Below are 56,298 nucleotides of genomic sequence, written 5' to 3'. Positions count from 1 at the left end.
GGATTTATCGCGACCGATCAGCGAACGCGCTTTCTCTTCGGCCCCGTCGCGACCGTTTGAGCGGCGTGGTCCGTGAAAGCGGCGATGGCGGAAGGCGGCAGACCAGCGGGCGCCAGTCCCGTCTGCAATGAGGGGTTAAAACGTTGCGCGACCGAAGTCCTTGCGCGTCCGGAATTGAACGGCGGGCCGGCGGCCTGAAGGCCTCTTAGGGCAGCTCGACCTCATGCCGCACCAGACCGGCGACACGCTGTCCTGGAAGGGTCACAAAGGAGGGCTGCTGGATCGCCGCGGATTTTTGGGGGGCGATGCCGGCTATATCGAAATGCACAGGCCGGAGGGCCGTAAGCGCCGCAACCGCGGCGATGATGACGACCACGACGAGCGAGCCGATGAGCTGGCGACGGGCGACTGATTGAATCTCGCCGTCGCTGAGAGCCGCCGCGCCTTCATCGTCGAAATATTCAACGTTTGCCATTTTCGCGTCCTCGGCCAAGTCCGATATTGTGATAACGCAGCGAGGGTTCAGAAGTTCCAGGGACGCATCAGGCGCCCTCGCATTTGGCTTTACGGGACGGTCGTTCCGCAAACGCCGCCCCGGGTGACCAGCAAGGCAAGTCCGTGGAAGACAACGGGATTTTTGGCGGCGACTGATCGAATCCCGCCCGCTCACAAGCGCTCAAGTCTGTGTGAATCCTAGCATAATTTTAATCTTTCGGTGACTACGTTCCTCGATCGATTCTCAATTCTTGGGGCGGCGATGTTCGGGTTGGGGAAACGGAAACCTTCCATTCGTCAGGACGCAGCCGAGTTCGTCTTTGAGAACTCGCCGGACGCCTATTTCGTCATCGACGGCGGGGTGATTTCCGAATGCAATCCGGCGTTGGAAAAGCTGATGAATTGCGGCCGCGACAAGCTGATCGGCCTGAAACCCGAATTGCTTTCGCCCGAATTCCAGCCGAACGGCCGCCGGTCGGCCGATATCGGTCCCGAGAATATGACGGCGGTGCTGCGCGACCGCATCTACCGGTTCGAATGGATGCACCAGCGGCTCGATGGGGCGTTGCTGCCGGTCATGGTGACGCTGCTGGCGGCGACGATCGGCGGCAGGCAGGCGGTCATCTCGTTCTGGGGCGACATGCGGGCCGTCGTCGCGCTGCGCGAGGCCGAGCAAAAGGCGCGCGAGGTCCAGGAAAACCTGGCGCGCCAGCAGGCGCGGGTCGTCGATTCTCTGGCCGCCGCGCTCAGCCGCCTTGCCGACCGCGATCTGACCGTCCGGCTCGATGCGGAATTTGATTCCGGCTACGAACAGATCCGCACCGATTTCAACGCCGCCGCCGACGCGCTGAGCAACGCGATGGCGGAGGTTGATGGCGCGGTGGACAGCCTGAAGGCGGGCGCCGGCGAGATTGGCGTCACGATTGGCAATCTTTCCAAACAATCGGAACGGCAGGCGGCGAGCCTGGAGGAAACCGCCGCGACATTGGACGAGGTCGCAGCCGCGGTGACGCGCACGGCGCAAAGCGCCCAAAGGTCCGCCGAAGTCTCCGCTTCGGCGCGGCGCGGCGCCGAGCAGGGCGGAGAAATCGTTCGGGAAGCCGTGACGGCGGTGGTCGGCATCGAAAAATCCTCCCAGAAGATCGGCCAGATCGTCGGCGTCATTGACGAGATTGCGTTCCAGACCAATCTTTTGGCGCTCAACGCCGGCGTCGAGGCGGCGCGCGCGGGCGAAGCGGGCAGGGGCTTTGCCGTGGTCGCCCAGGAAGTGCGCGCTTTGGCGCAGCGCTCCGCGGCGGCGGCCAAAGAGATCAAGGCGCTGATCAACACCTCCAAGGCCGAGGTCGACCGCGGCGTCGATCTCGTGAGCAAGACGGGGGCGGCGCTGGAGCAGATCGTCGCCGAAGTCGCCGAAATCAATGGCCTGGCGATGACGATCGCGGCCGCGGTTCGCGATCAGGCGAGCAGCCTCAATGAGGTCAATTCAGCGGTCAACGAAGTCGAGCAGGCCGTCCAGCGCACCGCCGCGATGGTGGAGGAAGCCGCCGCGGCCAGTCAGGCGCTCGCGGGCGACGCAGAGGGGCTCGCCCATCTCGTCGATCGTTTCGACCTTGATCGCAGCGTGTCGAGCAAGCCTCTGCGCCGCGTCGCCTGAATCGGCGCGTTTGGGCGCCCGGCCTTGAACCCGTCGCCAATAGGGCGTAGCCAACGGCCCGGTCGATCCCATATGACTTTCTTCGATTCTCTCTTTCCCGGTCCCAGAGCCCTCCCATGCGCGCCGAAGCCGAGTCCCTTGTCGAAAACATCAAGCAATCCATGGGATTGCTGAGGAGGCATCTTTGACGTCGAGACTGCGACGCGCCGTCTCGCCGAACTGAACGCCAAAGCCGAGGATCCTGGCCTCTGGAACGACGCGGAGGCCGCGCAAAAACTGATGCGCGAGCGCACCCTGCTGGAGGATCGCCTCGGTTCGCTCGCCAAAATCCAGCGCGATCTCGACGATGCGGTCACGCTCGTCGAACTGGGCGAAATGGAGGGCGATGCCGACGCTGAACAGGAAGGCGTCAATATTCTCAAAGGGCTGAAAGCCGAGGGCGAGCGCCGCCAGTTGGAGGCGCTGCTGTCGGGCGAGGCGGACGGCAACGACACCTATGTCGAGGTCCATTCGGGCGCCGGGGGCACGGAGAGCTGCGACTGGGCGCGCATGCTGCTGCGCATGTATATGCGCTGGGGCGAGCGCCGCGGATTTGAAGTCGACCTTGCCGAAGAGACGGCAGGCGATGAAGCGGGCATCAAATCGGCGACTTTGATCATCAAGGGCCATAACGCGCATGGCTGGATGAAGACGGAATCGGGCGTCCACCGCCTCGTGCGCATCTCGCCGTTCGATTCCAATGCGCGCCGCCACACCAGCTTCGCTTCGGTCTGGGTCTATCCCGTCGTCGATGACCGCATCGTCGTCGACGTCAACGAAGGCGATTGCCGCATCGACGTCTATCGCGCCTCGGGCGCCGGCGGCCAGCACGTCAACAAGACGGAATCGGCGGTGCGCATCACCCATCTCCCCACCGGCATCGTCGTCGCCTGCCAGTCCGAACGCTCGCAGCACAAGAACCGCGCGACCGCCTGGGGCATGTTGCGCGCGCGCATCTACGAGCGCGAGCTCGAAAAGCGGGAAGCCGCCGCCACCGCCGACGCCGCCTCCAAAACCGAAATCGGCTGGGGCCACCAAATCCGTTCATACGTGCTGCAACCCTATCAGATGGTCAAGGACCTGCGCACCGGCCATGTCTCAGGCACGCCGAGCGATGTGCTCGATGGCGATCTCGATCCGTTCATGGAAGCCTCGCTCGCCCATAAGCTGTCCGGCCGCACGGTCGTGGTCGAGGATGTGGAGTAAGAGCCCCAGGGCTGGTCGAGGGCTGCCGCCTCAGGCCTTTCTGGCGCAGGATTTCGGGCAGTTTCCGATTGCCAGCCAGCACGCCGGTCGATTAGTCTCCGGACTTATGCGCCGCGTTCAGCAAGGTCGCCGGTCCGCCCCCAGGCGGTGGCAACAATGTTATGGAGGCGGTCATAGTTGAGGCTGTACGGACGTGACTTTGTGAGCGCCTGGGACCAGAACGTTCCGGTCCAGGATTTCGACCACCCACGAAATGTTATGATCTCCACAAGATCGTCCAAGCAGTATCAGGCATGAGCACCCAGATCGAACGCAGGCTGACCAATATCCTTTCGGCCGACGTCTTTGGCTACAGCCGTTTAATGGGGCTGGACGAGGCCGGGACGCTGGCGCTGCTCAACGAATATAAGGGCGTCATGACCGGGCTTATCGCCCAGCATCGTGGGCGGGTGGTGAGCACCGCAGGCGACTGTGTGCTGGCGGAGTTCCCGAGCTCCGTCATGGCGGTTCAGACGGCCGTCGAAATCCAGCGCCAGCTTGCCGAGCACAATCAGAAGCTCGAGCCCGACCGGCAGATGTGGTTCCGCATCGGCATCAATCTCGGCGACGTGATCGTAGAGCGCGACGACATATTCGGCGATGACGTCAATATCGCGGCGCGGCTTCAGTCCATGGCGGAACCTGGCGGCCTTCTAATTTCGGGCACTGTGTTCGATCAGGTAAAGAACAAGCTCAGCCTTAGCTTCAATTTCCTCGGGCCTCAGCGGTTGAAGAATATCGACGCCGAAGTGCCCGTCTATAGCGCAGTCATGGTCGACGCCGTCAGGCCGCCTGTCGACATCAGGGGCGCCCAGAGCGTTACGCCGCGGACGAGACAGCAGGCGCTGATCGTGACCGCGATCCGGTCCGGCGCGATCGTGGCGTTCCTCGGCGCGATCAACCTATTCTCCTGGAGTGGCCACTTCTGGTTCCAGTGGCCATCTCTGGTCGTGCTCCTGATCTTCGTCGTCCGCGCGACCCATATTTATCAGCAGAATGCAGGCGAGGAATCGTCTAGGCGCTGAGTGGGCGAGTCCGCCAAATGGGTTGAGAATCGCCAATATTCGGCTTTCTTGAACGGCCTCGAAGAGCTCACTTGCCGCCGCGCCGCGGTTTTGCGCGCTGGCTGCGTTTCCCGGTTTCGAGCGCGCCGCGCAACGTCGGCGCCTGCTGCTGGATGTAATCCCACAGACGGTTCGAGATCGGTCCTTGCGGCCGGTCGCAGCGGCGCGCCGCCACCAGCTCCTGATTGCTGCCTGGCAGATGACGACCGGCGATGGATTGCAGGCGTCCCTTGCGCAGTTCTTCTTCGATCAAGAAGCGGGGCATGTGGCCCCATCCGAGGCCCTGCAGGATGATTTCCTTCTTCATGCCCTGATCGGCGACCATGCATTGAGGGGCGCCTTCGATCATGAAATAATCTTGTTGCGACGAATGGCGGGCCGTGTCGCGCATGACGCATTGGGTGAACGCGCGCATCTGATCCGGCGTGATGGGGCGCTGGGTCCGCTCCGGCAGAAAGCCTGGCGCGACCACGGGAACGAACGGAATTTTGCACAGATCGACCCATTCCACCCGCGGGTCGCTCTTGTCGATCCAATGCAGAATCAAATCGGCTTCGCCATCGAAGAGGCGCTCCCACGGGCCGCCCACTGCTTCGAAGTGCAGATGCAGGCGCGTGCCCGGGCGCTGGGCGAAGAACCGTCCGAGCATCCCCAGAGCCTGTGGGCGCGGGCAGAGGTCGCCGATCACCACATGGATCTCGCTTTCTTCGCCCATCGACAATTGAGCAGCGTGGATGCGCAGGCCTTCCAACTCGCGCAGCAGCGATTGCGCCCGGTCGTGGAACGATAGCCCCGCGTCGGTGAGGCGCACGCGATAGCCGCTGCGATCCAGAAGAATAAAGTCGAGTTGTCGCTCCAGCTTTGCGACGGCGGCGAACACCGCCGGGTGCGAGCGATGCAGCAGAGCCGCCGCAGGTTGGAAGCCGCCGGCGCGGGCGACCGCGTCGAAACATTGCAAGTCGTGCAAGGTGAATTCGGACATGTCAGATTTTCTTACAGAGATTATCCAATCTTTGTAATATCACCGAAAACGCGAAGCAACTACGGTTTCCTTCCCATAGCGGTCCACAAGGAAGGCGCCTTCATCATGAATGATCTGAATTTCGTTACCGTCGGCGACGGGACCCGCATCGCCTATCGCCTCGAAGGAGAAGCTAACAAGCCAGTGCTGGCGCTATCGAACTCCATCGGCACGACGCTGCGGATGTGGGACATGCAGATCGAGGACTTGTCGAAACATTTCCGCGTTCTGCGCTACGACTTTCGCGGCCACGGCGCGTCAAGCGTTCCCGTCGGCGCCTATTCGCTCGACCGGCTTGGCCGCGACATGATCGAACTGCTCGACGCCCTGAGCATTGAGCGCGCGCACTTCCTCGGCCTGTCGCTGGGCGGCTTCGTCGGGCAATGGCTCGGCGTTCATGCGCCCGAGCGGATCGACCGTCTGATCCTGAGCAACACCTCGTCCTATCTCGGGCCGGCCAGGCTGTTTGACGAGCGGATCGCCGCCGTGTTGCAGGCGCCGGACATGTCGGAAACCGCCGAAATGTTCCTGGGCAACTGGTTCCCTGCGCCTATGCTGACGGGCAAGGCGCCCGTCGTTGAGAAATTCCGCGCCATGCTGCAGGCGATCGACCGGCACGGGCTCGCTGGATTGTACGCGGCGGTTCGCGATGCGGACCTTCGCCGCACCATAGCGCTGATTTCCCGGCCGACGCTGGTGATCGCCGGCGAGCACGACACTGTGACAGCCCTCAGCCACAGCGAGCTCATCGCGGCGACGTTGCCCGGAGCAAAGCTGGTTGTCCTGCCCGCGGTTCACTTGTCGAACGTCGAATATCCTGCCGAGTTCATGGAGGCGGCGCTCGGTTTTCTGCGCTGAGCTGGACCCCTTCGAGGCCTGCTTTGCGCCCAAAATAGCCGTTCAGCCGACGGTCTCCGATCCTCCGAAGCGGACGTTCAGACGACGGGCCGAATCGACTGCTGCGGGTGAAGAGGCGACGGTCCGCCTCCTGCAGATCGCCGTGCCAAGCTGCCGTATAAATGCGCGCCAGCCGCTCGAAGCGACTGGCGCGAAGGTCATTGCAGTTGTTGATGCAGAAATTCGTTTGTCCGCCTGTTGGCAAGCGCTGCCGCCGCAGCGTTGTAGTGCGCCCCGTTATGCCGAGAGAAGGCATGACGCTGACCTGGATAGCTGTAGATCGTCGCGTTTGCCTTACGGGCAAGCGCCGCTTTGATCTCGGCTTGCGCGGGTTTGGAAATGAACTCGTCCTCTTCGCCCAGGTGCATGAGCAGCGGCGCGCGGAGGCCGCTGACCTCGCCCAGATATTTCTCGGTGTCGCCGCCATGATAGGCGACCGCAGCGTCGACGTCGTAGCGCGCGGCGGTCAGGAAGGTTATCAGCGCGCCAAGACAATAGCCTAGGACCGCAACTTTACCGGTGCACTCGGGCAATTTGGCCACGATGTCGACGGTGTCCTTGACGTCCCTTACGCCAACGTCGCGGTCATAAGCCTGATAGAGCCGGAGACCGTGTTGCCAGTCGGGTTCGGAGGTGACGCTGAGATCGACGCCCGGCTCCTGACGCCAAAACAGGTCAGGCGCGACCGCAAGGAAGCCTTGTTCGGCCAGTTCGTCGCAGGTCTTGCGGATGTCGGCGTTGACCCCGAAAAGCTCTTGCAGAACGACCACGGCGGGAGCCCGCAAGCCCTTCGGCCGTGCGGTGTAGGCGCCGAACGTTCCATCCACAGACATGATGATGGTTTGATTTTCCATCTTTTTTCCCTTCGTGATCCATTGATGTCGGTTTTCACTAGGTCATCAAAGCGAGTGATCCTCTGTCGCGCAAATAATCCCCTTGCGATAGCAGATACCGCAAGGGGGACGGTTCACGTTACTGATTGGCGCCCGCGGCAGCCTCTTCGATGAGCTTGGCTGTTTCCTTCGGGTTAGACATGTAGGCTACATGGCTGGCATTTACTTCGACCGTCTTGGCCTTGGCGCGCTTCGCCATCATGCGCTCCTGCTCCGGATTGATCGACCGGTCTTCGGTGGCGACCATGTACCAGGTGGGTTTGTGCTTCCAGGCGGGATTTGTAACCTTGTGGGTGAACGAGTCGGTAGAGATCGGCACCTGCGATATAGCCATGAACTCCGCCTCATCCCGTGGAATATCCGCCGCGAAGTCGGCGGCGAAATGCGCCTGGTCAATCCACCAAAGCCCGTTGCCGTCCGGTTTGAACGCTTTGGAGGCTTGCGGCACGGCCTGTTCGATCGACGCACAGCTCTCACCTTCATCGAGGGCAAAGGCGGCGATATAGACAAGAGCTTTAACGTTTGGATGATTGCCGGCCTCGGTGATGATGGACCCGCCATAGCTGTGGCCGACCAGAACCACTGGGCCGCCCATAGCGTCGATTGCGGCCTTCGTATATTTTTGGTCGTCGGCGTACGAAGTCTCGGGAGGCTGCGCCACCGACACCTTGTAGCCATCATTCATGAGGATGTCGGCGACCCTCTTCCAGCCGGAGCCATCCGCGAAAGCCCCATGCACCAGGACCACGTTCTTAACATGCTGTGTCATGACCATTCTCCTTTTCAGTTAAAGGTGAAAACCTGTTAGCTATGGGTTCGTAACTGACCTTCAGCCTCCCGTTCCCGCTAAGGGAAGGCGTCAACGGTCCCCGATGGGGTTCGCTTCAGGCCGCTTTTCCTTGTCTTGCGGCGACCACTAGGAGCGTCAAAAATGTAGAAGACGAGGCGACGATTGAATTGGATGATCCTGGCGTTTCGGTAGAAGTCAGTCTCTGGATCTGGCAGGCGTGCGAACGGCGGATCTTAGCCCGGTCGATGAAAGTCTCGCCGGCTATCTTCTGCTGCCGGACTGTGCGGGATCTTGGTTAATTCCGACGAAGACGACGCCATTTTCCGGGACTGCACCCCTCGCGTTTCACAAAAGTGCGGCTGAGATGGCTCTGATCAACAAATCCGCATGCGAATGCGATTTCAGCAATTTCAAGGTTTGTTTCGCTCAAGAGCCGTTTCGCGCGTTCGATGCGCCTCATCAAAAGCCATGCATGAGGCGGCGCTCCAGTGGTCTGCTTAAACGCCTTGGCGAAATAGTCGCTCGACAAGCCGCATAGAGCCGCCACATCCGTAATTGAGGGATCGCCAGCTAGGTTTGCTTCGATAAACTCACAGGCTCGACGAAGCTGCCAACGTGCAAGGCCGCCGCGCCCTGAAACTTGCTCGACGGGAACATTGCCATAGGCGTGAAGGATGTGAGCATGGAACGCCAATGCAATGTAATCAACAAATAGACCTGTTCCGGCGCCGGGCTGCTCCATCGCTGCGACGAGCGTTTGGGCCAGGCCGACCATAATGGGGTCCGGGCGCCCTAACGAAGGTGAGTACAGCCCCTTTGCTCTGCGAAGCCCGCCATCATAGGCCAGTTCGTCAAGCGCAGCCTGAGAGATGTTAAAACGAACCGTGTTGAAAGCGGTATCAAGAGCAACCGTTGGATTCTTGGTCAGGTCAAAGAGATAGGCGCTGCCCGGCGTGGCGGGGGAGACAATCCTTTGCTTTCCGGAAAACCATGCCTGCCAAGGAAAAGAGGTATGCAGAGGCACTTGGAACGAAAAGGATTGTTCACGTGGAACGTCCATCGATCGCCGGTGCCGAGCTTCTGTACTCCGCAGATGTGTGAATATAATCGGATGCTTCAACACGGATGTGCGCGCCACGAAGGTTGGCGCGCGCGCCAATCCGAACCGTCTTGCGATGAGTGACTCGATCTCACGTGCGTCCATGAGGATCTTCGTTGGGCTGGTGTGCCGCGGAGGCAGAGGTCAAAGACAGGGTGTATATATTCGATCGCGCGTGGCTGAATAGACAGCCAAAGTTCAGTTCTTTCATGAATGGATGTCCGGAATGGCGACGATCTTGGAGAAGACCGCTGGGCTTGTCGCCTTTGTACGGACGGTAGACGCAGGTTCCTTTGCCAGCGCCGCCCGGTTGATGGGCGCCAGCCCGTCGGCAGTGTCAAAAAGCGTCGCCCGTCTCGAGCAGCGTCTCGGCGTGCGCCTTCTGCAACGTTCGACGCGCACGCTCAGCCCAACTGCCGAGGGCGCCGCGTATTACGAACGCGTGGCTCCCCATCTGCGCGCCATCGAAGAAGCTGAAGACATCGTCCAGGTTCCCGAGAACGTGCGGGGCTTGCTTCGGGTGACCGTGCCAACGACGTTCGGACGCCCGCTGATCGCCGCGTGGGCCGGTTCTTTCCTCGACCGCTATCCGGATATCAAGCTCGAGCTGAGCGTCACGGATCGCCGCGTGGACCTGATCCGCGAAAGCTTCGACATCGCGGTGCGCTTTGGGGAACTGCAAGACACCAGTCTGATCGGCCGTTCGTTAGGCGCCCTGCACTATGTCCTGGCCGCATCGCCCGGGTATCTCGATCGTCGAGGCGCGCCCAGGTCGATCGATGCCCTCAAGCAACACGCCTGCCTTCGCTATTTGCGCGCCGGCCGGCCCCTCGCCTTTACATTTGCCGATGGGACGCGAATTGTCCCTGAGGGGCCCTTCGATACAGATGACGCTCACTACCTGATTGTGGCCGCCCTGGAGGGTGCCGGCATCACGCAGTTCATGCGCCTGGCGATTCAGGACGATCTTGCAAACGGTCGCCTACGCATCGTGTTACCGGAGATACCCATGTCTACGGAGCCGGTTTACGTCCTGCACCCGTTTGGACGTCAACTTCCGTTGCGTGCGCGCCTGTTCATCGATTTTCTGGTTGAAGCGATCGGTGGTCTTTCTGGCAGATGATGCAGGCGCGCCCGAGCGGAAGCTGGCCGCTATTGTGCGTATGGACAGCGGCGAAAGGTCCGTCGCCGTCGGCAACGGCGCAAACCGGCCTATTGCGGTCATCACGAAATGTCCGTTGTTCGGATAGGCGACCGGACGGTCGAGCGACCGCCTCGGGTCGAAAGCGGTCGTTCGTCTTTCCGTGGTCGCATGGTAACGATAAGTTAGCCCAGAAGGCCGGGGGTGGCCAAAGATCGTAGCGCGCTGCGTGTCGCCGAGCTGAGAGGGGTGCGATGCTTCCGAAGACAGAATCAGCCTGTTTCGTGATCGCGGACATTTCGGGCTATACAAACTTCATGTCTGGCGCTGAGCTCGACCACGCTCAGGACATCATCGCCGACATCATGGATACGCTGCTGCGAGCGCTCCGTCCGACGTTCCGTCTCGCCAAATTCGAGGGCGACGCGGCGTTCGTCTACGCGCTCGCGAATAAGGTCGACGGATCGCTCCTGCAGGATGCGATCGAGTCGGCGTATTTCGCTTTCCGCAAGCGGCTGCGCAGCATCAAGCAGGCGAATAGCTGCGAGTGTCAGGCGTGCAGCCTGATGCAGAGTCTGGATGTGAAGTTCGTCGTTCATTACGGCGAGTTCATCAAGCAGAGGATGGGAGGCCAAGAGGAGCTCGCAGGGCGAGACGTGATTCTCGTGCATCGCCTCCTCAAAAACGAAGTCAACAAGAAGTTCGGCCGACATGCCTATGCGCTTTACTCCGACGCCTGCGTGCGGGCGATGGAGATTGATCCCGCGGCGCAAGGCCTTGCCGAGCATGATGAGGCCATCGACATCATCGGCGAAACAAAGTGCTGGATTCGCGACCTCGAACAGGCCTGGACGACGGAAAACGAGGCCACGCGGATCATCGTCGATCGCGACCGCGCGTTCCGAGTGATCGAAAGGGATTTTGCGCCGCCGCCGCCGGCCGTTTGGGAGTTCGTCACCTCGCCCGCGCATCACTCTCGCTGGCAGCGAAGCGATAGCCTCGTTGAAGCGGCCGTAAACGGCCGCCGCGGGGCCGGCACGCGGAACCATTGCGTACACGGCAAGGACGCCATCATCGAGGACATTCTCGACTGGCGCCCGTTCGATTACGTGACCTTGACGGCGCTATTGCCGATCCCGGGCGCCTCGAAAATCCTGTTCACCTATGCGTTCGAGGGACGGGCGGACGGCGGCACGCGTTTCGAGCTCCGCTTCGCCAAGCCGAAGCCGAAAGACTTAGCCTTCTTCGAGCAAGTCTGGCCGACTGTGCGGAGCAATTTCGAAGCCGGCCTGGATATCCTGCGTTCGATGTTGGAAGAGCGGGCGGCGGCTTCCGATGTCGCGGGTGAACCGTCCATTCCCGTTTCGCGCGAACGCTTCCTCACCCAGCCGGTTCACGCGCATTAGCGCCGAAAGCCGGCGATCTCGATCCGTTCATGGAAGCCTCGCGCGCGCACAAGCTGTCGGGTCGCGCGGTCGTGGCGGAGGACGTGGAGCGGGGCTCCCATCCCCCTCCGCGTCTCAGCGCGCGACGGCGCTCGCCGCTTCTCCCTCCGCGCTCGGGCATGACGTCGCCTTGTCTTGCGCCCTGGTCGCGCGGATGCGCATTTCTGTCGCCACGAGAAACGTCAGGGCCGCGCCTTCGCAGAGCGCAGCCGCCCATCCAAGGGCGCCGATCGACCATTGGCGGATCGCCAGTCCACCCAAAGTCGAGCCGGCGGCGGCGCCGATGTAGAGCGCCGACGCATTGAGCGAGAGCGTCACCTGCGCGAGCGCGGGATCAAGCGAGATGAGCCGCGCCTGCTGCGCGGCGGGAAAGGCCCAACCAAACAGACCCCAGATCGTCAGCCCCGCGAGGACAATCGCGCCGCCTGCGGCGCCGCCCAGTTGAGCGCCGACCGACAACAGAACGAAAGCAACGATGAGAACCGCGAGGATCGCGGCGATGAAGCGCTCGCGGTTCCAGCGGTCGGCCCCATAGCCGCCAATGAGATTGCCGGCGAAACTGACCATTCCAAGCAGCATCAGCAGGCCTGCAAGTTGATTGGTCGTGACGCCGAACGTCGCCTGCAGCAGGACGCCAAGATAGGTGTTGGCGGCGAAGGCCCCGCAAAGCGTGAGCGTCGTCAGGGTGAGGAGCCGCAAGACATCCGGCCGCCGCGCGGCCGCAAGGCGCGCCTGCAAGCTTACCGTTCCCATTCCCTTCAGCCGCGGCAGGATGGCGACGACGCCGGCAAGTGCGAGGAGGGCGAGCAAAGCGACGCCGAGGAAGGTCGCGCGCCAATTGGCGGCGGCCGCGACGAGCGTCCCGCCCGGCACGCCAATGACCATTGCGGATGTCATGCCGGCATAGACGAACGCGACCGCGCGGCCGCGCCGCGACGGTTCATGCATCGCGGTGGCGAAGGCGGTTGCCGCCGGCACGAAGGCGCCCGCCGTGAGCGCCAGCAAGACGCGTGCGGCGAGCAGCCAGCCGAAATTCGGGGCGAAGGCGGCGGCAAGATTGGCGAGCGCGAAAGCGCCCATCGCAAGGGTGAGCAGGCGTTTGCGCTCCATGCCCGCCGATGCGATCGCCACCAGCGGCGATCCGACCGCATAAGTGAGGGCGAAAATAGTCACCAGGCCGCCGGCCGCGGCGGGCGAGACCTGTAGATCGGCGGCGATGGTCGGCAAAACACCGGTGATCATGAATGTCTCGGTGCCGATTGCGAAGGTGCCGAGGACGAGAGGCAGGAGGCGTAGCAGCATGGTCGCTCCATGAGTTCAATATCTATTGAACTATCGATCTCGCTATGCCTTGTCAATGAGTTCAATAAGTCTTGAATTAATAGCGCCGCCGCCTTATTGTCCCGCCATGGCGAAAGAGATTCATCATCCCGACCGCGACCAGATTGATTTGTCAGCGGTTCTCGAAGCGCTGAGCGAACCGACGCGGCGGCAGATCGTGCTGGGACTGTTCGAGGACGGTGAAGCCGCCTGCATGGCCTTTGACGCCTGCGCCCCGAAAACGAACCTTAGCTATCATTTCGCGCGGTTGCGCGAGGCGGGCGTGACCCGTGCGCGCATCGACGGACCCTATCGCAGGATCTCGCTGCGCATCGACGATCTCGCCGCGCGGTTTCCGGGCCTGCTCGACTCGATCATCGCCGCCGCCCGCGCCGAGGCGAGGGCGGCGAAAGCAGTCGATCTTTCCAAAGCTTCCTGAACACGTGCAGGCGCCGGGACGACGCTAAGACAGCTTCGCGGGCGCCTGGCCTCTGGCCCGTCTCGCCTCATAGGCTTTGAGGTGGGCATAGGCGATCGCCAGCAGCGAGGCGCCCTGTGCGATCTCGCCGCGGCGCATCAAATCGCCAATGATGTGATCGGCTTCGACGGGCGCGCCATTCTCGATGTCGCGCAGCATCGAAGCGGTAGTGGCGGAGCCTTTCGCGGTGATCATCGCGCGGATCCGCTCCGTGACCGGTCCGCTTGGCGCATGGCCTTGCCGCCTGGCGATATCGGCGCATTCGTCGAAGAGCGCCAGGGCGAGGCCGCTCGCTCCCGCCGCGACAATGTCGCCGATCGAAGCGCGCATCAGGCAGGTCAAGCCGGCGGCGGTGGCGATGAACACCCATTTCTCCCACATCTCTTGCACGATCGTCTCGCTGAGCCGCGCGTCAAAATGCGCGCCCGCGAACGCCGCCGCGATCGCCTCGACGCGCGGCGAGCGCGCGCCATCGCGCTCGCCGTACGTCAGGCCGTGCAGTTCGTTGAGGTGCAAGATGCGGCCTTCCGGGTCGAGCGAGGCCGAGATCAGGCACAGGCCGCCCAAAGCATGGCCCTCGCCAAAGCGCCGATCGAGGATATCGAGCTGGCGCATGCCATTGAGCAAAGGCAGGATCGCCGTTTCCGGCCCGACCGCCGGCGCGAAGGATTCGATCGCGCCTTCGAGATCATAGGCTTTGCAACTGAGCAGGATGAGGTCGAAAGGCGCGCGCAGCGCCTCGGCCGCGACGGTCGGCGGCTCGGGCAGATCGAGATTGCCGGCGGGGCTGCGGATCGAAAGGCCGGTCCGTTTCAGCGCCGCGGCGCGCTTGGCGCGCACGAGGAATGTGACGTCGCGTCCCGCCGCCAGGAGACGGCCGCCGAAATATCCGCCGATGGCGCCGGCGCCGACCACAAGAATGCGCATGTGCTTGTCCTTACCCGTTGACGAAACCTTGGTCCGCACGCCAATTGAGCGCGCTTTGCCGGCTAAACCATGGCGCCGGATTTGCACCGTGAATGGAGCTGCCGCGACCTCGCGGGCCAGACCCGCAGGATAGGAAACCAGGATGACGACGGAGGCAACATCGGCGCCGATCAAGCGTCTTCTCGTCGCCAATCGCAGCGAGATCGCGATCCGTGTTTTTCGCGCGGCGTCGGAACTCGGCATCCGCACGATCGCGATTTACGCGGAAGAGGATAAGCTGTCGCTGCACCGGTTTAAGGCGGACGAGGCCTATCAGGTCGGGCGCGGCGCGGCGGGCGAACTGCATCTGGGGCCGCTGGAGGCCTATCTCTCGATTCCCGAAGTGATCCGCGTCGCGGTCGCGGCCAAAGCCGACGCGATCCACCCGGGCTATGGCTTTCTGTCGGAGAGTCCGGAATTCGCCGAAGCCTGCGCGGCGGCCGGCATCGTCTTCATCGGCCCCACGCCTCAGACGATGCGCACGCTCGGCAACAAGGTCGCCGCGCGCAATCTCGCGATCTCGGTCGGCGTGCCCGTCATGCCGGCGACCGGTCCGCTGCCCGACGACAGCAACGCGGTGAAACGCCTCGCCCTTGAGGTCGGCTATCCCGTCATGCTCAAGGCGTCCTGGGGCGGCGGCGGGCGCGGCATGCGCCCGATCGACGGCGAGGACAAGCTGCTCGACGCCGTGAGCGCCGGCAAGCGCGAAGCGAAGGCCGCTTTCGGCAAGGATGAGGTCTATCTGGAAAAGCTTGTCCAGCGCGCCCGGCATGTCGAAGTGCAATTGCTGGGCGATACGCATGGCGGCCTCGTTCATCTGTTCGAGCGCGACTGTTCGATCCAGCGGCGCAATCAGAAGGTGATCGAGCGTGCGCCCGCGCCTTATCTCGACGAGAAGACGCGCAAGGACCTGTGCGACGCGGCGCTCGCGATTGGCAAGGCGACCGATTATGTCGGCGCCGGCACCGTCGAATTCCTGATGGACGCCGATACCGGCGCCTTCTATTTCATTGAGGTCAATCCACGTATCCAGGTGGAGCACACCGTCACCGAACAGGTGACCGGGCTCGATATCGTCAAGGCGCAGATCAAGATCCTGCAGGGCGGGCGCCTCGGGCGCATTGAGGAGACCGGCATTCCGCCGCAGGATCAGATCAGGCTCAACGGCCATGCGCTGCAGTGCCGGATCACGACGGAAAATCCCGACAACAATTTCATCCCCGATTACGGGCGCATCACCGCCTATCGCGGCGCCTTCGGCTTTGGCATTCGCGTCGACGGCGGCACGGCCTATTCGGGCGCCGTCGTCACGCGCTTTTACGATCCCTTGCTCGAGAAAGTCACGGCCTGGGCGCCGTCTTCGGCGGAGGTCATCGCGCGGATGGATCGCGCGCTCAGGGAATATCGCATCCGCGGCGTCGCCACCAATCTGACGTTCCTTGAAGCGCTGCTGAACCACCCGAAATTCCGCGCCAACGAATATACGACGCGCTTCATCGACGAGACGCCGGAACTGTTCGCCGCCAAGAAGCGCCGAGACCGCGCGACGAAGCTGCTGACCTATGTCGCCGACGTCACCGTGAATGGCCATCCCGAAACGAGAGGGCGCGCCCGCCCGCCGGCGGGGGCGCGCAAGCCCGAGCCGCCGGTTTTCCCGACAGGGCAGGGCGACGTGGCGGAAGGCGCCAAGCAGTGGCTCGATCGGATCGGGCCGCAAAAATTCGCCGCCTGGATGAGCGAGGAGAAACGCGTGCTCGTCACCGACACGACGATGCGCGACGCGCACCAGTCGCTGATGGCGACGAGGATGCGCACGTACGACATCGCCGCGGCGGCGCAATCCTACGCCGTCGGCCTGCCGCAATTGCTTTCGCTCGAATGCTGGGGCGGCGCGACGTTCGACGTCGCCATGCGCTTCCTGACGGAAGACCCGTGGGAGCGTCTCGCGCTGGTGCGCGAGAAGGCGCCCAACATCCTGACGCAAATGCTGCTGCGCGGCGCCAATGGCGTCGGCTACACCAATTATCCCGACAATGTCGTGCGTCACTTCGTCAAGGAATCCGCCGACGCTGGCATGGATCTGTTCCGCATTTTCGACTGCCTGAACTGGGTCGAGAATATGCGCGTCGCGATCGACGCGGTCTGCGAGACGGGCAAGCTCGCCGAGGGCGCGATCTGCTACACCGGCGATATCTTCGATCCCGATCGCGCCAAATATTCCCTGAAATATTATGTCGGCCTCGCCAAGGAGGTGGAGAAGGCGGGTTGCCATATCCTCGGCCTGAAGGACATGGCGGGTCTGCTCAAGCCCGCCGCGGCGCGCGCTTTGGTCAAGGCGTTGAAGGAGGAGGTCGGATTGCCCATCCATCTCCACACCCATGACACTTCCGGCATTTCAGCGGCGAGCGTGTTGGCCGCGGTCGAAGTCGGCGTCGATGCGATCGACGCGGCGATGGATTCGATGTCGGGCGCGACGTCGCAGCCTTGCCTTGGCTCGCTTGTCGAAGCGCTGCGGCATACCGAACGCGACACCGGTCTCGATCCGGAAGCGATCCGCCAGATCAGCGCCTATTGGGAGGGCGTGCGCACGCAATATGCCGCCTTCGACAACGACGTGAAATCGGGCGCCTCGGAAGTCTATCTTCATGAGATGCCGGGCGGCCAGTTCACCAATCTCAAGGAACAGGCGCGCTCTCTGGGCCTCGACGGGCGCTGGCGCGAAGTCGCCAAGGCCTATCGCGCGGTCAACGATATGTTTGGCGACATCGTCAAAGTCACGCCGTCGTCCAAAGTGGTCGGCGATATGGCGCTGATGATGGTGGTGCAGGGGCTGACGCCGGACGACGTTCTCGATCCCGATCGCGAGATCGCGTTTCCCGGCTCCGTCGTCGAAATGCTGCGCGGCGACCTCGGTCAGCCGCCCGGCGGCTGGCCGGAGGCTTTGCAAAAGAAGGCGCTGAAGGGCGAGACGCCGTCGACGGCGCGTCCTGGCTCGCTGCTCGGCGACGCCGATCTTGCGGCGCAGTCGGCGGAGGCGGAAAAGCGCCTGGGCCGGCACATCGACGGGCAGGATCTCGCCTCCTATCTGCTTTACCCCAAGGTCTCTACGGATTTTGCGGCGGCCGAGCGCAAATACGGGCCCGTCTCCGTCCTGCCGACGCCGATCTATTTCTACGGCATGCAGGTCGGCGACGAGACAAATTTCGCCATCGAAAAAGGCAAGGCGCTCGTGGTGCGCCTGCAGGCGGTCGGCGAGACGGACGAAGAGGGCCAGGTCCGCGTCTTCTTCGAACTCAACGGCCAGCCGCGCGTCGTCAAAGTGCCCAATCGCGCCGCCACCGCGAAACTGCCGGCGCGCCGCAAAGCCGAGGAGGGCAACGATTCCCATGTGGCGGCGCCGATGCCCGGCGCGATCTCGACGATCTCCGTGAAATCAGGCCAGCAGGTCAAGGCGGGCGACGTGCTGCTGACGATGGAGGCGATGAAGATGGAGACCGCGCTTCATGCGCCGCTCGATGGCGTCGTGAGCCAGATATTGATCTCGCCGGGCCAGCCGGTCGACGCGAAAGATTTGTTAATCGTCATGGCGTCCTGACGAACGCGCGAAATCCTGGCGCGTTCAAACCTTCACTTTCACATAATCGCCCGGCGCGTCGCCAAGCGCCTTCAGCTTGCCTTCGCCTGGCTGCCTCGCGGGAACCTGTTCCGGCGCCTGTTCGGCAATCCATGCCGCCCAATCCGGCCACCAACTGCCGGGATATTCGACCGCGTCCTTGAGCCACGTGGCGAACTCGCCCCGCGCCGGGCCGCCGGTCCAATATTGGTATTTGGGCTTGCTCGGCGGGTTCACGACGCCGGCGATATGACCCGAGCCCGCCATCACGTAGCGCACCGGACCGCCGAAATATTGCGCGCCGACGAAGACCGATTTGGCCGGCGCGATATGATCCTCGCGCGCGGCCAGTTCGTAGATCGGGATCGTCACCTTCGACAGGTCGAGCGTCTTGCCGCCCACCTCCATGCGCCCGCGCGTCAGATTATTGTCGAGATAGCAATTGCGCAGATAGAACGAATGGTTGGCGGCGGGCATGCGCGTCGCATCGGAATTCCACACCAGGAGGTCGAAGGGCATCGGCTCTTTGCCCTTGAGGTAATTGTTGACGAAATAGGACCAGATCAGTTCGTTGGGCCGCAGCATGTTGAAAGCGCCCGCCATCTGCGCGCCGTCGAGATAGCCCTTGGCGGACATTTTCTCTTCGACCGATTTGAGCTGCTCGTTGTCGACGAAAACCTTCAGATCGCCCGCGTCGGAAAAATCGACCTGCGTCGCAAACAAGGTCGCGCTGGCGATGCGCTTGTCGCCGGTCTGGGCCATATAGGCGAGCGCGACGGAAAGCAGCGTGCCGCCGACGCAATAGCCGATCGTGGCCGCCTCGCGTTCGCCGGTCGCCTGTTCGATCGCGTCGAGGGCCGTGAAAATCCCCTCGCGCATATAGGCGTCAAAGCCCTTTTGCGCATGCCGCTCGTCGGGATTGACCCATGAGATGACGAAGACGGTCAGACCTTGCGCGACGGCCCAGCGAATGAACGATTTTTCCGGATTGAGATCGAGAACGTAGAATTTGTTGATCCACGGTGGCACGATCAACAGGGGGCGCTTATAGACGCGCGCCGTCGAGGGCGCATATTGGATCAGCTCCATCAACTCGTTGCGGAAGACGACTTTGCCAGGCGTCGCCGCCATGTTCTCGCCCAGCGTGAACTTGCTGGAATCGGTCTGGCGAATGCGCAGATTGCCGTGCCCGGCTTCGATGTCCTCCGCCATCATATGCATGCCGCGCACCAGATTCTCGCCGTTTTCCGCGAGGGTCGCGCGCATTAGTTCGGGGCTGGTGGCGATGAAATTGGAAGGCGACAGCGCGCCCGACAATTGGCGGAGGTAAAACTGCGCCTTGTCGCGCGTGCGCGGATCGAGCTCGTCGGCCTTTTTGACGAGATCGCCCGCCCAGCGCGTCGTCATCACATAGGCCTGGGCGAGAAAGTCGAAATAGGGATTGGTCCGCCATTCCGGGTCGGCGAAGCGTTTGTCGTTCGCCTCGGGCGCGGCGACTGGGCGGGCCTGCTCGCCATTCAACCGATGGAGCGTCGCCGCCCAGAGCGCCATGAATTGCGTGGAGAGAGCGGCCTGCGCCTGGAAGGCGCGCTGCGGGTCGGAATAATAATGTTCGGCGACCTTGCCCAGCGTCGCGACCGCATCCGACATGTCGTCGCTGAAGGTCGATTTGATCTCGCCGGACTCGCGCGGCGCCAGAAAAGCGGCGGCGACCTTGCCGCCTTCCTCGATGAGGCGCGCGACATTGCGCGACAGCGCCTCGATATTGGGCAACGGCAGGGCGCCGCCGGCGCCAGGGGACGGCGGGGGCGGGGCGGGCGCGGCGGCGAGCGGCGGCGGCGCAGACGGCTCCGCGACGAATCCGGTCTTTGCGGCGGGCGATTCGGGCGCCGCGACCTTGGCGGCTGCCTCGCGCCTCTCCGGCGCGGCTTTTTTGCCCGAAGTCGGTGTCTTGGCGGGCGGGGAGGCGGAGCCGGCGGCCCGCCCAGGCCGCGATGGCGTTTTGGCTGTCGAGGGCTGACGCGCCGGGCGTCGCCTGCGCGGGCGGTCTGGCGGATCGCTGGCCATCAATCTTCCCCGGGGCTTTGTCTGCGCGGCGCCGCTAAGGGCTGTCCTGTTTCAGACATAATAGGACGATATTGCCAAAACAGGCTATTTATTAGCGTGATATTCGCGAAGTTTCGCGATAGTCCGCCAAATGCGCTTTTGCGGCGCGCCTCCTTGGAGACAGGTCTCTGTTCATGTTGATGTGTCGCGAGCGTGACCGCGCCAAAACAGCGCTGACGGCGGCCCTTGTGGTTTTGGCGTTCGCCTTTCTGGGCGTTGGCGCGCGCGCCGACGACAGCGCGCCGGCCGCGCCGCCGCCCGACGAGGGAATCGTCCGAAATGTCGCCAAGAAGATCGAGACGATTAGCGCGTCCAAGATTCCCGTCACTCGGACGATCGCCAAGAAGATCGGCATGGCCACTGATCCCGGCGAACCGCAGGATTTTGTCGTCAAGTCGCGGCCCGCGGGCGAGGAAGACTATATCCCGGTCGGTCGAAAAGAATTTGAGCATACGATCAAGGTCAAGACCCCGGCGGAGCTCAAAGCCATTGAGGCCGACTTCGATGCGGTGAAGGTGCGCCACGACGCCCTCCGCTCCAATTTTGCTCCGGCCCGGAAAGCGGTCGCAGACGCGGAGGCGGCCAAGGCCGCTAAGGCGGAAAAGAAAAAGAAGCCGCCGGTCGCGCCGCCGGCCGCCGCCAGCCCCCAATAGATCGGCCGGCGCCCAATAATCCAGTTTGCCGCTTTCCCCATGCAAATAGGCGTTCAATAGCTCGAAAATGTTATATCAAGGCCGATCGCCGAGGTTTGGCGTCGGCAAGGGATGAGAGGGATTGTTTGAAATGAGCGACTTCCACCGCGTGCGGCGTTTGCCGCCCTATGTCTTCGAGCAGGTCAACAAGCTCAAGGCCAAGGCTCGCGCGGCAGGCGCCGACATCGTCGATCTTGGCATGGGCAATCCCGATTTGCCGGCGCCCAAACATGTGCTCGACAAGCTGATCGAGACGGTGGGCAAGCCGCGCACGGATCGCTATTCCGCCTCCAAGGGCATTCCCGGCCTGCGCCGCGCGCAAGCCTCCTATTACGCACGCCGCTTTGGCGTGAAGCTCAATCCGGAAACGCAGGTCGTTGCGACGCTCGGGTCGAAGGAGGGCTTCGCCAATATGGCCCAGGCGATCACCGCGCCCGGCGATGTTGTGCTGGTTCCCAACCCGTCCTATCCGATCCACGCCTTCGGCTTTCTGATGGCGGGCGGCGTGATCCGCTCGATCCCGGCCGACCCGACGCCCGATTTCTTCGTGGCGATGGAGCGCGCCCTTGTCCATTCGATCCCCAAGCCGATCGCGGTGGTGGTCTGCTATCCCTCCAATCCGACCGCGATGGTCGCTTCGCTCGATTTTTACAAAGACCTCGTGATCTTCGCCAAGAAGCATGAGATTTTCGTTCTGTCGGATCTGGCCTATTCCGAGGTCTATTTCGACGACGATCCGCCGCCCTCGCTGCTGCAGGCGCCGGGCGCCTTCGACGTCGCAGTCGAGTTCACCTCGATGTCGAAGACATTTTCGATGGCGGGCTGGCGGATGGGTTTTGCGGTCGGCAACGAGCGGCTTCTGGCGGCGCTGGCTCGCGTGAAATCCTATCTCGATTACGGCGCCTACACGCCGATCCAGGTCGCGGCGGCCGCCGCGCTCAATGGGCCCGACGATTGCATCAAGGAGATGCGCGCGATCTACAAGCGCCGCCGCGACGCCATGGTCGAGAGTTTCGCGCAAGCGGGCTGGGTGATCGACTCGCCGCGCGCGTCCATGTTCGCCTGGACGCCGGTGCCGGAGAAATTCCGCCATCTCGGCAGCCTCGAATTTTCCAAACTGCTGATCGAAAAGGCGGAGGTGGCGGTGGCGCCCGGCATCGGCTTTGGCGAACATGGCGACGATTACGTGCGCCTCGCGCTCGTCGAAAACGAACAGCGCATCCGCCAGGCCGCGCGCGGCGTGCGGCGCTTCTTCGAGACAGCCGATGCGACGCTGCACAATGTCGTGCAATTGAAGAAGCCGGCGTGAGCGCAGCCAGGACGATTGTCTTGGCGCCGGAAGCGGCGCGGGAGTTCGACGCGTTGGATTCGATGGTGCGGCAGAGGGTCGAGAAGGCGCTTGATCAACTTGCTCTCGACCCGATGGCCCTGAAAAATCAGATCAAGCGGTTAAAGGGCGATTCGGCGATGCGCCTGCGGGTCGGAGACTGGCGTATCATATTTGATGTCCGTTCTGCCGAGATCACCGTTTTGGCCATCGCCCATCGACGAGAAGTTTATCGATCGGAGTCGTGAGATGAATAAGGCCGTTCAGATCATCGTAACCCCTTCAGGCGAGCGGCTGGCCGTGCTGCCCGAGGAGGATTATCTCCTGCTTTTGGCCGCTAGCGAAGATGACGAAGGTGATGCGGAGCCCGAATTCCTGGAGGAATTGCAGCGCCGTCGCCAGAAGATTGCTGAAAAGGGAGGGCTCGTCCCGTTCAATGCGCTACGCCGGACGCCCGGGTGAGTGGGCGCATACGGCGCGGTACAGGCCCCAAGGCATCGCTGGAGCAATTTTCATCCACCGTCACTCGATCTCAAGTTCATCGAGCTGCAATGCAAAAGCCGCCGGCGCAACCAGCGGGACGAGCCGGTCGGCCGCGCTGAAATCGAGGGTCTCGCCGTAACCCTTGTCGGAAGGCGCCCTGAAAATCCGTGCGCTGAGCTTGACTGCGTCAACGACCCAGAGTTCGCGCACGCCAAAGCTCGCATAGAGCGCCGCCTTGCGGCCCATGTCATAGCGAAGCGACGAGTCGGCGATTTCAACGACCAGCAAAGCGGCCGGCCCTGAAAGGCGCCTAAGGCCTTCGGCGCGGCGATAAATGACGACGTCGGGTTCCAGATAGGTGTCGTCGGAGAGCCGAAATGTTGTTTCGGGGGCGAGGTTGCAATCGTCGGGCGCCGCCCGATACCAGCGGCGGAGCAAGGCGACTTTGACGACCTCATGCTGATTTCCCTTGGGCGACATTGGCACAAGCTCCCCGCCGATCAGCTCGATCCGCTCGTCTTCCTCCATCACGCCGGCCGCGACCATCGCCTCGACCTCGGCCACCGTGAAACGACGACGCGGCAGGCCCTCGGCGGCGCGGGTGACGCGAGATGGCGCCGATACATTCATGATCGCGCTCCCTGGTGGCGGCGCGGCGGCCGCGGACGACATTAACCTATCATACCATGTCGACGGGGGCTCGTCCCCGGCGACAAGAGATGAAGGCGGCGCGCCTTTCATGCAGCGCAGCGACGAGTTGATTGTGGCGGCGGGCGAGGCCGTCGGCGCGCAGGTAAGGTTAAAAATAGGTTACGATTGCGTCTCCAGATGTAATCATCAAGGCTCGTCGTTCGATGGGAGTGCGAACGATGGATTATGCGACGCAATGGGCCCGCCCGTTCGTGGGCGAAGTTTCCGAACGTGAATTGAGGGTGGAACAGCGTCTGAGCCAGGCGCCGTTTCTCGCCGAGCCGTTGCGCCGGCTCGGTTACGATTGCTCCGAGGGCTGGGCCTGGGACAATTATCGTCCGGCCGTCCTGGCGTTCGCGCAGGCCTGCCGTCAGAGCGGGCGCCATAGCGAGGGAAGGGTGCGCCTGCTCGAAATCGGCGGCGGTCGCGGCCCGCTTCTGACGCCGGCCGAAGCGACGGCCGCCGGAATCGACCTGACCGTCAACGATATCGACGCGCGCGAATTATCGCTGGCGCCGGCCGAATTCAACAAGGCGCAGTTCGATGTCGCGGGCGACATCGACCCCTCTTGGGCGGGACGCTTCGATCTCATCATTTCGCGCATGGTGTTCGAGCATGTGCGCAATGCGCCGCGCGCCTGGGCCAATATGCATAGCTTGCTCGCGCCCGGCGGCGTCGCGCTCGCCTTTCATCCGACGCTCTACGCGCCGCCCTTCGTTGTCAACTGGCTGCTGCCCGAGACGCTGACAGCGCGCATCCTGCGCCTGTTCTTCCGCCATCGCCATGACGGCGGTTACCCGAAATTTCCCGCGCGTTATGAAATGTGCTTCACCGAACCGTCGAAGGTCGAGCCGATCCTGGCCGAATGCGGCTTTTCGCAGATTCTGATCGCGCCGTTTTGGCGGCATGGCTATTTCCGCCACATTCCCTTGCTGCGCGAGGCGGACGCGGCTTTGCAGCATCTGGCGGAAAAGAACGATTGGCGCGCGCTGACGACCTACGCCTATACGCTGGCCCGCCGGTGATGGGCTAGGGACCGCGGGAATGAACGCGCCTACCTGAGGGTGACTCGACGTCTGAGCGGTCGTCCGTCTGTGGCCAAGAGTTGACGCTGTGCGCCGTCCATCTGAAAAGAAGGGCGGCTATGCGGTTATGGTTTGCGTCCATACGCCGGCGCTGGTCGCATGATCGCCGCCTTTTGCCGCTGCAAATAGCTTTGCGAAGCGGCGGCGAGGCCGAACGTTGCGCCCATCAGCAAAAAAAGGTGGCGCCAATGGTCGGTGTCGATCTGGAAGCCTTGCAACATCTGAATGAACAGACAGGACCAGACTGCAATGGCCTCCGTTTGGAACGGCGTTTTCTGAAGGACCAGGCGCCAGCCAATATACACCGTGGCGACTGTGAGAGCCGCAAAGAACAGACCTCCGATCCATCCGTAGGAGGCGAAGGCGTTGATATAGACGTCATGCGGATCGGTTCCCTGGAAGTGATTGCGGTATTGGAGCGGACCGAATCCGAACGGCAAATCCAGCAACATCGGCAGCGAGCGCAACTGATCGCCAAAACGCCCGGTTTCGCCGACATCGTAGTACTGGTTCAACGACGCGCGTATTTCGAAAACATCTCGAATGGATGGGATCGATAGGGCGATCGCGAGGAGTATCAGCACGGCGACCGCACCCAGGATCGATAGTGCAACGATACGTTGGCGCAGCGCGGGCGAGCGAGTGGTGAAAAACGTCAGGCCGATCATCAGCGCCGTCGAACCCGCCCACACGCCCCACGAGCCGCGCGAAAAGCTGAGCAGCAGCGCCGTCAGTATTACAAGAATCGGAACGATCGCGCGCAGCATTCGCCCGCGTTTGAGCATGATGTCCTGCGTCAGCCAGACAAGCGGCGGCACAAGGAACGAGCCGAGCACGTTCGGATCCTTGAACGTCCCGGCGGCGCGTTCATTGAGTGTAAAATGCTCGGCCATGCCGCCGATGTCGAAATAGCCAACGATCCCAGCGCAACTGGCGATGCAACCGGCCATGATATAGCCCGAACGGATCGTTCCCATGCTTTCCAGGGGGCTTTTGGCGATGAGCGCGGCGAAGAATACAGCCGTGATCGAGATATAGACGGAGATCGCGATGAAGATGACGCTATCGCGATCGTCGAGGAACGGAATCAGCGCCAGGACACCGCCGACGTTGAACAATGCAAGTCCAAAGATCAAAGGGATCAGGGTGCGGTCGAACCGCAGCCCGCGAACGGCGAACGCCGGCAAAGCAATCAAGAACATGATCTCGTAAGGCGATGGCTCGATGCTCGCGAATGCGCCGCAAGCGACGAATAGCCACAGCACGCCTCGCAGCGCGCCGGAGATCGAAAGCCTGAGGGGCGCGTTACGCGCCGCGCCGCTTTTGGGGGGAAGCGCGACATCGCTCATAGCGGTCCGACGGGCGCTGTTGTGTTTGATAGGGGACAAGGAGTCATGGTCGACCTCGTCATGTCGCCGGCCGGCATGCGGCGTTGGCACGGACCGCGCGCGGCCAATGTTCGGCAGATTGGCGGACGAGGGATGACGTTTGCGGCCCTCATGGCTCGGCCTTTCGCGGATCGGGAGCGATGACGGCTCGGGCCGCTCATTTTAGCTCTCGATAATTCCACGCGTAGCGTTAAGAGACCGTCAACGCCGCGGGGCGTCCAGGGTGCGGCGCCCAAGGCCCAAGCTGCTCGGGATTTCGCCGTGACTTCAGAGGCGCTGCACGTCGCCGCGCGCTTTGAAAGTGTCGTAGATATCGAGATGGGCAATCGCTGCTTCATCCCACAAACCGGTCAAAGAGACTCCCACGGCGTCCTCCTTGTGGGCGATAGCTGCAATGATGGCGTCGGCGAAGGTTTCCGCTGACGCGTTCACTGGGCAAAGGACGGTCGCCGGATTGCCGATCTTGGTTTTCAGCGATGGGGAGAGATCGAATTCGGCCTGATCCTCGGGGACGGTCGAGACCAACGGAATGGCGAGTTGGCTAACGGCCTGGAAACTGCCTCGGCGCACGCTGACGCCATCGGTGAAGGGCAGCAGAAACACGTCCGCCGCGGCAAGAGTCGCCATGAGCTCGTCCTCCGCGTCGATGCGGCCCCGGAAATCGAGCCACTCCACGACGCCAAGCTGACTGGCTAAGGCGAAAAAGGCCTCCCGGTCCTTCGGCTTGTCCCAGAGGAAATCGCCGCAAACCAACAGCCGCGCCTTAATGCCGCGATCCTGTAGCTCCCGAACGACACGCAAGAGCATGTCCGGTCGCTTGCTCGCATAGAGAACGCCGAAATAGCCGATGACGATCTCGGCCTGCGCTGCTCCAATGCCCCGGGTCTTGGTTCGTTCCTGCGCAACGCGGTCTGGATCGATGCGGGACGGCAATATATTCGGCCCGATCGGGATGACGCGTGTGGCCTGTTTTTTTGCGCGTCCGACCAGCGGCGTCCCTAAAAACGAAGCGCGCTGCTTCGGTGAGACGAAGACGAAGCCGTCTGACGCCAGAAGATCGGGGATCATCGAGAGATAGCGCAACTGGTTAAGCGAGGTCCATTCATGTAGAGTGATGATGATGCGCCCCTTTCGGGTCGCGGCCCGGGCCGCCATCAGCGCCGATCCCGGCAAGAGACTATTGCCCCAGCCTTCGATGGGAAGCTGAAAATGCACGATCGATCCACGCCGCAGAACCTCGACGATCGCCCCGACAAAGGCGACGGGACGCGTCGGTTCGATCGTCTCCACGGCGGCGAAGCCTGGTCTGTGCGCGTTGATCGCGTCGCACAGCCGCCGCGAATAATCCATCACGGCGCATGTAACCGTCCGGGCCGAGCCAAAAATTGTGACAGATGACTTCGCAGAGTAGAGAGCTTGATGCATGCTCGAATGTTCCTGAAACCATAAGTCTTGCTCAATCAACTATGCCCAAGCATTTGCTAATCCTGCGTTTACTTGTTGAATGATGAAGGCGAGCGTGGCTTTCATGGGATGCGCCGCGCTCGGTCGCGGCCATTTCAGGCGGCGCCTTCGCGAAAATTACTATTCAAGGCGAGCATGCGTTGTCGCTGCTCGCCATGTCATAAGATGGTTGGAGGTCGCCCTTCGCGCCGCCAGATGATCTTCCGCTGTTCAGAACGCGTTCTTGGTCTTGATCAGCGAGAGCGGCGTCATCGCAAGAATGTAGAGATCGAACAGGATCGACCAGTTCTCGATGTAATAGAGATCGTGCTCGACGCGCTGCTGGATTTTTTCCTGCGTGTCGGTTTCGCCGCGCCAACCGTTGACCTGCGCCCAGCCTGTAATGCCGGGACGCACGCGATGGCGGGCAAAATAACCGTCGACGACCTCGTCATATTGTCGGTCGGCGGCCTTGGCATGCACGGCGTGCGGGCGCGGCCCGACTAGCGACAGATTGCCCTTGAACACGACATTGAGCAATTGCGGCAGTTCGTCGAGCGACGTCTTGCGAATGAACCGGCCCACCCGCGTCACGCGCGCATCGTTGCGCGTCACCAGTTTGGCCGCCGTCGCATCGGTTTTGTCGGCGTACATCGACCGGAATTTGTACACCTCGACCAGTTCATTGTTGAACCCGTAACGCCGCTGACGGAATAAAACGGGGCCGGGCGAATCCAGCTTGACCGCGATCGCAGTCGCCAGAAGAACGGGCGAGAGCGCGATAAGCGCGAGCGCGCCGACGATCTTGTCGAAGGCCAGCTTGATGACGACGTCCCAATCGGCGATTGGCTTGTCGAAAAGATCGAGAACCGGAACCTGGCCGACATAGGAATAGGAGCGCGGGCGAAAGCGCAGACGATTGGCGTGGGCGGCGAGGCGAATGTCGATCGGCAGCACCCATAATTTGCGCAGCATCTGCAGGATGCGTTGCTCGGCGGTGATCGGCAGCGCGAAGATCACGAGATCGATGCGCGTGTGGCGGGCGAACTCGACGAGATCGTCGACATTGCCGAGTTTGGGAAATCCCTCGACCGTCAGGGGTGAGCGGTCGTCGTTGCGGTCGTCGAAAACGCCCAGCATGCTGATCTCAGGACTCTTGGCCGCGCCAAAATCGCGCAGCAATTCGTGGCCGAACTCGCCTCCGCCGACAACCACGGCGCGCCGCGCCAGGCGTCCGCTCCTGGCCATGCCCGCCGTGATGCGCGCCAGAAGCGCGCGCTCCATCGCAAGCATGGCGACGCCAGTGAGAAACCAACTGGCGATCCAGACGCGCGACACCATTCCATCGAGCTTGAGAAAGAACAGCGCCGCGAACACGACGAGAAAGACGAACGCCCAGCCGCCCGCAAGCCGGAGAACCTGCCGCAACGGTTGGTGGAACGCCGCCAGATTATAGGTCTGCAAGACCTGGAACACGAGGATCGACATAATCGCGACCGTCGGCGTCATGATAAAATAGCCTGGCTGATAGCCGACAGCGGCGGCGACGTAGAATTGATAAATCAGCGCTCCCGTCACCAGGACCAAGACGAATTCCGCGGCTCGAACCAATCCCGCCAGGACGATCGGCGAATAAGCGGCCCTGGCCGGCTCAGCCGCCAATCTGTTCAATAATTCGACCTTGGCGGTGTCGCGGCGCGCGACGTCCACCGGCGCTGGGGCTTCCAGGCGTTGCATGTCTCGTGCTGAAAAGGCGGCCATGATTTCTCTCAGGCGTTCGAAGGCATGTTGGAGAGTCTGGCTCTGGGCCGGTCGGGCGCGCGCCGCGCCATCGCCTCGCCATAGCCCTCCATGACGGAATCGACCATTGTGCGGATCGAGAAGTGTTTTTCGACATAGGCGGCGAGTTCGGCGAGTTGGCGCTCGAGCTCGACCTTGGGAAGGCGCATGGTCGCCAGCATCCGCGCGCAAAGGTCCGCCGCATTGTCGCTCGGGCCCAGGCGATCACGATAGGGACCGAATATTTCCGGGATTCCTCCGACATCCGTCGAGACCAGCGGCACGCGCGCCGCGGCCGCCTCGAGCACGACATAGGGTAGCGATTCGGCCCGCGAGGGCACGACCATGATCCGCCCGAGTTTGAAGGCTTCCCGCACGGCCATGGGTCCTGGAAACGACAGGCGGTGCGCGATGCCAAGTCTCTGTGCGTGGGCGAGCAGGACTTCCTTGTCCGGCCCCGAGCCGACCAGCACCGCGCGCGGGATCGCGCCGAGTTTCGATCCCGCGAGCGCGATCGCGTCGAGCAATGTGTCGATGCCTTTGGCGGCGCGCAATTCGCCGACATAAAGAAAATCGGCGGCGTCGGAATCGGGCGCCACAGGCACGAATTCGGCGCAACTGATGCCGTTGGCGACAATCCGTCTTATGCCGGTCTTCGAGCCGACGAATGCGTCGAAGCGGCCGGCGATATAGGCGCTTTCAAACAGGAACACGTCGGTCGACAGGGTCATGAGCTTTTCGGTCGCCATATAGGCGCGGTGCATCAGGCTGCCTGGCTGATAATTGAAGCTGCCGCCATGCGGCGTGTAGGCGCGCACAGGACCGGCCGCCGGCTGCAGCAATCCGGGCGACCGGGCGTAAAGGCCGCCTTTCGAACCATGGCCATGGACGATGTGCGGCTTGACCTCGTCAATTTTCTTCATGAAGCGCGCGATGGCGATCGCGTCGCTGGGATGCGGATTGCGACGAATGGGACAGCCGGATGCGCCCAGGCTCAATCCGCCCGATATGCGCGCCAGGGCGGCGGCGACATGGTCGCCCTTTGATTGACTGTCGAAGAACAGCCCGACGTCATGACCGCGAGCGACCTGCTCGTTGGCCAAGTCGATGACATGACGAAACAATCCCCCCAGCGGCGCCCGGAACACATGGAGAATACGTAATTTATGGGCTTGGGCGTTTTGCTCCGCGTTCATCCTTCAGGACTCCACTCAATCAGCGCGAGTCCCTGAATAGTCCGATAACCTAAAAGAAACGTTCCCGAACCTTGATCGTATCGCCCGGCCGCACCGGAAATGTGATCGGCGCCGCGAATGTGACCGCGCGTCCGTTAACGATGCGCGTGACGTCGACATCGCTCTGCGATCCGCGCGGGGTGTAGCCGCCGGCGACCGCCACCGCGTTTTGGACAGTCATTCCGTTGATGAACGGATATTGGCCCGCTGTCGTCACTTCGCCCAACACGAAGAAAGGCCTGTACGCCTCGACCTCGATCGACACTCGCGGCTCGCGAATGAACCCATTGCGCAGGCGCTCTTCGACGACGCGCTCGAGATCGGTCGTCGTGAGGCCATTCGCCCTAACGATGCCGATCAAAGGCATGGATATGTTGCCGGCGCCGTCGACCGAGAAGGAGTTCGACAGGTTTTCCTGGCCAAACACGATAATGCGCACACGATCGCCGCTCGCCAGCAGATAGGGCGCATTGAACTGGGCGCGCAGCAGATCCGAGGGATATTGCGGCCCCGCGCAAGCCGCCATCAAGCCGCTCGTTAGCAGGACGATCGCGATGGAGCATTTCCGCATTTGATTGGCCGCGTCAGGAATTCGAACTGAGCCTTGTTTGTAGCGGCGCATGGTTAACGAAAAGCCAACGATGGCGTGCGGCGCTCTTAACCGACCAGCAACCTTAATCGCGCATAAACTCGCGGGGGCGTTGCGTTCGCTTGGCGGGAGTCGATTGATGGAAGGGGACTGGATGAAAGAGGACGGCGCCGGTCAGCCGCGCGACGGCGCTATTGACATGCCGCAACTCTTTCGCGCCATCGCCCGCCGCAAATGGTGGATTATCCTTCCGACGCTGGCGGCTTTTGGGCTGGCGCTCGCTGTCGTGGCTCTGCTCCCCGCCCGCTATACCGGCGTCGCCAAGGTTCTTCTTGAAAATCAGGAGAGCTATTACACTCGACCCGATAAGGCTGGCGCGGAACAGATCCCGGCGCTCGATCCGGAAGCGGTGCAAAGCCAGGCCGAAACGATCACGTCGCCGGACCTGGCGCGCCAGGCGATCGCCAAGCTCGATCTCGTCAACCGTCCCGAGTTCAACAAGACTGTTTCGACCAGCCCGTTGTCGCTGATATTATCGACGGTGGGCTTGGCGGGTTCGGCTGCGGGTCAGGCGGGCGAGGAGCGCATCGTCGAGGCTTTCCTCTCTCGCCTCACGGCGTTTCCTGTTGCGAGGACGCGCGTGTTGCAAATCGAATTTGTCAGCCAGGATCCGGAGCTGGCGGCGCGCGGCGCCAATGTCGTCGCGCAGCTCTTTCTCGAAGCGCAGGAAAGCGCCAAGAAGAATTCGGCCAAGGCCGCCAGCGCATGGCTCGCCTCCAAAATTGACGAATTGCGCGGCAAGGTCGCCGAAACGGACGCAAAGGTCGAAAATTACCGCGCGCAATCGGGACTGCTCGCCGGCAGCAATAATATGACGGTGCCGGGGCAGCAACTGGTGGACATGAATACGCAATTGTCGGCCGCCCGCACCGCGCAATCGGAAGCTTTGGCCAAGGCGCAGATGATGCGTTCGCTGCTGCGCGATGGCCGGTTGATGGATGCGCCCGAATTCGCCAAGGATGAATCGCTGCGCCGCTATGGCGAACAGCGCGTCGCTCTCAAGGCGCAGATCGCCCAGGAATCGCGAACGCTGCTGCCCGGCCATCCCCGCATGAAGGAACTGGCGGCGCAGCTTGAGGGCCTCGACGCAGAAATACGCATTGCGGTCGACAAGGCCGCCCGCGGATTGGAGAATGACGCGCGCCTCGCCGCTGCGCAGGTGAACAGCCTCAACGCGGCGCTGGCGGCGCAGTCCAAGACTGTCGCCACCGGCAATGTCGACGAGGTTCAATTGCGCGCGCTGGAGCTCGATGCGCATGCCGCCCGCGACCAGCTTGAATCCTACGTGCAGAAATATCGCGAAGCGATCGCCCGCGACGCCGACAACGCATCGCCCGCCGACGCGCGCGTCATTTCGGTCGCCAGCGCGCCGCGCAGCCCGACCTTCCCCAAGAAGATCGAGACCCTCGCGCTGGGAACGTTGGCCGGACTTCTTCTCTCGACCGGGATCGTCGTTTCCCAGGCGCTTTTGACGCCGGACTCGGACGTCGCCCGCGTCGCGGATCTCCCCCTTGCGGCGCGCCGCCGCGAGGATGAGGAGGCGTCCGACCGCGATCTGGAGCGCGATCCGGGGAATGACGAGCCCCTTGCGCCGGACGCCTTGCACGGCGACTTCGCGTCGGTCGAAGCGGTGGTCGCTCATCTCCGGGCGATCGCCGAGCCCGGCGTCGCCCTGCTGACGCTGATCGCGGGAGAAGGATCGAGCGGGAGCCTGCCGACGTCGCTCGCGGTCGCACGCAATCTGAGCCGGCATGGGCGCGCGATTCTCGTGGACCTCGGCGAGACCCAGGATTGGTTCGCCGACGCTTTCTATCGGGATGCGGAGGTCGACCGTGGTCCGCTCGGCATGAGCGAATTGATGGCGGGCGAGGCTTCTTTCGCCGAGGTCATGCACCGCGATCTGTCGTCCGACCTCGATGTCATCCCCGCCGGCCCCGGCGACATCTCAAGCGACGGTCTCGACGAGGTCCTGAACGCGCTTGTCGCGTCTTACGCATTCGTCGTGATCCATGCGTCGGATTGGCGTTCCGATCTGGCGCTGGCGGCGATGGAGCATGTGCACAAGGCGGTTGTGGTCGCGTCGGCGTCGCGGTTGCACAGCGCGCTTCCTCATGTGCGAGAGGCGATGGGCGGCGCGGCCGGCGACGTCCTCGGCTTTGTTCCCGCCAGCGACCGCCCGCAAGTCGACAGAGCCGCCTGAGGCGGCGCGGCGCCTTTGCAGCGAGCAGCGTCAGAGATCGTGGCGCTGGGGCTGGGCCGCTCGCCCAGACAGAAGAAAGGCGCGGCGACGCAGGCGGTCGGCGAGCCTCCAGGCCCAGGGCGTGTGCTTGATCCAGCGCTTGATCCGCTGCTGCAGCAGCGCGGCTGCGCCAGCGGCAAAGCCGACGGGCGTGACGGCGACGGCCGCGTCGAACAAGGGTTCGTCGGTCTCGCAATTGGCGTCCTTGTAGCGCGCCTCGCCAACGCCGAGGTCAAAAGTCGCAAAGCCGCGCGCGCTCAGATCGCGGATGATTTCGAGGATCAGCAATTGGCCGGGGCTGCATCGCGATATCTCGGGGTCCGCGTCATAGGAAATGAACATGCCGCAGAAACGGTCGCCTTGTGCGCCGCCGCCGAAGGTCGCGACGATGCGTTCGCCGCTCATCAGCGCATGAAGTTCGAGGACCTGCGCCCCTTCAGCCATATCCCTCGTCGCTGCGATGTCAAAAAACCGAGCCGTATGCGGCTCCTGATAGGGGTTCGCCAGGCCAACGGCGCGCGTATGCGCTTGCTTCTGGCTGAAGAACGCGGCGAGGATGGCGCGAGCGCGCGCCTCATCTTGCGCGATAACGTGCGAAACGCCTCCGATCTCATTGAGGCGCTTAGTTTTTTTGCGCAATTTCTTTTGCGCCTCTTTCGAGTGATGGTCTCTCAGCCAGCCGTTGAAATCCTTGGTGAGGGCGCTTTTGTGCCCAAAGCTTGGACTGAGCTGCCGCGGCAGGACGGCCATCGGATTGGCGGCGCCCTGCCAGGAAACGGGCTGGTTGGTCAGCCAGAACACATCGACATGCGGACGGGTCATGCGCGCCGCACGGCGCAACAAATCGACGATCGCCTCGCGCCCGACATCGATGTCTGCGCGAAACAATCCCATCTTGAAATTGGCGTCCGCGCCGCCGAGAAATTCGGCGACCCAGACGGGGCCGCGCCGCGAGCGGCCCAAGGGCAGAATCGCGCTCACGCGGCCCGCCGCGTCGCGCGCGACGACAATCATCGGCGCGATCGCGCGGGCGCGGCCGGTTGTCTGCTGCCACGCCTCGACAAAGCCATAGCGCTGATAGGGCGACGCCAGCGCCAGTCTTTCCATCTCCATCCAGGGCGCGCGCGCGCTGTCCAGATCGTCGAAGACTTCACAATGGGCGAAGGGCGCGGGCGCTCCGGCGCTGTCGCGCGCCGCGGCGAACGCCATCGAATCTGTCGCGAGGCGAGGCGCGTGGTTCAACATATTTCCCTTTTCCAGCGTAGGGACTTTTATGTCCGAAAACCGTCAAGGCTTTGTTGACGGCGCCCGCGGCGGCGATTCCGAGAGCGTCTGACCGAGCGTAAGCACTTGGCAATCTTGCTCTGCTAAGCGAGGCTGCGGAGCGCCTATGGGTTTGAAAGACAGGATCATCGGGGCCGGTTTTACCGCCTTTCGCCTCACCGGGCTGCACCGGCTCGCCGCCGCGGCGACGCAAGGGCAGGGCGCCGTGCTGATGCTGCACAATGTCCGCCCCTGGCGGCCGCCGACGCCGGGCTTTACGCCCAATCGGCTGCTTGAGATCACGCCGGAATTCCTCGACGCGACGCTTGGACTCGTCAAGCGGATGGGTTTCGATCTTGTCACGCTGGATGAGGCCTTGAACCGGCTCGCCCAGGGCGGCGCCCGGCCGTTTGTCGCGCTCACTTTCGACGACGGCTATCGCGACACCGTGGATTTTGCGCTGCCCATCCTGGAGCGCCATCAAGCGCCGTTCACGGTCTATGTCGCGACGGGTTTCGCCGACCGAACCGCCGGCATGTGGTGGCTCGAACTTGAGGAAGCCTTGCGCACGGCCGAAAGCGTCGAAATCGCCGATAGCGATCTGTCGCTCGCCATGCCGACGCGCACGCCACAGGAGAAGTCCGAGGCCTTCGCCCGGATCTATTGGGCGTTGCGCGCCAGCTCCGAAGAGCGGTTGCTGCGGATCGTCGGGGCGCTGGCTGCGCGAAACGGCGTCGACGGCGCCGCGATCGTCTCGGCTCTGTGCATGGATTGGACCGGGATCGCCGCGCTCGCCCGGCACCCGCTAGCGACGATCGGCGCCCATACGATCAGCCACAAAATGCTTGCCAAATGGCCTGATGACGTCGTGCGGGCCGAAATGCTGGGCTCGAAAGAGCGGATCGAGGAGAAGCTCGGCCAGACCGTTCGTCATTTTGCCTATCCCGTCGGCGATCCGACCAGCGCTGGCCAGCGCGAATTCGCTTTGGCGCGCGAATTCGGTTTCGCCAGCGCCGTGACGACGCGGCCCGGCATGATTTTCCCGGGCCATGGAGATCATCTGACCGCGCTGCCGCGCGTTTCCGTCAACGGCAATTGGCAGGATATCGGCTATTTCGAGGTGCTGCTGTCGGGCGCGCCCTTCGCGCTTTGGAACCGGGGGCGGCGGGTCAATGCGGCGTGAGGCTCAGGCCTGACGGTCGGGCCGCTCCATCCATTTGATGAGCGGCATCAGCGGCAAGGTCCAAGCGAGACCCAGAATGACATAGCCGAGGCTCTGGACGAGAGCGGGCGCCTCCTGCAGCGGTCGCGCCTGGGCGAGCGCCATGGCGATCAACGCATAAAAACACACAAAAACGAGCATGACGGCGCCGCCGATGAATTTGCGGGAGCGACGGGTCATGGGCTTCTCCAAAGACTGCGGCGCCAAGTCATTTGTGGCGGACGACAGGGGCGTTTATGTCTCGGGGCGGCTGGCGTTTCAAGCGCGCCGTTTTGGAGTATTGCATGTCCGCCATGGAAAGCCTCGCCGCGCCGATCGCCGAAGCCACGTTGGCGCGCCCGAAAATGCGCGACGTCCGGATTTGGCTGTTCGCCGTCGCCGCGCTGGTGTTTGCGATGGTTCTGGTCGGCGGAGCGACAAGGCTGACCGAATCCGGCCTTTCGATCACGCAATGGAAGCCGGTGACCGGAGTCGTGCCGCCTCTGGGCGAGGCCGAATGGCAGGCGGAATTTGCGCGCTACAAGCAGATTCCCCAATATTCCCAGCTCAATCCCGACATGGATCTCGATGGATTCAAAACCATTTTCTATTGGGAATGGAGCCATCGACTGCTGGCGCGCATTATCGGCCTCGCCTTTATCTTGCCGCTGCTTTGGTTCTGGCGCCGCGGTCAGCTTGCCGGCGCGCTCGGGCGGCAGGTTCTCGTCGCGACGGGCCTGCTGGCTCTCGAGCCGATCGTCGGCTGGTGGATGGTCGCCTCCGGTCTCAGCGAACGCGTCGAAGTGTCGCAATATCGGCTGACGCTCCATCTCTTGATCGGGACGGCGACTTTTGGCGCGCTGCTCTGGGCGGCGGTCGGCCTGCGTCAGCGCCCGCGTGCGGCGGCGAGCCGGCGCTTTGCCGCCTTGAGTGGCTTGATCGCCATTCTTGTCTTCTGTCAGATCGGCTTCGGCGCGCTGGTCGCCGGCCTGCGCGCCGGGCTCATCTACAACACCTGGCCGCTGATGGACGGCAGGCTGATCCCCGAGGGACTGTTCAATCTGTCGCCGTGGTGGCGCAATCTGTTTGAAGACGTGACGACAGTGCAGTTCCAGCACCGGCTGCTCGCCTATGTCGTCGTTGCGCTCGCGCTATGGCAGGCTTTCGCCGTCGCGCGGGCGGCGCCGGGGACGGCATTGGCGCGCCGCGCCGCGGCGGTTGGCGCTCTCGCGCTGTCGCAGGCCGCGCTCGGGGTGCTCGCGCTGCTGCTGGTTGTGCCGATCTGGGCGGGGCTGCTGCACCAGGCTTTCGCAATGCTGCTGTTCGGCATGGCGGTGGTGAATTGGAAGGCGACGGGCGATGAGGCCCACGCCCGGCAGCAATCGTGATCGGGATACTCTACCCCGCCAGCGCCTCATCCAGATCCGCGATCAAATCCGCCACATCCTCGATCCCTATCGACAGCCGCACCACGTCCGGCCCCGCGCCCGCCGCCGTCTTCTGCGCGTCGCTGAGCTGGCGATGCGTTGTCGACGCGGGGTGGATGACCAGCGAACGCGTGTCGCCGATATTGGCCAGATGCGAGAACAATTTCAGGTTGCGCACCAATGAAATACCCGCGTCATAGCCGCCCTTGACGCCGAAAGTGAAGACGCCGCCGGCGCCCTTCGGGCAGTATTTCTGCGCCAGCGCGTGATAGCGATTGCCCGCCAGGCCCGCGTAGGAAACCCAGCCGACCTTTTCGTGCTTTTCCAGATGCTGCGCGACCGCGAGCGTATTGTCGCAATGGCGCTGCATGCGCAAAGACAGCGTCTCGATGCCGGTCAGGATCAGGAACGAATTGAACGGCGAGATCGCCGGCCCGAGATCGCGCAGGCCCAGCACCCGGCAGGCGATGGCGAAGGCGAAATTGCCGAAAGTCTCGGCCAGCACCATGCCGTTATATTCGGGCCGCGGCGCCGACAGCATGGGATAGCGCTTGTCGCCGGCCCAGTTGAACGAGCCGCCGTCGACGATCACGCCGCCCATCGAATTGCCGTGGCCGCCCAGATATTTGGTCGCCGAATGAATGACGATGTCGGCGCCATGCTCGATCGGGCGCGTCAGCCAGGGCGTGGCGAGCGTGTTGTCGACGATGAAGGGCACATTGGCGCCCTTGGCGATCGCCGCGATCGCGTCGAGGTCAGTGACGACGCCGCCAGGGTTGGCGATCGACTCGACGAAAATAGCCTTGGTTTTTTCGGTGATGGCGGCCTGAAACGAAGCGGGATCGTCGGGATTGGCCCATTTCACCTGCCAGCCGAAGCTCTTAAAGGCGTGGTTGAACTGATTGATCGAACCGCCGTAAAGCTTTGTCGAAGCAACGAATTCGTCGCCCGGCTGCATGAGGGCGTGGAAAACGATCGCCTGCGCCGCATGGCCCGAGGCGACGGCGAGCGCCGCCGGTCCGCCCTCCAACGCCGCCACGCGCTCCTCCAGCACGGCTGTCGTCGGGTTGGTGATCCTCGTATAGATATTGCCGAACGCCTGCAGGCCGAACAGCGAGGCGGCATGGTCGACGTCGTCGAAAACGAAGGCGGTGGTTTGATAGATCGGCGTCGCCCTGGCCCCCGTCGTCGGGTCGGGCCGCGCGCCGGCATGGATCGAAAGGGTCGAAAACCCCGGCTCCTGGTCGCTCATATCGTCCTCCCTGCTGATAGGCGCCATGGTCGCAGATTGGGCGGAACGGGGAAAGGCAAACTTTGCGCGCGCGCGAGCGCCGCGCCGCTTGACCCGGCTGGAATCGCGCCGCACCATCGCGCGATGTCGCGCCCCGCCCAATCCTTCGAAATCACAGCCGATATTCTGCTGCGGGCCTATTCGATCGGCTTGTTTCCGATGGCCGAGAGCAGCGATTCCTCGACCCTGTTCTGGGTCGACCCTAAGGAGCGCGGCATATTTCCGCTCGACGGCCTCATCCTCTCCAGGAGCCTCGTCAAGACCCTGCGTTCGGATCGTTTCGAGATTCGCGCCGACGGCCATTTCGATACGGTCGTCATCGCCTGCGCGAGCCGCGAGAAAACCTGGATCAACGCCGAAATCCGCCGCCTGTATCGGGAGCTTTTCGAGGCTGGACGCGCCCATTCGATTGAGGTCTTTCAAGATGGCGCGCTGGTTGGCGGCCTCTATGGCGTATCGCTCGGCGCGGCGTTTTTTGGCGAGAGCATGTTCCATCTGGCGCGCGACGCCTCGAAGGTCGCGCTCGCCCATCTGATCGCGCGTCTGCGCCTTGGCGGCTACCGCCTGCTCGACACCCAATTCGTTACGCCGCACCTGGCCAGCCTCGGCGCCGTCGAGGTCGACAGGGAAGCCTACTTGCAAATGCTCGGACAAGCGCTCAGCATTGACGCCGATTTCACTGCATGGCCGGTCTCGCATCCGATGAGCGGGCGCGAGGTTCTGGCCCATCTAGGGCGATGCTGATGGAAGACGAGGACCGCTTGCGTCGTGACGGTATGGCTTTTGCTAGTCTTAGCTTGGTTTTGGTCGCCATCGGGGGGTCATGAATGCCGGCGCCGCTCTTCTTTGATGAAATGGGCCTCGAAAAGAAGGACGTGCGGCCGCTTTACCGGCATATTGAGCAATGGCTCGAGGATACGCCAGCCGATGTGCTGGCGGCGCGCCGCGCGCAGGCCGAATATATGTTTCGCCGGATCGGCATCACTTTCGGCGTCTATGGCGACAAGGACGCCGCCGAGCGCCTCATTCCCTTCGACATCATTCCGCGTCTGATCTCGCGCGCCGAATGGACCCGGCTGGAGGCCGGCCTCGTCCAGCGCGTCAATGCGCTCAACCTCTTCCTGCGCGACGTCTACGGACCGCGCGCGATCCTGAAAGAGGGCCTGATCCCGCCCGAACTCATCTTGCGCAATCCCTATTACCGGCCCGAAATGATCGGGCGGCGCGCGCCCCACGACATCTGGGTGCATATTGCGGGCATCGACATCGTGCGCGTCGACGGCGATGCGTTTTACGTGCTCGAGGACAATGCGCGCACGCCGTCCGGCGTTTCCTACATGCTGGAAAATCGCGAAGTGACGATGCGCCTGATGCCCGATCTCTTCGCCCAGCACCGCGTCGCGCCAGTCGAGGATTACCCTGACGCGCTTTTGTCGTGCCTGCGCTCGGTGGCGCCCCGCGCCGGCTATGGGGAAGCCGTCATCGTGCTGCTGACCCCCGGGCCCTTCAATTCGGCCTATTACGAACATTCCTTTCTCGCCGACAAACTGGGCGTCGAACTTGTCGAGGGCCGCGATCTGTTCGTCGCCGAAGAGGTCGTCTATATGCGCACGACGCGGGGTCCGCAGCGTGTCGACGTCATCTATCGGCGCGTCGATGACGACTTCCTCGATCCGCTGGTGTTCAATCCGGGCTCGATGCTCGGCGTGCCTGGCCTGATGGGCGCCTATTTGGCAGGCAATGTGACCATTGCCAATGCAGTGGGCACCGGCGTCGCCGACGACAAGGCGCTTTACAGTTATGTGCCTGATATCATCCGTTTTTATCTGGGGGAGGACCCGCTGCTGCAGAACGTGCCGACATTCCGCTGCCGCGAGCCGGCGGCGCTTTCCCATGTGCTGGACAATCTGAGCAATCTGGTGGTCAAGGAGGTCAATGGCTCGGGCGGCTACGGGATGCTGGTGGGCCCGCACGCCAGCGCCGCCCAGCGCGAAATCTTCGCCGCCAAGCTGAAGGCCGATCCCGCCAATTTCATCGCCCAGCCGACATTGGCGCTGTCGACATGCCCCGCTTCGTTCGACAGCGGCGTGTCGCCCCGCCATGTGGATTTGCGCCCCTTCGCCTTGTCGGGGACCAATGGCGTGAAGATCGTGCCGGGCGGCCTGACCCGCGTCGCATTGACGGAAGGATCGCTGGTGGTCAATTCCAGCCAGGGCGGCGGCACCAAAGACACCTGGATCGTCGATATTGACGCCGGCGTTGGCGGGAGCGCCTGAACGATGCTGGCGCGCACCGCGGACAACCTTTTCTGGCTGGCGCGCTCGATGGAGCGCGCCGATTTCACCGCGCGCACGATCGAGGCGACGTTGCGCCTCGAAATCCTGCCCAAATCCGGGCCTGAGGACATGGCGGAATGGGAGGGCGCCCTGTCCTCCGTCGGCGCCCTCGACGCCTTTCACACGAGCCATGAAACGCTCGATGAGCCCGCCGCCGTCGAATTCCTCACCTTCGACCGCTCCAATCCCTCGTCGATCTGCAATTGTCTGGAGAATGCGAGAGCGACGGGGCGCGCGGTGCGCACGGCGCTGACGGCTGAAACCTGGACGGCGATCAACGACGCGTGGCTCGAGCTCAAACGTTTCGAATCGCGCCGCCGCGGCGCCAAGGATTTCGATCGCGAGTCGCTCGCGCGGTTCCTCGATTACGTCAAAAAGGCCTCGCTCGATTTTGACGGCGCCTGTTATCGGACCATGCTGCGCAACGATGCCTATTGGTTCAATCGTCTCGGCATTTTTGTCGAGCGCGCCGATAATACCGCGCGGCTTCTCGACGTGAAATATCACCTGCTGCTGCCCTCGGACGAGGAGGTCGGCGGCTCGCTGGATTATTTTCAATGGGTCGCGATTCTGCGCGCGGTTTCGGCGACCACTTCCTATCACTGGGTCTATCGCGACCGGGTCAAGCCCTGGCTGATCGCCGACCTGCTGATCCTCAAGCCCGCGATGCCGCGCTCCCTCATCTCCTGCTACGAAAGCATCGACCGGGCGCTCGATTCCCTGGCGCGCGACGACGGCCGCAGCGGCGCTTCGCAGCGTCAGGCGCGCGCGATGCTCTCACGCCTCGAGCGCGCGACAATGTCGGAAATATTCCAGAACGGTCTCCATGAATTCATCACCGTCTTTCTGGAGGACAACGCCAAGCTCGCGACGACGATATCGGAGCAATATTTGTTCACATAGCGGCGTCGCGCTTGAGGCGCCGCCGCGCGGAACCTCGAAGGCGAACGGGCCCGAGGCGCAACCGTGAAGCGGACCATTTTCAGGATCTATCGGAACAGAGAGTTGAGAACGCGCGATGCGGATCAGGATTTCGCACGAAACCGCCTATACCTATGAACCGGCCGCGCGGTCGATCATTCAGATCTTGCGTCTGACGCCGCGCAGCTTCGAGGGGCAACATGTCGTGCGTTGGCGCATCTCGACGGATGTCGATTGCATCTTGCGGCAAAGCGAGGATTCGCTGGGCAATATCGTCCATTCCTTCTCCCATCCCGGTCCGATCGAGCGGATCGGCGTGATCGCCGAGGGCGAGGTCGAAACCTTCGATTCAGTGGGCGTCGTGCGCGGCGCGGTCGAGCCGTTGCCGCCTGAAATTTATCTGCGCGCCGCGCATTTGGCCGAAGCCAATGGCGCCTTGCGCAAATTTGCGGAAGACGCGGCGGGAGACAAGAGCGAGGCGCTCGAACGCCTGCATCCGCTGATGGCCGCCATTCATGAAACGATGACCTTCGATCCCGCGCCGACGCTCTCGACGACCACGGCGGCCGAAGCCTTCGCGCTGCGCCGCGGCGTTTGCCAGGATTTCGCGCATATTTTCATCGCCTGTTCGCGCTGGCTGGGCATCCCTTCGCGCTATGTCAGCGGCTATCTCGTGCGGCCGGACGGCGCTTCGCAAAACGCCGGCCATGCCTGGGCGGAATCCTACGTCCCCGTTCTTGGCTGGGTCGCCTTTGACGCCGCCAACGACACCTGCACCGACGAGCATTACGTGCGCGTCGCCGTCGGCTTCGATTATCAGAGCGCGGCGCCTGTTCGCGGCGCGCGCGCGGGATTTGGCAATGAAACGCTCGACGTTTCGCTGAGCATCGCCCCGGCGCAATGGCAGGGCCAAAGCCAGAGTCAAAGTCAGGGCTAGTGGTGAAAATCACGCACTTAGCGCCCTTGCCGAAGGGCCGCTGGGGGTGGATTCCGGACTGACGGCTTTCCGCTGTCGAAGCTGGAAAGCCGCCCCGCCTTATGCGTGTTCTCCGGCCGTTCAGGCTGTCACCACGCGATTTCGCCGTCCGCATAAACGGATCGGCCGGAAACAACATCATCTCCGAGCAACGCGAATTTGACTGGCGTCTTCGCTCCTTGTTCTGGAGTCAAGAAACCGTTGCCCCCGGTGAGGTCCGTCTTCACATATCCTGGGCTCACCGAGTTCACGATGTGCGGGGTGCCGCGGAGTTCTTCGCTGAGTTGGACGGTCAGCATGTTGAGCGCCGCCTTTGAGGCGTTGTAGCCGATCAGTTGCGCCGAATAATAAGAGGACGTCGGATCGCCGTTCCCAGCCAGCGACGCCAAAGCGCTGGACAGGTTCACGATCCGTGCCGCCGTCGATTTTCGCAGCAGCGGCAGCATGGCCTGCGTCACCGCCAGGGCGCCGAAGAAGTTGGTTTCGACTACGCGACGGACGGCTTGCAGCGAGGCGCGGCTCGGAACGCCGTCATCCCAATCCACGATGCCGGCGTTGTTGACGAGAATGTCGAGGCGGCCGTGTTCCTCCGAGATCGTGGCGGCAGCGGCGGCTATGCTCGCTTCATCGAGGAGGTCGAGATGAACAAACGAGGCGTCGAGCCCCTGCGATGAAAGATCCTTGACCGCAGCCTTGCCCCGTTCGGCGTCTCTGGCGCCGATGATGACGAAGACGCCGGCCTGCGCGAGTTGGCGCGCGATCTCCAATCCGATGCCCTTGTTTGCGCCGGTGACGAGCGCGATGCGATGAGTGCCGGTCATATAAACTCCGTGGGTTGGTTTGTGTCCCCACGCTAAATATATGAACGATCCTTCAGCTACGGGATTCGCTTATGGCTTCGACCGCTCAAGTTCGCCTGACCGCCCGGAAAACGCCGCGCCAGGCGCGTGCAACCGCGACATTGGAAGCCATTCTGGAGGCAACCATTCAGGTTCTAGTCGCGGTGGGACCTGCTCGGCTGACCACGACGCGCGTGGCGGCAAGAGCCGGCGCCTCCGTTGGCACGATGTATCAGTATTTCCCCAACAAGCAGGCGCTGCTTTACGCGGTGACTGAGCGCTATTTCGACATCGTGGCGGCCAGCGTGGAACAAGTGTGCCGGGAGCAGCATGGCGCGCGGGTTGGCCAGATGGCCGAAGCGCTCGTGGAGGCCTATTGGCGCGCAAAGATCGTGCGATGCAAAGTGACCCGCGCCCTCTACCTGGTTGCCGCGGAAGTCGACACCACGCCCTTGGTCGAGGCTTTTTCCAAGCGCGTTGAACTCGCGACCTCCACGATGTTCGCCAGCGCCCCGGACGCCAAATTCGCCGATCTCACGATCGTCAACCTCACGCTCCTCACTTCGCTTTTTGGGACCGTCCGGAGCCTGTTTGATCGCAGCTTGCCGAAGCCGTGGGCATGCGGCGTCCAACAGCAGCTCATCTTCATGTGCCGCTCGTATTTGGAGGCGGCGAAAGTTCCTTCGCAACCGGCCGCCGCAGTCCAGCCTCATCGTCCCTCTCCCGTTATCGAAAGAGGTCCGGTTTGAGCGCCGCTGAGACCGCGTGAATGTCGACGCCGGGTGGACTCCAGCCATTTCCCAGCCCGTATCAGGCGTCAGCTCTTCATCACTCGTTGTTTGATCCCGGGCTTCCGGGATCATGGGCTCGCGAGCCGCCGCTCTTCACGATCGAGCATCAGCTTTTGGAGGTGAGCCGAAGGCGCGCCTGAAAGCGTGGCCGAATGCACTCTGCGAGGTATAGCCAACCTTGCTCGCTATGCCGGCGACAGTCTCATCGCCACGCGCCAGCGCCGCACGAGCAATGGTGAGACGCCATGCCCGCACGTAGGCGAGCGGCGGTTGTCCTACTCGGCGCGTGAACTCCGCAGAAAAGGCGGCCCGCGACATGCCGGCCACGCCAGCGAGATGGGCCACCGTCCACGGCTGCGCGATGCCTCCGTGAATGACGCGAAGCACCCGACCGAGCCGGGCATCTGACAGAGCGCCAAGCCACCCGATCTCGATCTGCTCAGCGCTTCCCGCATAGGCGCGGATCGCCTCCACCAGCAAAACGTCAGCGAGCCGGGCGCTTACGATTTCGCTACCGATGATGTCCCGCCCGACCTCGCCATTCATGAGCTCAAGGATCGTCGCCATCGCTCCAGATGCGGCCGAGGATCGGGGAATGAACAGGAAATCGGGCAGCATGCCGAGCAGGAAGTCCGCGTTCCCTGGGGCGAACGCGATGGTTCCCCCGATCGCAACCGCATCGTCGCCTCCGAGGCGCGCCGAATTGCAGCCGGGCGCGCCGTAGAAGGTTTGGCCATCGAGGGGCGGTAGCGCCGGGTCGCTGGCTATCGCATAGGTCGTGCGTCCGAGTAGGCAGACATCCCCTGCGCTCATGAGCCGCGGGGGGCGCCCCGGCAGCATCATCCAGCCGGTTCCCCGCAGCAGCGCCACGAACTTAAGCCGGTCGAGAGCTGGAAATGTGAGCGCCCATCGTCCTGCGGCCTCCAGCCGGGTGCGGCGGGTCACCCTTGCGCCAAGAACGTTGAGGACATCCGATAGCGGGTCAGTCATGGCTTTAGACGATCGCGACAAATCCATAGACGTCCTAGCATAGCTAATCTTGAGCCAAGCGCACATCTTCTTCGATGAAGGAGAATCGCATTGGGCATCGAAGGCAAGGTCGTCGCCATCACGGGCGCAAGCAGCGGGATCGGCCGCGCGACGGCGAAACTGCTCGCGGAACGCGGGGCTTTTGTCGTGTTAGGGGCTCGCAACGAGGAAGCGCTCGCGGCGATCGTGGACGAGATTACCGCTGCAGGCGGTAAGGCCGTGTACAAGGTGACCGATGTCCGCCACCGGAGCGATCTTGAAGCGCTCGTCGAACTGGCGATTGAGCGTGGCGGCAGACTCGACGTCATTGTGAACAATGCCGGGATTGGGCCCATATCCCGTTTCGATGCGCTGCGCGTAGAGGACTGGGACGCCATGATCGACGTCAATCTGCGTGGCGCACTGTATGGCATCGCTGCCGCGTTGCCCGTCTTCAAGCTTCAACAATCGGGCCACGTCATCAATATCGTCTCGACTGCGGGAATTAAAATCCTTCCAACCATGGGTGTTTATGCCGCGACCAAAAACGCGGTGCGGACCATTAGCGAAGCGTTGAGGCAGGAAGCGGGACCGCATCTGAGGGTCACCGAGATTTCGCCGGGAATGATCTCGACCAACTTTGCAAGCTCGATAACCGATCCCGCAGTGAAGGCGGCGATTGGGGAACGCGTCTCCAATGTTGCAATCCCACCGTCTTCGATTGCTCGCGGCGTCGCCTACGCGATTGAGCAGCCAGCCGATGTCGACGTCGGCAGCATTGTCATCCGACCGACAGCCCAAGACTGAACGCCTAGTTTCGGGTGACGCCTCGGCCCTGGCCCATAACCGTCTCGGGTCGACTCAGGCCATTTCCTAGCGGGTATCAAGCGTCAGCTTTTTATCGCTGGGCGACCTCTTGGGCAGCGGCCGCCGCGCGCGCTTTTTCCGCCTCGTGCCCAAGGGCGAGTTCGGCGTCCATCGCCTCCACCTTGGCGAAGGCCGGTCGCGCGGTCACCCGTTTCACATAATCGGCGACGATGGCGTTTGCCGGCAGGATGCCGAACATCGCGCCCCATTTCAACGCGAGGCCCCATAGAATGTCGACAGCCGTGATATCCTCGCCAAGGAAATAAGCCGATTTCGACAATTGCCCTGTGATAGCGTCGTGCATCGTGTCGAAGGCGCCATAGGGCGACATGGCGAGCGGGGCTTGCTCGCGCTTCATGGCGCGGTCGACAAGGGCGGGTTCGTAACAGGCGGCGTAATAGACCATCCAACGCAGGTAGGGCCCGCGCCGGGGATCGTTTAGCGCAGGCGTCAGGCCCATTTCCGGGAACAGGTCCGCGAGATAGAGAAAAATCGCCACCTGTTCGGTGACGAGCGCGCCGCGATGATGGATCGCGGGCACTTTGCCGAGCGGATTGATCGCGAGATAGGGCGCTTGACGTTGCTCGCCCATTTTCATGTTGAGGATGCGAAGTCTATAAGGCGCGCCGAGTTCTTCGAGCAGGGTTCTTGTCGCCGCCGAGCGCGACTGCGGCGAATGGAACAGAATGATCGGGTCGTTTGAAAGCATGCTGGCTCGTCTCCTGACGCGGCTGGGAGAAGAAGCGTACCGCGAACCGCTCGGGAGGCCTATAGAGCGCTGTTGGCTGCCCGCCTTGGAAAAACGCGACGCGAGAGGCGATTGATTCATGCCCATCGAACCGGCGTCGGAAACGAATTTGCGCACTGTCGCCGCCGAACCCAAGGGCGTCCTGGACCCGGCTTTGGCGAAACAGAAATTCCGGCTGGCGCGCTATCTCCCCGGTCAGGACCTGGCGGGATTTATCGAACATTACTGGATTGTGGCGTGGGATCTATGCGGTCAGCCGCCTCATCTCCAGCGCACGCTTCCCTATCCCAACGTCAATCTGGTTTTCGACGCCGGGCGCACCGCGATTTTCGGCGTGATGCGCGGCGCCTTTGAGTATCGCCAGGAAAATCGGGGCAGGGTGCTCGGCGTGAGATTCCTGCCCGGCGGATTTCGCGGCCTGCTGCGCGCGCCGCTGATCACGATCACCGACCGGACGACGCCATTAGCCCCGATCTATGGTCTCGATGGGGCGGAGGCCGAAACAGGCGTTCTCACCGCGCCCGACGACGAAGGCATGGTCGCCGCCGCCGAGGCGATCTTGCGGCGCAATATCCCCGAATCCGACGCGAACGCCGATCTCGTCAATCGGATCGTCTCCAGGATCGACGCCGATCGGGACATCACCAGGATTGACCAGCTTGCCGTCGCCTTCAATCTCAGCCCGCGCGCGCTCCAGCGCCTGTTCAGCGACTATGTCGGGGTCTCGCCAAAATGGGCGATCCGCCGCTCTCGCCTGCATGAGGCGGCTTTTCGCCTTGCCGGCGCCGAAACCCTCGATCTCACCCGCTTCGCGCAGGAGCTCGGCTATTTCGACCAGGCCCATTTTGCGCGCGACTTCAAGACGATGGTCGGGCAGGCGCCCTCGCAATATCGTCGTGGGAGCGATTGAATCCAGACGGCCTTCGCCGTCGCGGGATCCATACACATAAATGCTATGCGTCTGTTTCCGCGGGCGCCTCATCCGGCTAACGTGCGCGGCGGGAGCGAATCGGATGACTTATTGCTGTGGGATTCTCGTGGCCGACGGACTGGTCATGATCGCCGACACCCGCACCAATGCGGGGCTTGACGACATTTCGACCTATCGCAAGCTGCATCTGTTTCATGGCGAGGGGCGCCATGCGATCGCCATCGCAACCGCGGGCAATCTTTCGGCGACGCAAAATGTCATCAACCTTCTCACCGAGGGTGTGGAGAACCATGAAGCGCCCGGGCCGGAAGCCCCCGGCGTGACGACGATCGACCAGGCCCCCAATATGTATGCGGTCGCCCAGCTTGTCGGCCGGGCGGCGCGTCAGGTCCGGCGCATCGACACCGACGCCTATCAGCAGGAGAGCGTCGCGTTTCAGGTGACGTTTCTGATCGGCGGCCAGATCGGCAAGGAGCGGCCGCGTCTCTTCATGGTCTATTCCGCCGGCAATTTCATCGAATGCTCGCCCGATGCGCCGTTCCTGCAACTCGGCGAGCATAAATATGGCAAGCCGATCCTCGATCGCGCCGTCAATTATAAGACGGATCTCTATGACGCGCTGAAGATCGGCCTGATCTCGATGGATTCGACGCTGAAATCCAATCTCAGCGTCGGCCTGCCGATCGACATCGCCTTGGTGCGGCGCGATACACACGCCTTTGAGGTCGATGCGCGCATCGAGGCGTCCGATCCCTACTTTCGCGATTTGCGCGAGCGCTGGTCGGCGGCGCTGCGCGCCGCCCATGCCGCTATTCCGCGTCCGCCCTATGGGCCGGAACAGGCATGAGACTGTTCGACCTGATTCTGTTCGTCAGCTCTTTTCCGGAGGGTCGGCTGATAAAATCTATGAAGGCGCGCAGCGCCGGGAGCATTTGGCGCCGGCTGGGATAGTAGAGATAGAAACCCGGAAAGGCCGGCGACCATTCTTTGAGGAGATGCGTCAACTTCCCGGCCGCGATCAGGGGCCGGACCTGATGGTCGAAGAGATAGGCGACGCCGACGCCGTCAAGGACGGCTTGGATTGCGACGTCCGGCTCGTTGACGATGAGGGGGCCCTCCACCATTGCCTCTAGCTTCTCCCCGTCGCGCTCGAACTCCCAGCGATAGAGGCTGAGATCGGTCGGCCAGCGCAAATTGATGCAGCGGTGGCGCCGCAGGTCGCGCGGCGTTTCGGGCGCGCCCAAGCGATCGAGATAGGCGGGCGCGGCGACGACCATCATTTCCCTGTCGCCGCCAAATTTTACGGCGACCATGTCCTTCTCCACCATTTCGCCCAGCCTGACGCCCGCGTCGAAACGGCTCGCAACGATGTCGACCAGCCTGTCGTCGGCGACAATGTCGAGCGTAATGTCGGGATAGGCCTCAAGGAACGGGCCGATCAGCGGCGCGAGATAATGAACGGCCGCGATGCGCGGCGCGTTGATGCGAAGAGAGCCCGACGGCGCGTCGCGTAACGTGCTTACGTCGGCGATGGCCGAATCGAGATCGGCGAGTGCGGGAAGGAGACGTGAGAGAAATCTCGCCCCCGCCTCGCTCGGCGCCACGCTGCGGGTGGTCCGATTGAGCAACCGGACGCCAAGCCGCTCCTCCAGGCCGCGGATGGTCTGACTCAGCGCCGAAGGCGAGACGCCCAGATGAGAGGCGGCGCGGGCGAAGCCGCCATATTCGATAATGGCGGCGAAGGCCCGCATCTCGGCATAGTCGCTGCCGCGCATTCTGTACTCGTTTCTAAATAGCTTATGCAGATCATATCGGATTGAGGAAAGAATGCCAGAAGGCCATCTTGGTGGCGTCAACCGCAGGAGATGGTTCCATGAACAACGCACTTTCCCTGAACGCTTACCGCCTTCTGGGTCGTTCGGGCCTTCGGGTTTCGCCGCTGGCGCTCGGCGCCATGACGTTCGGCATGGACTGGGGCTGGGGTTCGGACGCGCGCGAAGCGCGCCGCATTTTCGACGCCTATGTCGATCGCGGCGGCAACTTCATCGACACGGCCAATCATTATACGAACGGAACGTCGGAGCGCTTCATCGGCGAATTTACGGGCGACCGGCGAGAGCGATTGGTCATCGCCACCAAATACACGCTGACCTCACGGCCCGGCGATCCGAATTCCGGCGGCAATCACCGCAAGAGCATGGTGCGCTCCGTCGAGGCAAGCCTCGATCGGCTCAAGACCGACTACATTGATCTTCTCTATCTCCACGCCTGGGACTTCACGACGCCGGTCGAGGAGGTGCTGCGCGCGATGGACGATCTCGTGCGCGCCGGCAAAGTCGTCTATATCGGCATTTCCGATACGCCGGCCTGGCAGGTCTCGCGCATGCAGGCGATCGCCGACCTGCGCGGCTGGTCGCCGCTTATCGCCTTGCAGGTCGAATACAGCCTGATCGAGCGCACGGTGGAGCGCGATCTCATCCCGATGGCGCGCGAAATGGGCCTCGGCGTGATTCCGTGGTCGCCGCTGGCGAGCGGCGTGCTGGCCGGCAAATACAGTAAGGCCGATCTCGACCATGGCGGGGGAAGCGCCGACGCCGTTGGCACGCGCAAGAATATCGCCGCCGCCAATGGCGGGCTGAGCGAGCGGGGACTCGCGATCGCCGAGGTGGTCAAAGCGGTGGCGGCGGAGACCGGCAGGACGCCCTCGCAGGTGGCGCTCGCCTGGACGCTCCTCAATCCGGCGGTTGCGTCACCGATCATGGGAGCCAGGACATTGGCGCAGCTTGAGGACAATCTTGGCGCGCTTGAAGTGGCGATGACCGACGATCAGCGTGCGCGTCTCGACGCTGCGAGCGCGATCAGTCTCGGCTTTCCTCACGAATTCCTGGCGCGCCCGATGACGCGGGGCGTCATATTCGGCGATGTGAAGATCGCCCCCAGAACATGACCAACGCGTCTAGGCGTAAGCCCGCTCACTGCCCCACATTGCCCGGCGGAATCGGCGGGTCGTCGGTCGGGAAGAAGCGCCGGATGATGCCGCCGCGCTGCGAAGGCGCGATCGGCGGGGCATTGTTAAGATCGAGCGGGCTCGGCGGCAGGACCGAGTCGATCGGTTTGGGCGGCGGCTTGCGCTTTTTGGGCGCGGGAGCGGGAGCAGGCGCGATCTTGGGATCGGTCGACGCATTGGCCGGATCGGCGTCGGTCGGCGCCGAATCGGGCGCGTCGGCGACTTCGGGCGCTTCGTGGATGATCTGCGTTCCGCCTTTGCAGTCGGTCAGCCAGATATCGTAGACCGGATGCTCGATGCCGTGCAGGCCGGGGCTCGCCGCGAACATCCAGCCGCTGAAAATGCGGTCGTAGGTTTTTTTCTCGGTGACTTCGTCGACTTCGACAAAGACATCCGTCCGCGGCGCTTCGGTCGGCGGCCGCGTATAGCAGACGCGCGGCGTGATCTGCAGCGAACCGAATTGCACGGTTTCGTCGATCGCCGCCTCGAACGAAATGATTCGCCCGGTGATCTTGTCGAGGCCTTCGAAAACGGCGGTCGGATGCTTGATCTTGTCGGCTCGGGCGGAACCGATTGCGAGCGGCAAAGCGGCGAGCAGGGCGCCCAGGACGATTGAGGCGGCGCGGCCGCGCGTTTTCGCGTTCATTGTTTGATTCGAACTCGCCGCCACTGAACCCCGCGCCCCATAGCACGCGCCTCTATCTGGACAAAGCGGGGCCAAATGAAGGCGCGCGAGGGTCTGGAGCCGCCCCTCAGCCGCCCGGCGTCCAGGCGTGATAATCGCCCTCAGAGGGCTCGTGCTCGCCGGTGTTCATCGTCGAGCCGGCCGGACGATAGGCGAACGGCGTTCCCGTGCGATTGCCCAGATGTGGAAGCTGCCAGTCGCGGGGGCGATAATCTTCCTTGGTCGGAGGCGTGTCGACGGTGTGATGCAGCCAGCCATTCCAGCCGGGCGGCGTCATCGAGGCCTCCGACTGGCCGTTGTAAATCACCCAGCGCCGCACGAATCCAAGCGCCGGGTCGACCGCGCCGCCGCGCGTCATATAATATTGATTGCCGAATTCGTCCTGGCCGACCAATTCGCCATGGCGGCGCGTATAAAACAACGTGTTCAGCGTCGCCCCGCTCCACCAGGTGAAGAACCGCAAAAAGAATTGTTTCATGGGTCTATTCCCAGGGCGTTTCATCGTTTCGCGCGGGACTATGACGAGGCGCGGCGAGGCTGTCCAGCGCGCAATTCGCCGCGCGCCGTGCGCCGGGGCGAGGAATCGTGGGCAACAAAATTTCGGGCTTGCGCTGGCGAGCCGACTCGTCCGATCCTGTCAACCTGAGCCGAGCGTTAATTCCGTGTTATACATTTTCGTCCACAATATCTTGTGTCAGACGATATTGTCGCCACAAGGGATTGACGATTTCGTCACAAAGGCGTAATCTTTCCTCCGCTTGAAGAGCTGCGGGAACGGGTGGCCGCCGCATGCGGCTTGAGCATGTCTAGACAGGTCATATCTGGAAATCGGGGGGCCGCATTGCGGTCATAGCGGACTTGCGTCCGCCAAACTGGGAATGAAGAGATGCGGATCGAGCGGCGCTACACCAAGGCCAATGTTTCACCCTATGCCTTGATCGAATTTCAGAAGACGAAGAGCGAGATCCGCAATCCGGACGGCTCGATCGTGTTCTCCCTCGACAATATCGAGGTGCCCGCGAGCTGGAGCCAGGTGGCGGCCGACGTGCTCGCCCAGAAATATTTCCGCAAGGCGGGAATCCCGGCGCGGCTGAAGCGCGTCGAAGAAAATTCCGTGCCCTCGTTCCTGTGGCGCTCGATCCCCGACGAGGCGGCGCTTGACCTGCTGCCCAAGGCGGAGCGCTACGGCTCGGAGACTTCGGCGCAACAAGTGTTCGACCGGCTCGCCGGCGCCTGGACCTATTGGGGTTGGAAGGGCAAATATTTCAAGACGGAAGAAGACGCGCAGGCTTTCTATGACGAAATGCGCTTCATGCTGGCGCGCCAGATGGCGGCGCCCAATTCCCCGCAATGGTTCAACACCGGCCTGCACTGGGCCTATGGAATCGATGGGCCGGGGCAGGGCCATTATTACGTCGACTTCGAAACGGGCAAGCTGACCAAGTCGAAGTCCTCCTACGAGCACCCGCAGCCGCATGCCTGTTTCATCCAGTCGGTCGCCGACGATCTCGTCAACGAGGGCGGCATTATGGATCTGTGGGTGCGCGAGGCGCGCCTGTTCAAATATGGCTCGGGCACCGGCTCGAATTTCTCGGCGTTGCGCGGCGAGAATGAGAAGCTTTCGGGCGGCGGGCGCTCCAGCGGCCTGATGTCCTTCCTCAAGATCGGCGACCGCGCGGCGGGCGCGATCAAGTCGGGGGGCACGACGCGGCGCGCCGCCAAAATGGTCGTGGTCGATGTCGATCACCCCGATATCGAGGCCTATATCGACTGGAAGGTGAAGGAGGAGCAGAAAGTCGCCGCCCTCGTCACCGGCTCCAAGATCGTCAAGCGCCATCTGAAAGCAATTCTCAAAGCCTGCGTCAATTGCGAGGGCTCGGGCGACGATTGCTTCACGGTCGAGATGAACCCCGCGCTGAAACGCGAAGTGAAAGCCGCGCGCCGCAATGACGTGCCCGATGGCATGATCAAGCGCATCATCCAGTTCGCCAAGCAGGGCTATACGAATCTCGATTTCGACATTTACGATACCGATTGGGATTCGGAGGCGTACCTGACCGTCGCGGGCCAGAATTCCAACAATTCGGTGCGCGTCACCGACGGCTTCCTGCAGGCGGTGGAGGCGGACAGCGACTGGAACCTGACGCGCCGGCTCGACGGCAAGATCCACAAGACCCTGAAAGCAAAAGACCTGTGGGAAAAGATCGGCTATGCCGCCTGGGCCTCCGCCGATCCCGGCCTGCAATATCACACGACGATCAACGACTGGCATACTTGCCCGGCTTCCGGCCCAATCCGCGCGAGCAATCCGTGCTCGGAATATATGTTCCTCGACGACACCGCCTGCAATCTGGCTTCGCTGAACCTGCTGCAGTTCCGCGACCCCGACACGCGCACGTTCGATGTCGGCTCGTATGAACATGCCGTGCGGCTGTGGACGATCGTGCTCGAAATCTCGGTGACGATGGCGCAGTTCCCCTCCAAGGAAATCGCGCGCAATTCTTACGATTACCGCACGCTCGGCCTCGGCTTCGCCAATATCGGCGGCCTCCTGATGTCCTGCGGCATCGCCTATGACAGCGAAGAGGGCCGCGCGATCTGCGGCGCGCTTTCCGCCATCATGACCGGCGGCGCTTATGCCGCCTCGGCCGAAATGGCCGCCGAACTTGGCGCCTTCCCCGGCCACAAGCCCAACGCCGCGCAGATGTTGCGCGTCATCCGCAACCACGCGCGCGCCGCCGACGGCGAGGCCGCCGGCTATGAAGCGCTCGCGGTCGCGCCGACGCCGCTCGATCATTCCTCGCTCGAAAAGGCGGGAATCGCCTGGGTTGGTCTGTCCGAAGCGTCGCGCCGCGTCTGGCGCGAGGCGCTCGCTCAGGGCGAGCAGCACGGCTATCGCAATGCGCAGGTCTCGGTCGTCGCGCCCACCGGCACGATCGGCCTCGTGATGGATTGCGACACCACCGGCATCGAGCCCGATTTCGCTCTGGTCAAGCACAAGAAGCTGGCGGGCGGCGGTTATTTCAAGATCATCAACCGCGCCGTCCCTGAGGCCTTGCGCGCGCTCGGTTACCACGAGTCTCATATCGCCGAGATCGAGGCCTATGCCGTCGGCCATGCCTCGCTCGGCCAGGCGCCGGGCATCAACCACGCGACTTTGCGCGCCAAGGGTTTTGACGCCGCCGCGCTGGCGAAAGTCGATGCCGCGCTCGCCGGCGCCTTCGACCTGCGCTTCGTCTTCAACAAATGGACGCTCGGCGCCGATTTCCTCACCGGCGCGCTGAAAATCCCCGCCGAAAAAATCGAGGAGCCGGGCTTCGACCTGCTCTCAACGCTCGGCTATTCCAAGCAAGAGATCGACGCCGCCAATATCCATGTCTGCGGCGCGATGACGGTGGAAGGCGCGCCGCATCTGAAGGCCGAACATTATAGCGTGTTCGATTGCGCCAATCCGTGCGGACGCACCGGCAAGCGCTATCTCTCGGTGGCGAGCCACATCCGCATGATGGCGGCCTCGCAGCCGTTCATTTCGGGCGCGATCTCCAAGACGATCAACATGCCCAATGACGCGGGCGTCGAGGATTGCAAGGACGCCTATATGCTGTCCTGGCGCCTTGGCCTCAAAGCCAATGCGCTCTATCGCGACGGCTCGAAACTGTCGCAGCCGCTGAACTCGCAACTCATCGAGAACGACGACGAGGAGGATATCGACGCCGTCGAGGCGATCGTCGCCGCCAATACGCCGGCCCGCGCGGCGGCGGTGGCGGAGCGAATCGTCGAGCGCATCATCGAGCGCGTCGAGCGCCAGCGCGAGCGCGAGCGCCTGCCCAACCGCCGCAAGAGCTACATCCAGAAGGCCACCGTCGGCGGCCACAAGGTCTATCTGCACACTGGCGAATATGAAGATGGGCGCCTTGGCGAAATCTTCATCGACATGCACAAGGAAGGCGCCGCCTTCCGCTCGTTGATGAACAATTTCGCGATTGCGATTTCGCTCGGGCTTCAGTACGGCGTGCCGCTCGAGGAATATGTCGAGGCCTTCACCTTCACGCGCTTCGAGCCGGCCGGCCTCGTGCAGGGCAATGACGCGATCAAGAACGCGACCTCGATTCTCGATTATGTCTTCCGGGAACTCGCGATCTCGTACCTCGGCCGCAACGACCTCGCCCATGTCGTCCCCGAAGACCTCGCCCATGACGCGCTTGGCGGCGGCGTCGACCAAAGCAAGGCGCCCGAAGGCGCCGCCCCCCGCGCCTCTGTCGTCTCCAGAGGTCTGGTGCGCTCGAAGACGGACAAGCTGATGCTGGTGCAAGGCGGCGCCGGCGGGGAAGCCGCTGTCGTGCAAGGCCATGGCGGGGCAGGGGCCTATGGCTATGCGACGCAAGGCGCGACGGCGCTGAAGGGCGATGTCGCGAGCTACGTGGATGAGGCGCCCGCGACGCTCGGCGGCGTCGCCTTCGCCGCCCCGGCGCCGACCGCGCGCGAGAGCGAGGCCGACAAGCGCGCGCAAGCGCGGATGAAAGGGTACGTCGGCGAGGCGTGTCCTGAGTGCGGCAACTTTACGATGGTGCGCAACGGGACGTGCCTGAAGTGCGATACGTGCGGGGGGACGACGGGGTGCTCGTGAGCTGAGGTAGGCGCGGCAAACCCTTCTCCCGCTTCGCGCTACGGCATTCACACGAGTGATTCCCATTAGGGTCGATGTGTGATTCAAGCGCCTTTTGTTGCGGG

The 56,298-nt window shown here is 62.9% G+C and carries 49 protein-coding genes; 26 read left to right on the top strand and 23 right to left on the bottom strand.

Going from position 1 to position 56,298, the window contains the following annotated elements:
• Positions 1-205 precede the first annotated feature (205 nt).
• Entirely contained in the window at positions 206-475 is a 270-nt protein-coding gene (locus GSQ90_RS02760; RefSeq protein ID WP_158813076.1) for a hypothetical protein, read from the bottom strand.
• 291 nt (positions 476-766) lie between these two features.
• On the opposite strand from GSQ90_RS02760, the gene GSQ90_RS02755 reads away from it, so the two are divergent.
• From GSQ90_RS02755 to GSQ90_RS02745, 3 genes are all read left to right on the top strand, one after another.
• The gene (locus tag GSQ90_RS02755; RefSeq protein WP_158813074.1) at positions 767-2,149 is read left to right on the top strand and encodes a methyl-accepting chemotaxis protein; all 1,383 of its coding nucleotides are present in this window, start codon (positions 767-769) and stop codon (positions 2,147-2,149) included.
• Between the two features lie 116 nt (positions 2,150-2,265).
• A protein-coding gene (prfB, locus tag GSQ90_RS02750) for a peptide chain release factor 2 (RefSeq protein WP_158813072.1) occupies positions 2,266-3,394 on the top strand; the annotation gives its coding sequence in 2 pieces (ribosomal slippage) (positions 2,266-2,334 and positions 2,336-3,394; 1,128 coding nt in all).
• 293 nt (positions 3,395-3,687) lie between these two features.
• Entirely contained in the window at positions 3,688-4,458 is a 771-nt protein-coding gene (locus GSQ90_RS02745; protein WP_158813071.1) for an adenylate/guanylate cyclase domain-containing protein, read from the top strand.
• 67 nt (positions 4,459-4,525) lie between these two features.
• Here the strand turns inward: GSQ90_RS02745 and GSQ90_RS02740 are convergent, their stop codons facing one another.
• Positions 4,526-5,479 carry a LysR family transcriptional regulator gene (locus GSQ90_RS02740; protein ID WP_158813069.1) on the bottom strand — a complete coding sequence of 318 codons (954 nt, stop codon included), beginning with the start codon at positions 5,477-5,479 and terminating at the stop codon, positions 4,526-4,528.
• 105 nt (positions 5,480-5,584) lie between these two features.
• Between GSQ90_RS02740 and GSQ90_RS02735 the strand changes: the two genes are divergently transcribed.
• A complete protein-coding gene (locus GSQ90_RS02735; protein ID WP_158813067.1) occupies positions 5,585-6,376 on the top strand; it encodes an alpha/beta fold hydrolase in 792 nt (263 codons plus the stop codon).
• Positions 6,377-6,573: 197 nt separating this feature from the next.
• On the opposite strand, the gene GSQ90_RS02730 is transcribed toward GSQ90_RS02735, so the two are convergent.
• From GSQ90_RS02730 to GSQ90_RS02720, 3 genes are all read right to left on the bottom strand, one after another.
• Positions 6,574-7,269 (bottom strand): dienelactone hydrolase family protein, encoded by a 696-nt coding sequence (locus tag GSQ90_RS02730; protein ID WP_158813066.1) that lies wholly within the window; start codon positions 7,267-7,269, stop codon positions 6,574-6,576.
• A gap of 118 nt (positions 7,270-7,387) precedes the next feature.
• Positions 7,388-8,077: an alpha/beta fold hydrolase gene (locus GSQ90_RS02725; RefSeq protein WP_158813064.1), complete on the bottom strand. Its 690-nt coding sequence runs from the start codon at positions 8,075-8,077 to the stop codon at positions 7,388-7,390.
• A 316-nt stretch (positions 8,078-8,393) separates the two neighbouring features.
• Entirely contained in the window at positions 8,394-9,302 is a 909-nt protein-coding gene (locus GSQ90_RS02720) for a helix-turn-helix transcriptional regulator (RefSeq protein ID WP_158813062.1), read from the bottom strand.
• A 121-nt stretch (positions 9,303-9,423) separates the two neighbouring features.
• Between GSQ90_RS02720 and GSQ90_RS02715 the strand changes: the two genes are divergently transcribed.
• Together GSQ90_RS02715 and GSQ90_RS02710 are read left to right on the top strand one after the other, a co-directional pair.
• A complete protein-coding gene (locus tag GSQ90_RS02715) occupies positions 9,424-10,320 on the top strand; it encodes a LysR family transcriptional regulator (RefSeq protein WP_158813060.1) in 897 nt (298 codons plus the stop codon).
• Positions 10,321-10,592: 272 nt separating this feature from the next.
• Positions 10,593-11,744 carry a DUF2652 domain-containing protein gene (locus GSQ90_RS02710; protein WP_158813058.1) on the top strand — a complete coding sequence of 384 codons (1,152 nt, stop codon included), beginning with the start codon at positions 10,593-10,595 and terminating at the stop codon, positions 11,742-11,744.
• A gap of 114 nt (positions 11,745-11,858) precedes the next feature.
• Here GSQ90_RS02710 and GSQ90_RS02705 read toward each other — a convergent pair whose 3' ends face one another.
• Complete coding sequence (locus GSQ90_RS02705) at positions 11,859-13,085, bottom strand: MFS transporter (protein ID WP_158813056.1); 1,227 nt, start codon at positions 13,083-13,085, stop codon at positions 11,859-11,861.
• A gap of 106 nt (positions 13,086-13,191) precedes the next feature.
• On the opposite strand from GSQ90_RS02705, the gene GSQ90_RS02700 reads away from it, so the two are divergent.
• Positions 13,192-13,542 (top strand): helix-turn-helix transcriptional regulator, encoded by a 351-nt coding sequence (locus GSQ90_RS02700; protein WP_158813053.1) that lies wholly within the window; start codon positions 13,192-13,194, stop codon positions 13,540-13,542.
• 24 nt (positions 13,543-13,566) lie between these two features.
• Here GSQ90_RS02700 and panE read toward each other — a convergent pair whose 3' ends face one another.
• Positions 13,567-14,508, bottom strand: coding sequence for a 2-dehydropantoate 2-reductase (gene panE / locus GSQ90_RS02695; RefSeq protein ID WP_158814199.1), 942 nt, complete (start codon positions 14,506-14,508; stop codon positions 13,567-13,569).
• A 142-nt stretch (positions 14,509-14,650) separates the two neighbouring features.
• On the opposite strand from panE, the gene pyc reads away from it, so the two are divergent.
• Positions 14,651-18,142, top strand: a complete 3,492-nt coding sequence (gene pyc / locus GSQ90_RS02690; RefSeq protein WP_158813051.1) for a pyruvate carboxylase — start codon at positions 14,651-14,653, stop codon at positions 18,140-18,142.
• 24 nt (positions 18,143-18,166) lie between these two features.
• Here pyc and phaC read toward each other — a convergent pair whose 3' ends face one another.
• Positions 18,167-20,227: a class I poly(R)-hydroxyalkanoic acid synthase gene (gene phaC / locus GSQ90_RS02685; protein WP_158813049.1), complete on the bottom strand. Its 2,061-nt coding sequence runs from the start codon at positions 20,225-20,227 to the stop codon at positions 18,167-18,169.
• A gap of 173 nt (positions 20,228-20,400) precedes the next feature.
• On the opposite strand from phaC, the gene GSQ90_RS02680 reads away from it, so the two are divergent.
• The 4 genes from GSQ90_RS02680 (at position 20,401) to GSQ90_RS02665 (ending at position 22,747) form a co-directional block, all read left to right on the top strand.
• Positions 20,401-20,919 (top strand): hypothetical protein, encoded by a 519-nt coding sequence (locus tag GSQ90_RS02680; protein ID WP_158813047.1) that lies wholly within the window; start codon positions 20,401-20,403, stop codon positions 20,917-20,919.
• 130 nt (positions 20,920-21,049) lie between these two features.
• Complete coding sequence (locus GSQ90_RS02675; RefSeq protein WP_158813045.1) at positions 21,050-22,267, top strand: LL-diaminopimelate aminotransferase; 1,218 nt, start codon at positions 21,050-21,052, stop codon at positions 22,265-22,267.
• Positions 22,264-22,533 (top strand): type II toxin-antitoxin system RelE/ParE family toxin, encoded by a 270-nt coding sequence (locus tag GSQ90_RS02670; RefSeq protein WP_246731387.1) that lies wholly within the window; start codon positions 22,264-22,266, stop codon positions 22,531-22,533. Before GSQ90_RS02675 ends, GSQ90_RS02670 begins: the two co-directional genes overlap by 4 nt.
• A 1-nt stretch (position 22,534) precedes the next feature.
• Positions 22,535-22,747: a hypothetical protein gene (locus GSQ90_RS02665; RefSeq protein ID WP_158813041.1), complete on the top strand. Its 213-nt coding sequence runs from the start codon at positions 22,535-22,537 to the stop codon at positions 22,745-22,747.
• A 60-nt stretch (positions 22,748-22,807) separates the two neighbouring features.
• Here GSQ90_RS02665 and GSQ90_RS02660 read toward each other — a convergent pair whose 3' ends face one another.
• On the bottom strand, positions 22,808-23,398 hold the full coding sequence (locus tag GSQ90_RS02660) for a Uma2 family endonuclease (RefSeq protein WP_158813039.1): 591 nt from the start codon (positions 23,396-23,398) through the stop codon (positions 22,808-22,810).
• 239 nt (positions 23,399-23,637) lie between these two features.
• Between GSQ90_RS02660 and GSQ90_RS02655 the strand changes: the two genes are divergently transcribed.
• Positions 23,638-24,483 carry a class I SAM-dependent methyltransferase gene (locus GSQ90_RS02655; RefSeq protein ID WP_158813037.1) on the top strand — a complete coding sequence of 282 codons (846 nt, stop codon included), beginning with the start codon at positions 23,638-23,640 and terminating at the stop codon, positions 24,481-24,483.
• Positions 24,484-24,608: 125 nt separating this feature from the next.
• On the opposite strand, the gene GSQ90_RS02650 is transcribed toward GSQ90_RS02655, so the two are convergent.
• The 5 genes from GSQ90_RS02650 to GSQ90_RS02630 all read right to left on the bottom strand — a co-directional run bounded on the left by GSQ90_RS02650 (position 24,609) and on the right by GSQ90_RS02630 (position 30,959).
• The gene (locus GSQ90_RS02650) at positions 24,609-25,892 is read right to left on the bottom strand and encodes an O-antigen ligase (RefSeq protein WP_158813035.1); all 1,284 of its coding nucleotides are present in this window, start codon (positions 25,890-25,892) and stop codon (positions 24,609-24,611) included.
• A 306-nt stretch (positions 25,893-26,198) separates the two neighbouring features.
• The gene (locus GSQ90_RS02645) at positions 26,199-27,281 is read right to left on the bottom strand and encodes a glycosyltransferase (protein ID WP_210254805.1); all 1,083 of its coding nucleotides are present in this window, start codon (positions 27,279-27,281) and stop codon (positions 26,199-26,201) included.
• A 324-nt stretch (positions 27,282-27,605) separates the two neighbouring features.
• Positions 27,606-29,135 carry an undecaprenyl-phosphate glucose phosphotransferase gene (locus GSQ90_RS02640; protein ID WP_158813032.1) on the bottom strand — a complete coding sequence of 510 codons (1,530 nt, stop codon included), beginning with the start codon at positions 29,133-29,135 and terminating at the stop codon, positions 27,606-27,608.
• Positions 29,136-29,143: 8 nt separating this feature from the next.
• Positions 29,144-30,349, bottom strand: coding sequence for a glycosyltransferase family 4 protein (locus tag GSQ90_RS02635; protein WP_158813031.1), 1,206 nt, complete (start codon positions 30,347-30,349; stop codon positions 29,144-29,146).
• A gap of 49 nt (positions 30,350-30,398) precedes the next feature.
• Positions 30,399-30,959: a polysaccharide biosynthesis/export family protein gene (locus GSQ90_RS02630; protein WP_158813030.1), complete on the bottom strand. Its 561-nt coding sequence runs from the start codon at positions 30,957-30,959 to the stop codon at positions 30,399-30,401.
• A gap of 157 nt (positions 30,960-31,116) precedes the next feature.
• On the opposite strand from GSQ90_RS02630, the gene GSQ90_RS02625 reads away from it, so the two are divergent.
• Complete coding sequence (locus GSQ90_RS02625; RefSeq protein WP_158813029.1) at positions 31,117-33,237, top strand: exopolysaccharide transport family protein; 2,121 nt, start codon at positions 31,117-31,119, stop codon at positions 33,235-33,237.
• Positions 33,238-33,267: 30 nt separating this feature from the next.
• On the opposite strand, the gene GSQ90_RS02620 is transcribed toward GSQ90_RS02625, so the two are convergent.
• Positions 33,268-34,521: a GNAT family N-acetyltransferase gene (locus GSQ90_RS02620; protein ID WP_158813028.1), complete on the bottom strand. Its 1,254-nt coding sequence runs from the start codon at positions 34,519-34,521 to the stop codon at positions 33,268-33,270.
• A 145-nt stretch (positions 34,522-34,666) separates the two neighbouring features.
• Between GSQ90_RS02620 and GSQ90_RS02615 the strand changes: the two genes are divergently transcribed.
• Positions 34,667-35,722: a polysaccharide deacetylase family protein gene (locus tag GSQ90_RS02615; RefSeq protein ID WP_158813027.1), complete on the top strand. Its 1,056-nt coding sequence runs from the start codon at positions 34,667-34,669 to the stop codon at positions 35,720-35,722.
• A gap of 3 nt (positions 35,723-35,725) precedes the next feature.
• Here the strand turns inward: GSQ90_RS02615 and GSQ90_RS02610 are convergent, their stop codons facing one another.
• Positions 35,726-35,941, bottom strand: a complete 216-nt coding sequence (locus GSQ90_RS02610; protein WP_158813026.1) for a DUF2842 domain-containing protein — start codon at positions 35,939-35,941, stop codon at positions 35,726-35,728.
• A 104-nt stretch (positions 35,942-36,045) separates the two neighbouring features.
• On the opposite strand from GSQ90_RS02610, the gene GSQ90_RS02605 reads away from it, so the two are divergent.
• Positions 36,046-37,128, top strand: coding sequence for a COX15/CtaA family protein (locus GSQ90_RS02605; RefSeq protein ID WP_158813025.1), 1,083 nt, complete (start codon positions 36,046-36,048; stop codon positions 37,126-37,128).
• Between the two features lie 10 nt (positions 37,129-37,138).
• On the opposite strand, the gene GSQ90_RS02600 is transcribed toward GSQ90_RS02605, so the two are convergent.
• Complete coding sequence (locus GSQ90_RS02600) at positions 37,139-38,419, bottom strand: O-acetylhomoserine aminocarboxypropyltransferase (RefSeq protein WP_158813024.1); 1,281 nt, start codon at positions 38,417-38,419, stop codon at positions 37,139-37,141.
• 123 nt (positions 38,420-38,542) lie between these two features.
• Here GSQ90_RS02600 and aat point away from each other — a divergent pair, with 123 nt between their 5' ends.
• The 4 genes from aat to GSQ90_RS02580 all read left to right on the top strand — a co-directional run bounded on the left by aat (position 38,543) and on the right by GSQ90_RS02580 (position 42,652).
• A complete protein-coding gene (aat, locus tag GSQ90_RS02595; RefSeq protein WP_158813023.1) occupies positions 38,543-39,202 on the top strand; it encodes a leucyl/phenylalanyl-tRNA--protein transferase in 660 nt (219 codons plus the stop codon).
• An 83-nt stretch (positions 39,203-39,285) separates the two neighbouring features.
• Positions 39,286-40,734: a circularly permuted type 2 ATP-grasp protein gene (locus tag GSQ90_RS02590; RefSeq protein WP_158813022.1), complete on the top strand. Its 1,449-nt coding sequence runs from the start codon at positions 39,286-39,288 to the stop codon at positions 40,732-40,734.
• Positions 40,735-40,737: 3 nt separating this feature from the next.
• Positions 40,738-41,697 (top strand): alpha-E domain-containing protein, encoded by a 960-nt coding sequence (locus GSQ90_RS02585; protein WP_158813021.1) that lies wholly within the window; start codon positions 40,738-40,740, stop codon positions 41,695-41,697.
• 115 nt (positions 41,698-41,812) lie between these two features.
• Positions 41,813-42,652 (top strand): transglutaminase family protein, encoded by an 840-nt coding sequence (locus tag GSQ90_RS02580; RefSeq protein ID WP_158813020.1) that lies wholly within the window; start codon positions 41,813-41,815, stop codon positions 42,650-42,652.
• Between the two features lie 128 nt (positions 42,653-42,780).
• Here the strand turns inward: GSQ90_RS02580 and GSQ90_RS02575 are convergent, their stop codons facing one another.
• Positions 42,781-43,512 carry an SDR family oxidoreductase gene (locus GSQ90_RS02575; protein ID WP_158813018.1) on the bottom strand — a complete coding sequence of 244 codons (732 nt, stop codon included), beginning with the start codon at positions 43,510-43,512 and terminating at the stop codon, positions 42,781-42,783.
• Positions 43,513-43,583: 71 nt separating this feature from the next.
• Between GSQ90_RS02575 and GSQ90_RS02570 the strand changes: the two genes are divergently transcribed.
• Entirely contained in the window at positions 43,584-44,279 is a 696-nt protein-coding gene (locus GSQ90_RS02570; protein WP_158813016.1) for a TetR/AcrR family transcriptional regulator, read from the top strand.
• A 135-nt stretch (positions 44,280-44,414) separates the two neighbouring features.
• On the opposite strand, the gene GSQ90_RS02565 is transcribed toward GSQ90_RS02570, so the two are convergent.
• Positions 44,415-45,311, bottom strand: coding sequence for an AraC family transcriptional regulator (locus tag GSQ90_RS02565; protein WP_246731386.1), 897 nt, complete (start codon positions 45,309-45,311; stop codon positions 44,415-44,417).
• 90 nt (positions 45,312-45,401) lie between these two features.
• Here GSQ90_RS02565 and GSQ90_RS02560 point away from each other — a divergent pair, with 90 nt between their 5' ends.
• On the top strand, positions 45,402-46,136 hold the full coding sequence (locus GSQ90_RS02560; protein ID WP_158813012.1) for an SDR family oxidoreductase: 735 nt from the start codon (positions 45,402-45,404) through the stop codon (positions 46,134-46,136).
• A 91-nt stretch (positions 46,137-46,227) separates the two neighbouring features.
• Here GSQ90_RS02560 and GSQ90_RS02555 read toward each other — a convergent pair whose 3' ends face one another.
• Positions 46,228-46,905, bottom strand: coding sequence for a glutathione S-transferase family protein (locus tag GSQ90_RS02555; protein WP_158813011.1), 678 nt, complete (start codon positions 46,903-46,905; stop codon positions 46,228-46,230).
• A 118-nt stretch (positions 46,906-47,023) separates the two neighbouring features.
• On the opposite strand from GSQ90_RS02555, the gene GSQ90_RS02550 reads away from it, so the two are divergent.
• On the top strand, positions 47,024-47,854 hold the full coding sequence (locus tag GSQ90_RS02550; protein WP_158813009.1) for a helix-turn-helix domain-containing protein: 831 nt from the start codon (positions 47,024-47,026) through the stop codon (positions 47,852-47,854).
• A gap of 103 nt (positions 47,855-47,957) precedes the next feature.
• Positions 47,958-48,722 carry a peptidase gene (locus GSQ90_RS02545; protein ID WP_158813007.1) on the top strand — a complete coding sequence of 255 codons (765 nt, stop codon included), beginning with the start codon at positions 47,958-47,960 and terminating at the stop codon, positions 48,720-48,722.
• Here the strand turns inward: GSQ90_RS02545 and GSQ90_RS02540 are convergent.
• Complete coding sequence (locus tag GSQ90_RS02540) at positions 48,685-49,650, bottom strand: LysR family transcriptional regulator (protein ID WP_158813005.1); 966 nt, start codon at positions 49,648-49,650, stop codon at positions 48,685-48,687. The genes GSQ90_RS02545 and GSQ90_RS02540 overlap by 38 nt on opposite strands.
• Positions 49,651-49,748: 98 nt before the next feature.
• Here GSQ90_RS02540 and GSQ90_RS02535 point away from each other — a divergent pair, with 98 nt between their 5' ends.
• Positions 49,749-50,822 (top strand): aldo/keto reductase, encoded by a 1,074-nt coding sequence (locus GSQ90_RS02535; protein ID WP_158813003.1) that lies wholly within the window; start codon positions 49,749-49,751, stop codon positions 50,820-50,822.
• Between the two features lie 25 nt (positions 50,823-50,847).
• On the opposite strand, the gene GSQ90_RS02530 is transcribed toward GSQ90_RS02535, so the two are convergent.
• The gene (locus tag GSQ90_RS02530) at positions 50,848-51,528 is read right to left on the bottom strand and encodes a DUF2155 domain-containing protein (protein WP_158813001.1); all 681 of its coding nucleotides are present in this window, start codon (positions 51,526-51,528) and stop codon (positions 50,848-50,850) included.
• A 106-nt stretch (positions 51,529-51,634) separates the two neighbouring features.
• A complete protein-coding gene (locus tag GSQ90_RS02525) occupies positions 51,635-52,045 on the bottom strand; it encodes an NADH:ubiquinone oxidoreductase subunit NDUFA12 (RefSeq protein ID WP_158812999.1) in 411 nt (136 codons plus the stop codon).
• Positions 52,046-52,453: 408 nt separating this feature from the next.
• Here GSQ90_RS02525 and GSQ90_RS02520 point away from each other — a divergent pair, with 408 nt between their 5' ends.
• Complete coding sequence (locus GSQ90_RS02520) at positions 52,454-56,194, top strand: vitamin B12-dependent ribonucleotide reductase (protein ID WP_158812997.1); 3,741 nt, start codon at positions 52,454-52,456, stop codon at positions 56,192-56,194.
• Positions 56,195-56,298 lie beyond the last annotated feature (104 nt).

Source organism: Methylocapsa sp. S129, from assembly GCF_009765995.1.
In the GTDB taxonomy this organism is placed as follows: Bacteria; Pseudomonadota; Alphaproteobacteria; order Rhizobiales; family Beijerinckiaceae; genus Roseiarcus.
The sequence above is the reverse complement of the archived record's forward strand: the minus strand, read 5'-3'. Positions and strand labels throughout refer to the sequence as shown.

What these genes read in the sequence shown, in the direction of transcription:
- phaC (WP_158813049.1), bottom strand. Translation starts at nt 20,227, where the DNA reads ATGGCCAGCGATCCGCCAGACCGCCCGCGCAGGCGACGCCCGGCGCGT.
- GSQ90_RS02720 (WP_158813062.1), bottom strand. Translation starts at nt 9,302, where the DNA reads ATGGACGCACGTGAGATCGAGTCACTCATCGCAAGACGGTTCGGATTG.
- GSQ90_RS02665 (WP_158813041.1), top strand. Translation starts at nt 22,535, where the DNA reads ATGAATAAGGCCGTTCAGATCATCGTAACCCCTTCAGGCGAGCGGCTG.
- GSQ90_RS02590 (WP_158813022.1), top strand. Translation starts at nt 39,286, where the DNA reads ATGCCGGCGCCGCTCTTCTTTGATGAAATGGGCCTCGAAAAGAAGGAC.
- GSQ90_RS02605 (WP_158813025.1), top strand. Translation starts at nt 36,046, where the DNA reads ATGTCCGCCATGGAAAGCCTCGCCGCGCCGATCGCCGAAGCCACGTTG.
- GSQ90_RS02725 (WP_158813064.1), bottom strand. Translation starts at nt 8,077, where the DNA reads ATGACACAGCATGTTAAGAACGTGGTCCTGGTGCATGGGGCTTTCGCG.
- GSQ90_RS02535 (WP_158813003.1), top strand. Translation starts at nt 49,749, where the DNA reads ATGAACAACGCACTTTCCCTGAACGCTTACCGCCTTCTGGGTCGTTCG.
- GSQ90_RS02545 (WP_158813007.1), top strand. Translation starts at nt 47,958, where the DNA reads ATGACTTATTGCTGTGGGATTCTCGTGGCCGACGGACTGGTCATGATC.
- GSQ90_RS02760 (WP_158813076.1), bottom strand. Translation starts at nt 475, where the DNA reads ATGGCAAACGTTGAATATTTCGACGATGAAGGCGCGGCGGCTCTCAGC.
- GSQ90_RS02650 (WP_158813035.1), bottom strand. Translation starts at nt 25,892, where the DNA reads ATGAGCGATGTCGCGCTTCCCCCCAAAAGCGGCGCGGCGCGTAACGCG.
- GSQ90_RS02555 (WP_158813011.1), bottom strand. Translation starts at nt 46,905, where the DNA reads ATGCTTTCAAACGACCCGATCATTCTGTTCCATTCGCCGCAGTCGCGC.
- GSQ90_RS02570 (WP_158813016.1), top strand. Translation starts at nt 43,584, where the DNA reads ATGGCTTCGACCGCTCAAGTTCGCCTGACCGCCCGGAAAACGCCGCGC.
- aat (WP_158813023.1), top strand. Translation starts at nt 38,543, where the DNA reads ATGTCGCGCCCCGCCCAATCCTTCGAAATCACAGCCGATATTCTGCTG.
- GSQ90_RS02565 (WP_246731386.1), bottom strand. Translation starts at nt 45,311, where the DNA reads ATGACTGACCCGCTATCGGATGTCCTCAACGTTCTTGGCGCAAGGGTG.
- GSQ90_RS02680 (WP_158813047.1), top strand. Translation starts at nt 20,401, where the DNA reads ATGTTGATGTGTCGCGAGCGTGACCGCGCCAAAACAGCGCTGACGGCG.
- GSQ90_RS02745 (WP_158813071.1), top strand. Translation starts at nt 3,688, where the DNA reads ATGAGCACCCAGATCGAACGCAGGCTGACCAATATCCTTTCGGCCGAC.
- GSQ90_RS02600 (WP_158813024.1), bottom strand. Translation starts at nt 38,419, where the DNA reads ATGAGCGACCAGGAGCCGGGGTTTTCGACCCTTTCGATCCATGCCGGC.
- GSQ90_RS02625 (WP_158813029.1), top strand. Translation starts at nt 31,117, where the DNA reads ATGGAAGGGGACTGGATGAAAGAGGACGGCGCCGGTCAGCCGCGCGAC.
- GSQ90_RS02610 (WP_158813026.1), bottom strand. Translation starts at nt 35,941, where the DNA reads ATGACCCGTCGCTCCCGCAAATTCATCGGCGGCGCCGTCATGCTCGTT.
- GSQ90_RS02620 (WP_158813028.1), bottom strand. Translation starts at nt 34,521, where the DNA reads ATGTTGAACCACGCGCCTCGCCTCGCGACAGATTCGATGGCGTTCGCC.
- GSQ90_RS02645 (WP_210254805.1), bottom strand. Translation starts at nt 27,281, where the DNA reads ATGGATTATTCGCGGCGGCTGTGCGACGCGATCAACGCGCACAGACCA.
- GSQ90_RS02715 (WP_158813060.1), top strand. Translation starts at nt 9,424, where the DNA reads ATGGCGACGATCTTGGAGAAGACCGCTGGGCTTGTCGCCTTTGTACGG.
- GSQ90_RS02640 (WP_158813032.1), bottom strand. Translation starts at nt 29,135, where the DNA reads ATGGCCGCCTTTTCAGCACGAGACATGCAACGCCTGGAAGCCCCAGCG.
- GSQ90_RS02525 (WP_158812999.1), bottom strand. Translation starts at nt 52,045, where the DNA reads ATGAAACAATTCTTTTTGCGGTTCTTCACCTGGTGGAGCGGGGCGACG.
- GSQ90_RS02655 (WP_158813037.1), top strand. Translation starts at nt 23,638, where the DNA reads ATGGATTATGCGACGCAATGGGCCCGCCCGTTCGTGGGCGAAGTTTCC.
- GSQ90_RS02635 (WP_158813031.1), bottom strand. Translation starts at nt 30,349, where the DNA reads ATGAACGCGGAGCAAAACGCCCAAGCCCATAAATTACGTATTCTCCAT.
- GSQ90_RS02675 (WP_158813045.1), top strand. Translation starts at nt 21,050, where the DNA reads ATGAGCGACTTCCACCGCGTGCGGCGTTTGCCGCCCTATGTCTTCGAG.
- GSQ90_RS02585 (WP_158813021.1), top strand. Translation starts at nt 40,738, where the DNA reads ATGCTGGCGCGCACCGCGGACAACCTTTTCTGGCTGGCGCGCTCGATG.
- GSQ90_RS02705 (WP_158813056.1), bottom strand. Translation starts at nt 13,085, where the DNA reads ATGCTGCTACGCCTCCTGCCTCTCGTCCTCGGCACCTTCGCAATCGGC.
- GSQ90_RS02540 (WP_158813005.1), bottom strand. Translation starts at nt 49,650, where the DNA reads ATGCGCGGCAGCGACTATGCCGAGATGCGGGCCTTCGCCGCCATTATC.
- panE (WP_158814199.1), bottom strand. Translation starts at nt 14,508, where the DNA reads ATGCGCATTCTTGTGGTCGGCGCCGGCGCCATCGGCGGATATTTCGGC.
- GSQ90_RS02550 (WP_158813009.1), top strand. Translation starts at nt 47,024, where the DNA reads ATGCCCATCGAACCGGCGTCGGAAACGAATTTGCGCACTGTCGCCGCC.
- GSQ90_RS02520 (WP_158812997.1), top strand. Translation starts at nt 52,454, where the DNA reads ATGCGGATCGAGCGGCGCTACACCAAGGCCAATGTTTCACCCTATGCC.
- GSQ90_RS02710 (WP_158813058.1), top strand. Translation starts at nt 10,593, where the DNA reads ATGCTTCCGAAGACAGAATCAGCCTGTTTCGTGATCGCGGACATTTCG.
- GSQ90_RS02700 (WP_158813053.1), top strand. Translation starts at nt 13,192, where the DNA reads ATGGCGAAAGAGATTCATCATCCCGACCGCGACCAGATTGATTTGTCA.
- GSQ90_RS02615 (WP_158813027.1), top strand. Translation starts at nt 34,667, where the DNA reads ATGGGTTTGAAAGACAGGATCATCGGGGCCGGTTTTACCGCCTTTCGC.
- GSQ90_RS02740 (WP_158813069.1), bottom strand. Translation starts at nt 5,479, where the DNA reads ATGTCCGAATTCACCTTGCACGACTTGCAATGTTTCGACGCGGTCGCC.
- GSQ90_RS02630 (WP_158813030.1), bottom strand. Translation starts at nt 30,959, where the DNA reads ATGCGGAAATGCTCCATCGCGATCGTCCTGCTAACGAGCGGCTTGATG.
- GSQ90_RS02580 (WP_158813020.1), top strand. Translation starts at nt 41,813, where the DNA reads ATGCGGATCAGGATTTCGCACGAAACCGCCTATACCTATGAACCGGCC.
- GSQ90_RS02735 (WP_158813067.1), top strand. Translation starts at nt 5,585, where the DNA reads ATGAATGATCTGAATTTCGTTACCGTCGGCGACGGGACCCGCATCGCC.
- GSQ90_RS02530 (WP_158813001.1), bottom strand. Translation starts at nt 51,528, where the DNA reads ATGAACGCGAAAACGCGCGGCCGCGCCGCCTCAATCGTCCTGGGCGCC.
- GSQ90_RS02575 (WP_158813018.1), bottom strand. Translation starts at nt 43,512, where the DNA reads ATGACCGGCACTCATCGCATCGCGCTCGTCACCGGCGCAAACAAGGGC.
- pyc (WP_158813051.1), top strand. Translation starts at nt 14,651, where the DNA reads ATGACGACGGAGGCAACATCGGCGCCGATCAAGCGTCTTCTCGTCGCC.
- GSQ90_RS02660 (WP_158813039.1), bottom strand. Translation starts at nt 23,398, where the DNA reads ATGAATGTATCGGCGCCATCTCGCGTCACCCGCGCCGCCGAGGGCCTG.
- GSQ90_RS02730 (WP_158813066.1), bottom strand. Translation starts at nt 7,269, where the DNA reads ATGGAAAATCAAACCATCATCATGTCTGTGGATGGAACGTTCGGCGCC.